The 51,435-nt window shown below is 70.6% G+C and carries 47 protein-coding genes, 1 tRNA gene and 3 pseudogenes (1 of these 51 running past the window's edge); 29 read left to right on the forward strand and 22 right to left on the reverse strand.

From position 1 onward, the window contains the following. Positions 1-893: the 5' portion of a low temperature requirement protein A gene (locus tag QMK24_RS12610; RefSeq protein WP_283465714.1), read on the reverse strand. The gene continues 283 nt to the left of window position 1, outside the view; only the first 893 of its 1,176 coding nucleotides appear in the window; its start codon is at positions 891-893; its stop codon lies off the left edge, out of view. A 109-nt stretch (positions 894-1,002) separates the two neighbouring features. Between QMK24_RS12610 and QMK24_RS12615 the strand changes: the two genes are divergently transcribed. Next, on the forward strand, positions 1,003-1,467 hold the full coding sequence (locus tag QMK24_RS12615; protein ID WP_283465715.1) for a group III truncated hemoglobin: 465 nt from the start codon (positions 1,003-1,005) through the stop codon (positions 1,465-1,467). Positions 1,468-1,574: 107 nt separating this feature from the next. Here the strand turns inward: QMK24_RS12615 and QMK24_RS12620 are convergent, their stop codons facing one another. Next, positions 1,575-2,729 (reverse strand): PLP-dependent cysteine synthase family protein, encoded by a 1,155-nt coding sequence (locus tag QMK24_RS12620; RefSeq protein ID WP_283465716.1) that lies wholly within the window; start codon positions 2,727-2,729, stop codon positions 1,575-1,577. Between QMK24_RS12620 and QMK24_RS12625 the strand changes: the two genes are divergently transcribed. The 6 genes and pseudogenes from QMK24_RS12625 (at position 2,728) to QMK24_RS12650 (ending at position 6,718) form a co-directional block, all read left to right on the forward strand. Beyond that, the gene (locus QMK24_RS12625) at positions 2,728-3,648 is read left to right on the forward strand and encodes an MFS transporter (RefSeq protein WP_502962575.1); all 921 of its coding nucleotides are present in this window, start codon (positions 2,728-2,730) and stop codon (positions 3,646-3,648) included. The two genes, QMK24_RS12620 and QMK24_RS12625, sit on opposite strands and share 2 nt — an antisense overlap. Further along, a pseudogene (locus tag QMK24_RS12630) lies at positions 3,645-4,763 on the forward strand (molybdopterin oxidoreductase family protein); the annotation flags it as partial. The gene QMK24_RS12625 and the pseudogene QMK24_RS12630, both read left to right, overlap by 4 nt. Before the next feature lie 13 nt (positions 4,764-4,776). After that, the gene (locus QMK24_RS12635) at positions 4,777-5,337 is read left to right on the forward strand and encodes a 4Fe-4S dicluster domain-containing protein (RefSeq protein WP_283465764.1); all 561 of its coding nucleotides are present in this window, start codon (positions 4,777-4,779) and stop codon (positions 5,335-5,337) included. Beyond that, positions 5,334-5,978, forward strand: coding sequence for a Rieske (2Fe-2S) protein (locus QMK24_RS12640; protein ID WP_283465718.1), 645 nt, complete (start codon positions 5,334-5,336; stop codon positions 5,976-5,978). The genes QMK24_RS12635 and QMK24_RS12640 overlap by 4 nt, the downstream gene beginning before the upstream one ends. Continuing rightward, a complete protein-coding gene (locus QMK24_RS12645) occupies positions 5,975-6,331 on the forward strand; it encodes a hypothetical protein (protein ID WP_283465719.1) in 357 nt (118 codons plus the stop codon). The genes QMK24_RS12640 and QMK24_RS12645 overlap by 4 nt, the downstream gene beginning before the upstream one ends. Positions 6,332-6,481: 150 nt before the next feature. Then, a complete protein-coding gene (locus QMK24_RS12650) occupies positions 6,482-6,718 on the forward strand; it encodes a hypothetical protein (RefSeq protein WP_283465720.1) in 237 nt (78 codons plus the stop codon). A gap of 10 nt (positions 6,719-6,728) precedes the next feature. Here QMK24_RS12650 and mscL read toward each other — a convergent pair whose 3' ends face one another. The 6 genes from mscL to QMK24_RS12680 form a co-directional block, all read right to left on the reverse strand. Continuing rightward, entirely contained in the window at positions 6,729-7,187 is a 459-nt protein-coding gene (gene mscL, locus QMK24_RS12655) for a large conductance mechanosensitive channel protein MscL (RefSeq protein WP_283465721.1), read from the reverse strand. A 102-nt stretch (positions 7,188-7,289) separates the two neighbouring features. Next, positions 7,290-7,763, reverse strand: a complete 474-nt coding sequence (locus QMK24_RS12660) for a hypothetical protein (protein ID WP_283465722.1) — start codon at positions 7,761-7,763, stop codon at positions 7,290-7,292. Between the two features lie 285 nt (positions 7,764-8,048). Continuing rightward, entirely contained in the window at positions 8,049-8,897 is an 849-nt protein-coding gene (locus tag QMK24_RS12665) for an S-methyl-5'-thioadenosine phosphorylase (protein WP_283465724.1), read from the reverse strand. A 147-nt stretch (positions 8,898-9,044) separates the two neighbouring features. Continuing rightward, positions 9,045-9,374 (reverse strand): FmdB family zinc ribbon protein, encoded by a 330-nt coding sequence (locus QMK24_RS12670; RefSeq protein ID WP_283465725.1) that lies wholly within the window; start codon positions 9,372-9,374, stop codon positions 9,045-9,047. Positions 9,375-9,440: 66 nt separating this feature from the next. Next, the gene (locus QMK24_RS12675) at positions 9,441-10,736 is read right to left on the reverse strand and encodes an MFS transporter (RefSeq protein WP_283465726.1); all 1,296 of its coding nucleotides are present in this window, start codon (positions 10,734-10,736) and stop codon (positions 9,441-9,443) included. Between the two features lie 263 nt (positions 10,737-10,999). Continuing rightward, on the reverse strand, positions 11,000-12,487 hold the full coding sequence (locus tag QMK24_RS12680; RefSeq protein WP_283465765.1) for a potassium/proton antiporter: 1,488 nt from the start codon (positions 12,485-12,487) through the stop codon (positions 11,000-11,002). 174 nt (positions 12,488-12,661) lie between these two features. Here QMK24_RS12680 and QMK24_RS12685 point away from each other — a divergent pair, with 174 nt between their 5' ends. Beyond that, positions 12,662-15,364, forward strand: a complete 2,703-nt coding sequence (locus QMK24_RS12685) for a penicillin acylase family protein (RefSeq protein ID WP_283465727.1) — start codon at positions 12,662-12,664, stop codon at positions 15,362-15,364. Positions 15,365-15,403: 39 nt separating this feature from the next. Here the strand turns inward: QMK24_RS12685 and QMK24_RS12690 are convergent, their stop codons facing one another. After that, the gene (locus QMK24_RS12690; protein ID WP_283465728.1) at positions 15,404-15,997 is read right to left on the reverse strand and encodes a 5-formyltetrahydrofolate cyclo-ligase; all 594 of its coding nucleotides are present in this window, start codon (positions 15,995-15,997) and stop codon (positions 15,404-15,406) included. A gap of 81 nt (positions 15,998-16,078) precedes the next feature. On the opposite strand from QMK24_RS12690, the gene galU reads away from it, so the two are divergent. The 7 genes from galU to QMK24_RS12725 all read left to right on the forward strand — a co-directional run bounded on the left by galU (position 16,079) and on the right by QMK24_RS12725 (position 21,296). Then, the gene (galU, locus tag QMK24_RS12695; protein WP_283465730.1) at positions 16,079-16,987 is read left to right on the forward strand and encodes a UTP--glucose-1-phosphate uridylyltransferase GalU; all 909 of its coding nucleotides are present in this window, start codon (positions 16,079-16,081) and stop codon (positions 16,985-16,987) included. After that, a complete protein-coding gene (gene glp / locus QMK24_RS12700) occupies positions 16,984-18,276 on the forward strand; it encodes a molybdotransferase-like divisome protein Glp (RefSeq protein ID WP_502962576.1) in 1,293 nt (430 codons plus the stop codon). Before galU ends, glp begins: the two co-directional genes overlap by 4 nt. 162 nt (positions 18,277-18,438) lie before the next feature. Further along, positions 18,439-18,921 carry a cyclic pyranopterin monophosphate synthase MoaC gene (gene moaC, locus QMK24_RS12705; RefSeq protein WP_283465733.1) on the forward strand — a complete coding sequence of 161 codons (483 nt, stop codon included), beginning with the start codon at positions 18,439-18,441 and terminating at the stop codon, positions 18,919-18,921. Continuing rightward, the gene (locus tag QMK24_RS12710) at positions 18,918-19,424 is read left to right on the forward strand and encodes a MogA/MoaB family molybdenum cofactor biosynthesis protein (RefSeq protein ID WP_283465734.1); all 507 of its coding nucleotides are present in this window, start codon (positions 18,918-18,920) and stop codon (positions 19,422-19,424) included. Before moaC ends, QMK24_RS12710 begins: the two co-directional genes overlap by 4 nt. Continuing rightward, on the forward strand, positions 19,421-20,038 hold the full coding sequence (locus tag QMK24_RS12715; RefSeq protein WP_283465766.1) for a GNAT family N-acetyltransferase: 618 nt from the start codon (positions 19,421-19,423) through the stop codon (positions 20,036-20,038). The genes QMK24_RS12710 and QMK24_RS12715 overlap by 4 nt, the downstream gene beginning before the upstream one ends. Positions 20,039-20,155: 117 nt before the next feature. Further along, positions 20,156-21,151 (forward strand): divisome protein SepX/GlpR, encoded by a 996-nt coding sequence (sepX, locus tag QMK24_RS12720; RefSeq protein WP_283465735.1) that lies wholly within the window; start codon positions 20,156-20,158, stop codon positions 21,149-21,151. A 71-nt stretch (positions 21,152-21,222) separates the two neighbouring features. Continuing rightward, a tRNA-Ala gene (locus tag QMK24_RS12725) sits at positions 21,223-21,296 on the forward strand. Between the two features lie 234 nt (positions 21,297-21,530). Here QMK24_RS12725 and QMK24_RS12730 read toward each other — a convergent pair. Further along, a complete protein-coding gene (locus QMK24_RS12730) occupies positions 21,531-22,010 on the reverse strand; it encodes a hypothetical protein (protein WP_283465737.1) in 480 nt (159 codons plus the stop codon). 115 nt (positions 22,011-22,125) lie between these two features. Continuing rightward, positions 22,126-23,160 carry a LacI family DNA-binding transcriptional regulator gene (locus tag QMK24_RS12735; RefSeq protein ID WP_283465739.1) on the reverse strand — a complete coding sequence of 345 codons (1,035 nt, stop codon included), beginning with the start codon at positions 23,158-23,160 and terminating at the stop codon, positions 22,126-22,128. Positions 23,161-23,320: 160 nt separating this feature from the next. Between QMK24_RS12735 and QMK24_RS12740 the strand changes: the two genes are divergently transcribed. The 3 genes from QMK24_RS12740 (at position 23,321) to QMK24_RS12750 (ending at position 27,213) form a co-directional block, all read left to right on the forward strand. Beyond that, entirely contained in the window at positions 23,321-24,016 is a 696-nt protein-coding gene (locus tag QMK24_RS12740) for an alpha/beta fold hydrolase (protein WP_283465740.1), read from the forward strand. 188 nt (positions 24,017-24,204) lie between these two features. Continuing rightward, a complete protein-coding gene (locus tag QMK24_RS12745; protein ID WP_283465741.1) occupies positions 24,205-24,801 on the forward strand; it encodes a TetR/AcrR family transcriptional regulator in 597 nt (198 codons plus the stop codon). A gap of 147 nt (positions 24,802-24,948) precedes the next feature. Next, positions 24,949-27,213, forward strand: a complete 2,265-nt coding sequence (locus tag QMK24_RS12750) for an MMPL family transporter (protein ID WP_283465742.1) — start codon at positions 24,949-24,951, stop codon at positions 27,211-27,213. A gap of 185 nt (positions 27,214-27,398) precedes the next feature. Here the strand turns inward: QMK24_RS12750 and QMK24_RS12755 are convergent, their stop codons facing one another. The 3 genes from QMK24_RS12755 to QMK24_RS12765 form a co-directional block, all read right to left on the reverse strand. Beyond that, positions 27,399-27,899, reverse strand: coding sequence for a methylated-DNA--[protein]-cysteine S-methyltransferase (locus QMK24_RS12755; RefSeq protein WP_283465743.1), 501 nt, complete (start codon positions 27,897-27,899; stop codon positions 27,399-27,401). Continuing rightward, on the reverse strand, positions 27,899-29,380 hold the full coding sequence (locus QMK24_RS12760) for a DNA-3-methyladenine glycosylase 2 family protein (protein ID WP_283465744.1): 1,482 nt from the start codon (positions 29,378-29,380) through the stop codon (positions 27,899-27,901). The genes QMK24_RS12755 and QMK24_RS12760 overlap by 1 nt, the downstream gene beginning before the upstream one ends. A gap of 259 nt (positions 29,381-29,639) precedes the next feature. After that, entirely contained in the window at positions 29,640-29,834 is a 195-nt protein-coding gene (locus QMK24_RS12765; RefSeq protein WP_283465745.1) for a hypothetical protein, read from the reverse strand. A gap of 315 nt (positions 29,835-30,149) precedes the next feature. On the opposite strand from QMK24_RS12765, the gene QMK24_RS12770 reads away from it, so the two are divergent. Further along, positions 30,150-30,989 (forward strand): isocitrate lyase/PEP mutase family protein, encoded by an 840-nt coding sequence (locus tag QMK24_RS12770; RefSeq protein WP_502962577.1) that lies wholly within the window; start codon positions 30,150-30,152, stop codon positions 30,987-30,989. Between the two features lie 61 nt (positions 30,990-31,050). Here QMK24_RS12770 and QMK24_RS12775 read toward each other — a convergent pair whose 3' ends face one another. From QMK24_RS12775 to QMK24_RS12790, 5 genes and pseudogenes are all read right to left on the reverse strand, one after another. Further along, positions 31,051-31,545, reverse strand: coding sequence for a (4Fe-4S)-binding protein (locus tag QMK24_RS12775; protein ID WP_283465746.1), 495 nt, complete (start codon positions 31,543-31,545; stop codon positions 31,051-31,053). A gap of 37 nt (positions 31,546-31,582) precedes the next feature. Next, a complete protein-coding gene (locus QMK24_RS12780; protein ID WP_283465747.1) occupies positions 31,583-31,849 on the reverse strand; it encodes a DUF2630 family protein in 267 nt (88 codons plus the stop codon). A 97-nt stretch (positions 31,850-31,946) separates the two neighbouring features. Beyond that, on the reverse strand, positions 31,947-32,558 hold the full coding sequence (locus tag QMK24_RS41800; protein WP_502962578.1) for a hypothetical protein: 612 nt from the start codon (positions 32,556-32,558) through the stop codon (positions 31,947-31,949). Between the two features lie 27 nt (positions 32,559-32,585). Beyond that, positions 32,586-33,119, reverse strand: a pseudogene (locus QMK24_RS41805) (MFS transporter); the annotation flags it as partial. Between the two features lie 248 nt (positions 33,120-33,367). Continuing rightward, positions 33,368-34,162 carry a MerR family transcriptional regulator gene (locus tag QMK24_RS12790; RefSeq protein WP_283465768.1) on the reverse strand — a complete coding sequence of 265 codons (795 nt, stop codon included), beginning with the start codon at positions 34,160-34,162 and terminating at the stop codon, positions 33,368-33,370. Between the two features lie 228 nt (positions 34,163-34,390). Between QMK24_RS12790 and QMK24_RS12795 the strand changes: the two genes are divergently transcribed. The 4 genes from QMK24_RS12795 (at position 34,391) to QMK24_RS12810 (ending at position 38,097) form a co-directional block, all read left to right on the forward strand. After that, the gene (locus tag QMK24_RS12795) at positions 34,391-35,890 is read left to right on the forward strand and encodes a flavin-containing monooxygenase (protein ID WP_283465748.1); all 1,500 of its coding nucleotides are present in this window, start codon (positions 34,391-34,393) and stop codon (positions 35,888-35,890) included. Then, on the forward strand, positions 35,887-36,909 hold the full coding sequence (locus QMK24_RS12800; protein WP_283465749.1) for an alpha/beta fold hydrolase: 1,023 nt from the start codon (positions 35,887-35,889) through the stop codon (positions 36,907-36,909). Before QMK24_RS12795 ends, QMK24_RS12800 begins: the two co-directional genes overlap by 4 nt. Then, positions 36,906-37,802, forward strand: coding sequence for an SDR family oxidoreductase (locus tag QMK24_RS12805; protein ID WP_283465750.1), 897 nt, complete (start codon positions 36,906-36,908; stop codon positions 37,800-37,802). Before QMK24_RS12800 ends, QMK24_RS12805 begins: the two co-directional genes overlap by 4 nt. Before the next feature lie 103 nt (positions 37,803-37,905). Further along, the gene (locus tag QMK24_RS12810; RefSeq protein ID WP_283465751.1) at positions 37,906-38,097 is read left to right on the forward strand and encodes a hypothetical protein; all 192 of its coding nucleotides are present in this window, start codon (positions 37,906-37,908) and stop codon (positions 38,095-38,097) included. Between the two features lie 129 nt (positions 38,098-38,226). Here the strand turns inward: QMK24_RS12810 and QMK24_RS12815 are convergent, their stop codons facing one another. After that, the gene (locus QMK24_RS12815) at positions 38,227-41,799 is read right to left on the reverse strand and encodes a S41 family peptidase (RefSeq protein ID WP_283465752.1); all 3,573 of its coding nucleotides are present in this window, start codon (positions 41,797-41,799) and stop codon (positions 38,227-38,229) included. A gap of 127 nt (positions 41,800-41,926) precedes the next feature. Between QMK24_RS12815 and QMK24_RS12820 the strand changes: the two genes are divergently transcribed. The 6 genes from QMK24_RS12820 to QMK24_RS12845 all read left to right on the forward strand — a co-directional run bounded on the left by QMK24_RS12820 (position 41,927) and on the right by QMK24_RS12845 (position 50,302). Beyond that, positions 41,927-43,021, forward strand: a complete 1,095-nt coding sequence (locus QMK24_RS12820) for an energy-coupling factor ABC transporter permease (protein ID WP_283465753.1) — start codon at positions 41,927-41,929, stop codon at positions 43,019-43,021. Between the two features lie 2 nt (positions 43,022-43,023). Then, complete coding sequence (gene cbiQ, locus QMK24_RS12825) at positions 43,024-43,788, forward strand: cobalt ECF transporter T component CbiQ (RefSeq protein ID WP_283465754.1); 765 nt, start codon at positions 43,024-43,026, stop codon at positions 43,786-43,788. Continuing rightward, the gene (locus QMK24_RS12830; protein WP_283465755.1) at positions 43,785-44,564 is read left to right on the forward strand and encodes an energy-coupling factor ABC transporter ATP-binding protein; all 780 of its coding nucleotides are present in this window, start codon (positions 43,785-43,787) and stop codon (positions 44,562-44,564) included. The genes cbiQ and QMK24_RS12830 overlap by 4 nt, the downstream gene beginning before the upstream one ends. Positions 44,565-45,265: 701 nt before the next feature. Further along, complete coding sequence (locus tag QMK24_RS12835; RefSeq protein WP_283465756.1) at positions 45,266-46,921, forward strand: FAD-binding dehydrogenase; 1,656 nt, start codon at positions 45,266-45,268, stop codon at positions 46,919-46,921. Positions 46,922-47,134: 213 nt separating this feature from the next. Then, positions 47,135-48,931: a glycoside hydrolase family 6 protein gene (locus QMK24_RS12840; protein ID WP_283465757.1), complete on the forward strand. Its 1,797-nt coding sequence runs from the start codon at positions 47,135-47,137 to the stop codon at positions 48,929-48,931. 168 nt (positions 48,932-49,099) lie between these two features. After that, positions 49,100-50,302: a serine hydrolase domain-containing protein gene (locus tag QMK24_RS12845; RefSeq protein WP_283465758.1), complete on the forward strand. Its 1,203-nt coding sequence runs from the start codon at positions 49,100-49,102 to the stop codon at positions 50,300-50,302. A gap of 38 nt (positions 50,303-50,340) precedes the next feature. On the opposite strand, the pseudogene QMK24_RS12850 reads toward QMK24_RS12845, so the two are convergent. Next, a pseudogene (locus tag QMK24_RS12850) lies at positions 50,341-50,463 on the reverse strand (EamA family transporter); the annotation flags it as partial. A gap of 79 nt (positions 50,464-50,542) precedes the next feature. Beyond that, complete coding sequence (locus tag QMK24_RS41810; protein WP_502962579.1) at positions 50,543-51,277, reverse strand: hypothetical protein; 735 nt, start codon at positions 51,275-51,277, stop codon at positions 50,543-50,545. Between the last annotated feature and the right edge of the window lie 158 nt (positions 51,278-51,435).

A 51,435-nucleotide genomic window follows, 5' to 3' on the forward strand; every position in this document is an offset into this window, starting at 1 on the left:
ACTTCGAGGCCGGCGCCGATCGCGGCGGCGGAGAGGAAGACGACGTAGTGCCCGTAACCCCAGGGAATCGCCTCGCGATTGGAGGCCAGATGCTCCTGGATGGGTACGGCGAAGTAGATCCACCAGGCCGCGAAGACGATCAGCAGCCCGCCGCCCGCGATGGGCAGCAGGGCGGCGACCGCCTTGTGCTCGTCGAGCGCGGACTGCACAGCGACGGTCGCCGCCGCGATCGACTCGCCCAGCACGATGATGGTGAACAGGCCGTAGCGCTCGGCGATGTGATGCGGATGCCAGGCCGTCTGGTGCCGGCGCTCGGCGAGCACCGGCACGGACATCTCGAGGACGATCATGCAGAGAAAGAACCACACCTTCGCCCCATCGGGGAGGAAGAGCAGCCCGATCCAGCCGACCTGGCACACCGAGACGCCCAGCGCGTAGCCGAGCGCGGTGCCGCGCGCGTCGCCGGTCTCGCCCTGTGCGGCACGCAGCCACTGCGTGGCCAGGGCCAGCCGCATCACCGAATAGCCGACGACCGAGATCGTCCAGTCGTGGGTGTCGAAGGCGCGCGGCACGCCGGCGGCGAAGATCAGGACGCCGGTGATCTGCACCAGCGTGGTCACCCGGTACAGCACATCGTCCGTGTCGTACGCGGAGGCGAACCAGGAGAAGTTCATCCAGGCCCACCAGATGCCGAAGAACACCAGCAGATAGCCGACGATCCCCGAGCCGGGGTGTCCCGAGGCCAGCGCGTGCACCAGCCGGGCGCCCGCCTGGGCGACCGCGACCACGAAGCACAGGTCGAAGAAGAGCTCGAGCGGTGTCGAGGCGCGGTGCACCTCGTCGCGGCCGCGGGCGGTCATACGGCGGAACACCGCGCCGGAGGGGTTGCTCATGGAGGCCACCTTGCGTCAGAACCCCGGCGGGGAACACCATGGCACGCTGCCGCTTCCGGGTCTTTCGGCCCTGGCGGCCGGTCCGCCCCACACGGACCCTGGAAGGATCATGATCAACGCCAACCGCGACATCCCCGATATCACCGACCGGGCCGACCTCGCGACGCTGCTGCGCCGCTTCTACGGCGCCGCGCTCAGCGACCGGCTGATCGGCCCGTACTTCACCGAGATCGCGGCCCTCGATCTTGAGGCTCATCTGCCCCGGATCACCGATTTCTGGGAACGCGCCCTGCTCCGTACGGCTGAGTACGGCGGCGACGCCTTCGCGCCGCACGCCGCGCTGCACGTCACCCAGCCGATGACCGCCGAGCACTTCGGCCGCTGGGTCCAGCTGTGGCGCGCCTCCGTCGACGGCCTGTATCTGGGCCCCAACGCGGATCGCGCCAAAGCCCAGGGCGAACGCATAGCGCTGTCGATGCTGCACCGGCTCTCGGGGCCCGACGCCTCCACCGGCGGATCCTCAGGGCTCGGCTTCGTACCGCTCGCCGCCGTGGAACTCCGCGCGGCGGTCTGACGGCCGGGCGGCCAGCCGGTCAGCCGACCGGGCGGTCAGGCGGTCTACCGGTCTGACGGTCGAGCGCTGAGGCGGTCTGACGGTCGGGCGCTCAGGTGCTCAGGTGCTCAGGCGGGTTGCGGTGCCGGCTCATGGGCGCCGGGGCCGGGCTCGGGGGAGACCCGTGGCACGGTGGTCAGGACGCCGGTGGCCAGGAAGTGCTCGAGGCGTTCGGTGTACGGGGTGATGTCGATGCCCTGTGCGGCCAGCCAGTCGTCGGAGTAGTACTTCTCCAGGTAGCGCTCGCCCGGATCGCACAACAGGCCCACCACGCTGCCCTGTTCACCGGCCGCCCGCATGTCGGAGATGATCCGGAAGGCGGCCCACAGTCCGGTGCCGGTGGAGGCACCGGCCTTGCGGCCGAGCAGCCGTTCCAGGACCCGTACGCAGGCGACGGAAGCCGCGTCCGGCACCCGCATCATGCGGTCGATCGCGCCGGGGACGAAGCTCGGCTCGACGCGCTGCCGGCCGATGCCCTCGATACGCGAGCCGCGGTCGGTGACGGCGTGCGGGTCGCCGGACTGCCAGCTGACGAAGAAGGCGGAGTTCTCGGGGTCGGCGACGCAGACCCCGGTGTCCCGCTGGGTGTAGTGGACGTAGCGGGCGATGGTGGCCGAGGTGCCGCCGGTGCCGGCGGTGGCGACGATCCAGGACGGGACGGGGTGCCGCTCCGCCTCCATCTGCCGGAACATCGACTCGGCGATGTTGTTGTTGCCACGCCAGTCGGTGGCGCGCTCGGCGTAGGTGAACTGGTCCATGTAGTGCCCGCCGGACTCCGCCGCGAGCCGGGCCGCGACCTCGTAGACCTCACAGGGGTCGTCGACGAGATGACATCGGCCGCCGTGGAACTCGATCAGGTCGATCTTGGAGCGGACGGTGCTCTTCGCCATGACGGCGATGAACGGCACCCCGATCAGCTTCGCGAAGTAGGCCTCGGAGACCGCCGTCGAGCCGCTGGACGCCTCGATCACCGGCTTTCCCGGCCGGATCCAGCCGTTGCACAGGCCGTACAGGAACAGCGACCGGGCCAGGCGGTGCTTGAGCGAGCCCGTCGGGTGCGTCGACTCGTCCTTCAGATACAGGTCGATGCCCCACTCGGCGGGCAGCGGCACCGACAGCAGGTGGGTGTCGGCGGACCGGTTGGCGTCGGCCTGCACCTTGCCGACGGCGTCCTTGAGCCAGTTCCGGTACGCCGGGTCATGCCGGTCGATGTCGAGTTCCATGGCCCCAGGTATAGCGGCAGGGGTATCTCAAACCGGTACTTGGGGTTTCTCCCCGCGGGCGCTTGGGAGCCCGTTGCCGGCCTCCCGGCGGCTGTTCAGGCAGGGCTGGCGCAGCTTCTTCTCCGTCGCGAACTTCCGCAAGGCGCCGACCGCGCTGCCGAAGATGATCGTGATCTACCTCGGCTTCCAGAAGTTCCTGGGCGCCCGCTCGCACGGCCGCTGGCTCGCTCACCAGCTGATGTTCTGGGGCTGCATCTTCGCCGCCATGATCACCTTCCCGCTCACCTGGGGCTGGTTCACCTTCACCTCGGGCAGCGGTTCAGGACCCGGCTACGAGATGCGGATCTGGGGCATCAAGGTCCTCGGCTACGACTCCTCGTCGTTCTTCGGCTGGGCGATGTTCCACGGCCTCGACCTCGCCGCGGTCCTGGTCATCCCGGGCGCCGGCTACTTCCTGTGGCGCCGGATGAAGGACCGGGGCGCGATCACCGGGCAGCGCTTCGCGTACGACTTCATCCCGCTCATCGCGCTCATGACGATCTCCGTCACCGGACTGCTGCTGACCTTCTCGAGCGTGCTGCTGCACGGCGGCGGCTACGAGTTCCTGGCCCTGCTGCACATGGTGTCGGTGGTCTTCACCCTCATCTACATCCCGTTCGGGAAGTTCTTCCACATCGTGCAGCGCCCCGCCGCGGTCGGTATGCAGCTGTTCAAGTACACCGCCCGGCAGGACGAGAAGATCTTCCACTGCCGCCGCTGCCAGGAGCCGATCGACACCGCGCCGTACGTGGAGAACCTGCGCGGCACGATGCGCGATCTCAACCTCGGCGTCGACGAGTGGGCCGAGTACTGCCCGCGCTGCAAACGGGCGCTGCGGGGCAGCGCCTATCTCTCCCAGGTGAAGCGGGGCTTCAAGTGACGGACAAGCAGGCCCTGTCGATCGACCCGGCCATCGCGCCGCCCGGCACGCGCAATTTCCGGGACGCGGGCGGCATCCCGGCCGACAAGTGGCGCGCCGACCAGAACGGCGAGACCCTCGTGCCCACCCACTGCTGCTTCTGCGGAGTGCAGTGCGGGATGTATCTGCGGGTGGACAAGCACGGCAAGGTCTTCGGCGTCGAGCCGCGCAACCACGACATCAACCGGATGCGGCTGTGCCCCAAGGGCATCGACGCCTACCAGCAGGTCAACCACCCGGACCGGCTCACGGCGCCGCTGATGCGGCGCTCACGCGACGAGCCGTTCCGGGAGGCGAGCTGGCAGGAGGCGCTGGACTTCACCGTCTCCGAGATCCGCCGGATCCAGCAGGCGACCGGCAACGACTCGTTCGGGATGCTCGGCGGCGCGAGCCTGTTCTCCGAGAAGACGTACCTGGTCGGCAAGTTCGCCCGGGTCGCGCTGAAGACCAAGCACGTCGACTACAACGGCCGGCTCTGCATGGTGAGCGCCGCCGGAGCCAACAAGCTGGCTTTCGGCATCGACCGGGTAGGGAACCCGTTCTCCGACATCCTGCTGAGCGACTGCCTGCTCATTGCCGGCTCGAATGTCGGCGAGTGCTTCCCCGTCCACACCCAGTACATCTGGGGCGCGCGGGACCGGGGCGCCGACGAGCTGCGGGTGGCTTCGGCCGGCACGGTCATCGACTACTCCGGCATCACCTACGAGCGGCTGGAGGAGACCGGCGGAATCGCCTGGCCGTGTCCCTCCACCGACCACCCGGGCACGCCGCGGCTGTTCGAAGACGGACAGACCTACCACCCGGACGGCAGGATCCATCTGCAGACGGTGGAGTGGCACCCGCCGATGGACCCCTACAGCGACGAGTTCCCGCTGTCGCTCACCACCGGCCGCACCGTGGCGCACTTCCTGTCCGGCAACCAGACCCGGCGACTGGGCGCGCTCGTTGAGCAGACCCCGCGCCCCTGGGTCGAGGTGCACCCCTCGCACGGCTTCCGCAACGGCGACCCGGTACGGGTGGTCACCCGGCGCGGCAGCACCGTGTACCCGGCCCTGGTCGTCGCGTCGATCCGCCCCCCCGGGCCGCTGCATCGGCTGCCAGGCCTGCGTCTCCGCCTGCCGCGAATGCGATTCGCACCGCGGCAAGTCGATGATCCATCTCGACTACCACGACGAGGGCAGTAGCGTCGCCTCGCTGCCGAGCGTGTGCATGCACTGCGAGGACCCGGTCGCGCCCTGCGCCGAGGTCTGCCCGGCCGACGCGATCCTCATCACCCCGGACGGCGTGGTGCAGGAAGCGGACATGACCCGCTGCATCGGCTGCGCCAACTGCGTCAACGCCTGCCCCTTCGGCATCCCGAAGACCGACCTGCAGGCGAAGCTCCAGATGAAGTGCAACCTCTGCTATGACCGCAGCGCGTACGGCCTCGCCCCCATGTGCGCCACCGTCTGCCCGACCGGCGCCCTGTTCTACGGAACGCTCGAGGAACTGCAGGCCGAGCGGCCCGGTGTCGAGGTCGCCGACTCCTTCGTGTTCGGCGACGTGATGGTCAAGACCGGAGTGGCGATGGTCGTCCCGGCCGACAAGGTCCAGTGGCCGGTGCCCGGCGGGCTGCCGGTCATCGAGGTGAACGGGGTCGATGTCCGATGACAACCACCACCGGGCAGCCGGACACGCATCCCGATCCGGACCAGGAGGCCCTGCACGATCGGATCAGCGCCGACTCACTCACCACCCGCCGCGACTATCTGCGGATTGTGGCCACCGTCTCCGGCGGCCTAGCAGTCGGCGGTGCGGCCGTCGCCGGGGGAGTGCTGCACCGGCACGGTGACGGCACGGCCGAGCCGAAGAAGATCGCCGACCGCATCGGGCGCGGCCAGTCCCTTTCCTTCCGCTACCCCGGCGAGGACGACCGGGCGGTCGCGGTGCGGACGACCGACGGCACCCTCGTCGGCTACTCCGCGATCTGCACCCATCTGGCCTGCGCGGTGCTGTGGCGGGCGGAGCGGGGCAGCGAGGGCGAGTTGTACTGCCCGTGCCACGAGGGAGTCTTCGACGCCCGCACCGGCGACGTCTCCGCCGGCCCGCCGCCGCGCGGACTGCCCAAGGTGGTGCTCGTCGAGCGGACGGACGGCAGCGTATGGGCGGTCGGCACCGCGCGCTCCGGGGAGAGCGCGGAGGAAGGGCTGTGCCGTCAGCTCCTCGACTCCCGTCCCGAGGTGGCCGGTCAGCTCGGCTGCCCCGGAGCCAAGGCCCAGGGCAGCACCACCGAGGGAGGCCAACGCACATGACGGACAACCCGCTGTCCTACCACCCGGGCAGCGACGAGCCCAGGCTCAACCGCCCGGTGCGCGAGCGCTACCCGCAGATCCGCCCGACCAGCGGTTACGGCGACCCCCGGGTGCGCCACACCGGCCCCGGCCCCGGTGCCGGCAGCGAGCAGGAACCCGAACGCTCCGCCAAACTCTCCGCCCGGCTGGCTTTGGCGATCACTGTCGTCATCGGCCAGCTGTGGGCCCTGTCCATCGCCGTCAACGAATGGATGCAGGGCAGCACGGGCACCGCCTGGTGGTGCGCGGGATTCCTCGGCGCGTCCTTCCTGGTGGTACTCGGTCTCTGGGCACTCGACCCGAAGGACCGATGACGACGGCCACCGAGGAATGGACGACCACCGCGGAGCGGACGATCACCGCGGGGTGAACGATGACCGCGGGATGGGCGACCACCGCGGGGTGAGGCCGGGCCCGCGAGGGCGCGGAACCGCCCCGCTGATCTCCGGCCGTACCCTGGAGGCATGAGCACCGCTCCCGAGCACCAGCCCGACCCCCGGACCGACGCCCAGCCCGACGCCCAGTCCGGACCACGGTCAGGAAAGCCCCGGCGTGACCCTGCCGCCGCGCTGGTCTTCGACGACCCGCTCGCCCAGCAGTCGTCCGACGATACGGACCGGGGCTGGGGAGAGCGGCCGTCCGGTGGCGGGAGCGACGACCTCGCCCGATTCCTCGACGAGAAGCCCCCGCACCACATCTGAGGCGGCCGGCTCAGCGGCGCTGAGACACCATCACGTCGCGGATCTCGCGCAGCAGCGCGACCTCTGCGGCCTCCGCCTCCGCGTGCTCCACGGCCTCCCTCTGCTCCTTCGCCGCCCTCTTCGCCAGGTAGCGGGTCATGGGCAGCACCATCAGGAAATAGACCACCGCGGCGGTGATCACGAACGTGAGGACCGCGCTGAGCACCGAGCCCCACATGAACGGGATGCCGCTCACCGCCTCGCCCGCGGCATTCACCGAGCAGGGGCCTTTGAGGCACGACCGGTAGTGATCCAGATCCTTGGTGCCGAACGCGCCGACCAGGGGATTGATGACGCCCTTGACCACGGAGCTCACCACGTTGGTGAACGCGGCACCGATGACGACGGCGACGGCGAGGTCGATCACATTCCCGCGCATCAGGAATTGCTTGAAGCCGTGCAGGACTCCGGCCTGCTTCACGTCGCTCACAGAAATCTCTCTTTCCCCGCGCACAGTTGAGGGCACAGCAGGGCCCGCAATTTACGGCATTCCGGGAGTGGGATGTCCAATTCGTACCCACGAAAGAGTGAGTCAGCACAGCGTCACCGCCAGGGGAGTCGACGCCGCGGCCCCGGTGATCTCGGCCGCCGTCCTGCGCGGCACCGCCAGCACGATCAGCGCGCCCTCGCGCTCGCCAGGACCTCCGCCGGCCGATGGCACGGACACCACCGGCGCCGCCATGGCCACCACGCGGGCGGCGGCCAGCACATCCACCCGGTCGCCGGGCCGCAGCAGCCGCACCGCCGCCGCGTCCGCGATCCGCACCGGCGCCCGCACCACGTCCCGGGCATCGCGGGCGGTCCGGGCGCCCCGAACATCCTGTGCGGCCGCCGCGGGTGCCCGCGGTTCGCCGTGCGCCGGCCCGGTGTCCGCGCGCGGTGCGGACGCCGCCAGCGCCGCGGCGGCCATCGCCAGCCCCGCGGCCACGGTCCGCCGCCTGCGCCGCACCGCCGTACGCAGCCGATGCCGCCCGCCTCCGGCGCGGATCGCCGGGAACGACGGCACCGCGCAGCGCGGGAGCGTATAGGACTGAGGGGACTCGGGAGCAGGAGGGGAAGAGGGAGAAACTGATGAAGAAGAGGGATAGGGAGAAACGGGCACGGCGACCACCGCCTCGGGAAGCTCTGCGGGGATCCGAGTGGATCTCCGCGACTGAGATCTCTACGATCCCGCATCCCGCCGACGGCCCTCGCGGCCCTGTGGATAACTCGCCAGTTGTGGAAAATCTCCCCACCCGCGAAGGTGACAGAACCACTACCCACGCGCATCGCCGGCCTACTCGGGCCACACCTACGGCAGCGTGATCCCCGGGTCCTGGCCGCCCCACGGGTCCACGCACAGGCAGGAGCGGTCCGCCCCCGACGGCAGGCCGCCGACCACGTCGAACAGCACCGTCCGCATGCGGTCGACGTTCGCGGCGAAGACTTCGAGCACCTCCTCGTGGGAGACGCCCTCGCCCGTCTCGGCGCCCGCGTCCAGGTCCGTCACCAGCGTCAATGACGTGTAGCAGAGCCCCAGTTCACGCGCGAGAATCGCCTCCGGGTGCCCGGTCATACCGACCACTGCCCAGCCCTGCGCCGCATGCCACCGGGACTCGGCCCGGGTGGAGAACCGGGGTCCCTCGACGACGACGAGCGTCCCGCCGTCGACCGCCTCCCAGCCGCCCGCCCGCGCGGTGTCCACCGCGACCCGCCGTCCCACCGGGCAGTACGGGTCGGCCAGCGACACATGCACGACGTTCGGCTGCTGGCCGTCCGCCCGCGCCTCACCGTCGAAGTAGGTCTGCGTCCGCGACTTCGTGCGGTCCACGAGCTGGTCGGGCACCAGCAGGGTGCCAGGACCGAACTCGGTGCGCAGGCCGCCCACCGCGCACGGACCGAGCACCTGGCGCGCGCCCACCGAGCGCAGCGCCCACAGGTTCGCCCGGTAGTTGATCCGGTGCGGCGGCAAGTGGTGCTTACGTCCGTGCCGCGGCAGGAACGCCACCCGCCGCCCGGCCACCTCGCCGAGGAAGAGCGAGTCGCTCGGCGGGCCGTAGGGAGTTTCGACCGTGATTTCGGTCACGTCCTCCAGGAACGAGTAGAAACCGGACCCGCCAATGACGCCGATATCGGCCCGCGCACCGCTGCTCTCCACCATGCGGATCACCCTAACCGCGCCCGGAAACGACGAGGACCCCGCCGGGTGGATCGGCGGGGTCCGTCATCAACGCGTAAGCCTCACTCGCCCAGGGGCGGTGAGGCTCAAGCGCGAAAAGCATGTAACGCGTGCGCCGCGTGTAGGGCGTCAGGCTGCGGAAGACCCGCTGGAGGAGCTGCTCGAACCGGATGAGGAGCTGCTCGAACCGGATGAGGAACTGCCGGACGAGGACGACGCGGACGTCGTCGCAGGCTTGGCGTCCGTGCCGCTCTTGGCCGCGGGCGTGGTGGCCGAGGACGAGCCGCGGCTGTCCGTCCGGTAGAAGCCGGAGCCCTTGAACACGACCCCGACCGCCGAGAAGATCTTGCGCAGGCGTCCGCTGCAGCTCGGGCAAACGGTCAGAGCGTCATCGCTGAACTTCTGCACCGCCTCGAGGCTCTCGCCGCACTCGGTGCACTGATATTGGTACGTCGGCACTTGATCCTCCTGGCACTCTCACTCGATGAGTGCTAACGACGTTCAATAGTGACGTATTCCGCCGCGTCAGTCCACCGTGACCGGCACGCGGTGACTCATCCCACGTGCCGACCCCTGGACGATCCGTCGCTCGGAGCGCGGTTTGAGCCGCTTGCGCAGCGCCACGAGGGTGGCGAGCGCCAGTCCCGTGCCGGCCAGCGGCACCACGAAGGCGGCGCTCGCGTTGACCTGGTCCGCCAGCTGTCCGGCCGCCGTCACCGCGATGGCCTGCCCCAGCGCGACCGAACCGGTCAGCCAGGTGAAGGCCTCGGTGCGGGCGGTGGCGGGCACCAGGGATTCGACGAGGGTGTAGCCGGTGATCAGCGCGGGGGCGATGCACAGCCCGATGAGCAGGCCGAGCGCGCCGAGCAGCGGCACAGAGTGCACCGCCCACAGCGCCGAGCAGGCCAGTGCCAGCGCCGTGTAGGAGATCAGCAGCCGGCGCTGCGGGCTGCGGCGCCAGGCAATGGCACCGCAGACCACACCGGCCAGCATGTTGCCGGCCGCGAAGGTCCCGTAGAGCAGCCCGGCGATGCCCTGCTGCCCGATCTCCTGGGTGAAGGACGTCAGCCCGACCTGCATGCCGCCGAACACCGCGCCGATGCCGAGGAACGCCACGGCCAGCGCCCGTACGCCCGGAATGGACAGTGCCGAGGTGTGCTTCTCGCGGACGCCGTCGACGGTCGGGTTGGGCGCCGGGGCCGTGCTCCGCTGGGCGGCGAAGAACAGGCCGCCGACCAGGGTGAGGGCAGCCTCGGCGATGAGGCCCGCCGCCGGGTGCACGCCGGTGCACAGCGCGGTGGCCAGCACCGGGCCGATGACGAAGGTGAACTCGTCCGTCACGGACTCGAAGGCCGCCGCGGTGGGCATCAGCGGCGAGCCGTCCAGCTTGGCCGCCCAGCGGGCCCGCACCATCGGCCCGATCTGCGGCACCGAGGCGCCGGCCGGCACGGCCGCCGCGAAGAGCGCCCACAGCGGGGCGTGCGACAGCGCCAGCATGGTCAGCAGGATGACGGAGGCCGTGTGCACGAGGACACCCGGCAGCAGGACGGCGCTCTGCCCGAAACGATCGGCGAGCTTGCCGTTCTGCGGCGCGAACACCGCCATGGAGACGCCGGTCCCCGCGGCCACGGCGCCGGCCGTGCCGTACGAGCCGGTGGTGTTCTCGACGAGCAGCACGATGCCGATGGTGAGCATCGCGAAGGGCTGCCGGGCCGCGAACCCGGGCAGCAGGAACGTCCATGCGCGGGGTGTGCGCAGAAGTTGTCCGTAGCCGGGCCGCTTGGTGGCGGGACTGCCCGGCTGGTTCACCGTGGATGCCACGGCTTGGTCCTTTGTGCTGTCTGGTAGCGGCATCCGTCACGGATGGCGCCGAGAGCTGTCCGCTCGCGCAAGACACGGGACGACTGTGGTCTGCCCGTCGCGCCAGCTCTGCATCAGACAGAGATCCATGTACAGAGGTCTCTGTAGTCTCTGTACTCAACACGTACCGACTCATGATAGCGGCACTCAGTGCCACTCGTCCCTGAGACATCCGCCTCAGTACCGCCTCGGGTCAGTGCGGCCCCGCGCAGCACGGCCCCGCCTCAGTTGTGCCCCAGCCAGTTCGCGAGCTTGCCGCCCTTGCCGACCGCGCGCAGCCGCCGCTCCGCGGCGTCCCGTACCGGGTCGGTGGCGACGACCAGCAGCTCGTCGCCGCGCCGCAGCACCGTGTTCGGCAGCGGTACGAAGCTGGCCCCGTCGCGTACGACGAGGGTGACGGCCGCCCCGGCCGGCAGCCGCAGCTCGTTGACCTCCACGCCGTGCATACGGGACTCCGCCGGGATGGACACCGAGAGCAGATGGCCGCGCAGCCGTTCCAGCGGCGCCGACTCGATGCCCAGGTCGGCCGCCCCCTGCTGGTCGCCGAGCCGCAGCCGCCGGGCGAGCCACGGCAGGGTCGGTCCCTGCACCAGGGTGTAGACGATCACCAGGACGAAGACGATGTTGAAAATCCGGCGGCTGTCCGGCACGCCCGCGACCATCGGGATCGTGGCCAGCACGATGGGCACGGCGCCGCGCAGTCCGGCCCAGGACATGAGCGCCTGCTCACGCCAGGGGATATGGAACGGCGCCAGGCTGGCGGTGACCGACAGCGGCCGGGCCACCGCGGTCAGGATCAGGCCGATGATCAGCGCGGGCACGATGTCGCCGCCGAGATCGTGCGGGGTGACGAGCAGGCCGAGCAGGACGAACAGGCCGATCTGCGCGATCCAGCCGAGCCCTTCGGCGAAGCCCCTGGTGGCCGGCCGGTGCGGCAGTTTCGCGTTCCCCAGTATCAGGGAGGCGATGTAGACGGCGAGGAAGCCGGAGCCGTGGGCCGTCGCGCCGGCGGCGTAGGCGAAGACCGCGATGGCCATCACCGCGATCGGGTAGAGGCCGGACGCGGGCAGGGCGATGTGCCGCAGCGCGTAGGCGCCGAGCCAGCCGACCGCCAGGCCGATCGCAGCGCCGATCGCCAGCTCCATGACGATCTTCGCGACGAGCAGGTACCAGTGCTCGACGGGTCCCGCCGTGGAGAAGGCGACGACGAGGATGACGACCGGTGCGTCGTTGAAGCCGGATTCGGCTTCGAGCACTCCGGAGATTCGTTTCGGCAGTGGAACGTTCCGCAGCACCGAGAAGACCGCCGCCGCGTCCGTGGACGACACCACCGCCCCGATGATCAGCGCCTGCCGCCAGTCCAGGCCCACCAGGTAGTGGGCCGCACCCGCCGTGATGACGACGCTCAGCATGAGGCCGATCGTCGAGAGCACTGCGGCGGCGGGCACCACCGGTTTGATCTCCCGCCACTTCGTGCCGAGTCCGCCCTCGGCAAGGATCACCACAAGCGCGGCATATCCCAACACCTGGGTCAGCTGGACGTCGTCGAAGGTGAAGCCGAACGGGCCGTCCTGGCCGATCGCGACACCGATGCCCAGATAGATGAGCAGCGTCGGCAGCCCGCTGCGCGACGCGAGTCGCACCGCGACCACCGCGATGAGGAGTACGAGGGCGCCGATCAACAGGAGTTCATTGAGACGGTGGACAGTCAGGGCGCGGTCCTTCCTCGAGGGCCTGGGAGAAGTTCATTGCCTTGCCTAACATTTTACCGGTACTTGAACTTCCGCGGTCAACGATGACTCCGCGTAGGGGTGCCCCGAGCGCTGCGCCTATGGTTGCTCCAGCACCAAGAGCACCCGGTCCACCCTGCCCCTCGAAGGACAGAGATGCCCGCCAAGAAGAAATCCCGCCGCCTTCGCCTCTTTGTGATCGCGTTCGTGGTCCTGCTGGTGGGGGGCATCGGATACGGGTCGTACTGGAGCGTCAGCACCGTGCGCGCCTCGTTCCCCGAGACCACCGGTTCACTGAAACTCAAGGGGCTGGCCGCACCGGTCGATGTCGAGCGCGATGGCAAGGGCATCCCGCAGATCTACGCGAGCACTTCCGAGGACCTCTTCCGGGCCCAGGGCTTCGTCCAGGCGCAGGATCGGTTCTACGAGATGGACGTACGCCGTCATCTCACCGCCGGCCGGCTCTCGGAGATGTTCGGCTCCGGCCAGGTCGAGACCGACGCCTTCCTGCGCACCCTCGGCTGGCGCGATGTCGCGCAGCAGGAGTACGACACCAAGCTCGACCCGGCCACCAAGTCGTATCTGCAGGCGTACTCCGACGGTGTGAACGCGTACCTGAAGGACCACAGCGGCGCGGGTTTGTCCGTCGAGTACGCGGCCCTGTCGTTCTCCAACGACTACACGCCCGAGAAGTGGACCCCGGTCGATTCCGTCGCCTGGCTCAAGGCCATGGCCTGGGACCTGCGCGGCAACATGAAGGACGAGATCGACCGCGCTCTGATGACCAGCCGCCTCAACAGTGCCCAGATCGAGCAGCTCTACCCGGGCTATCCGTACCAGCGGCACCAGCCGATCGTCGACGGCGGCAAGGTCAACAGCGTCACCAAGCAGTTCGAGCCGGCCGACGCGGGCAACGCGCCCGTCGGCGCCAGTGCCCTGAACAGCCAGCTCTCCGGGCTCTCCAAAATCATCGACAAGATGCCCAACCTGCTCGGCCCTTCGGGCAACGGCATCGGCTCCAACTCCTGGGTCGTTTCCGGCACGTACACGACCACCGGCAAACCGATGCTGGCCAACGACCCGCACCTGGCCCCGCAAATGCCGTCCCTCTGGTACCAGATGGGCCTGCACTGCCGCACCGTCAGCGCGGCCTGCCCGTTCGACGTGGCCGGCTACACGTTCTCCGGGATGCCCGGTGTCGTCATCGGCCACAACCAGAACATCGCCTGGGGCATGACCAACCTGGGCGCCGATGTGACCGACCTCTATCTGGAGAAGGTCACCGCGGGCAGCTATCTGTACGACGGCAAGCAGGTGGCGTTCACCACGCGCAAGGAGACCATCAAGGTCGCCGGCGGTGACGACCGCGAGATCGTCGTCCGCACCACCAACAACGGCCCGGTGATCTCCGACCGCAGTGACGAGCTGCTCCGGGTCGGCGAGCACGCACCCGTCCAGGACGCCGCCCCCGACCGCAGCGGCGGCTACGCGGTCGCGCTGAAGTGGACCGCGCTCAGGCCCGGCAAGAGCATGGACGCGGTCTTCGAGATCAACAGGGCCCAGGACTTCAAGCAGTTCCAGGCCGCGGCCTCCGACTTCGCGGTCCCCTCGCAGAACCTGATCTACGCCGACAAGCAGGGCAACATCGGCTACCAGGCCCCCGGCGAGGTCCCCATCCGCGGCAAGGGCGACGGCCGCTACCCGGCCCCCGGCTGGGACTCCCGCTACCAGTGGACCGGCTCCATCCCGTTCAAGTCCATGCCCTGGGAGTACAACCCCAAGCGCGGCTACATCGTCACCGCCAACCAGGCCGTGATCGACGAGAGCAAGTACGGCCCGATGCTGACCAAGGACTGGGGCTACGGCGCCCGCAGCCAGCGCATCAACGACCTCATCGCGTCCAAGATCAAGGACGGCGGCAAGGTCTCCATGGACGATATGCAGACCATGCAGTCCGACAGCAGCAGCGAGATGGCCAAGCTGCTGGTGCCCTACCTGCTCAAGGTCGACGTCAAGGACCCCTACGTCCGCAACGCCCAGCAGCTGCTGGAGGGCTGGGACTTCAACCAGGACGCCGATTCCGCCGCCGCCGCCTATTTCAACGCCGTCTGGCGCAACACCCTCAAGCTCGCCTTCGGCAACAAGCTGCCCAAGGAACTGCGACCCGAGGACCAGTGCCTGCTCGTCCCGGCCGCCGACCAGTCGGGCCCGGTCGACAATCTCAACGGCAAGAGCGCGACGGTCCGCGAATGCGGCGAGCGCACCGCCGACCAGGCGCAGCCCGACGGCGGCGACCGCTGGTTCGAGGTGGTGCGCAAGATCCTTCCGGACGAGACCAACGCCTGGTGGACGACGTCGCCGACCGCGTTCTTCGACAACACCTCGCCCCAGGCGGCGCACACCACCCGCGACCAGCTTCTCAAGCAGGCTATGCAGGACGCGCGGTACGAGCTGACCGCCAAGCTCGGCAAGGACATCGACACCTGGAGCTGGGGCCGGCTGCACAAGCTGGAACTCCGGAACCAGACGCTGGGTACCGCCGGTCCCGGCGTGGTGAAGTGGCTGCTCAACCGGGGGCCGTGGCGGCTCGGCGGCGGCGAGGCGGCGGTCAACGCGACGGGCTGGAACGCGGCCGGCGGCTACGACGTCGTCTGGGTGCCGTCGATGCGCATGATCGTCAACCTCGACGACTTCGACAAGTCCCGCTGGATCAACCTCACGGGCGCGTCGGGGCACGCGTACAACGCGCACTACTCGGACCAGACCGCACTGTGGGCCAAGGGCGATCTGCTGCCCTGGGTCTTCTCCAGGTCCAAGGTGGACGAGGCAACGGACGACAAGATGGCGCTGACGCCGTAGCGCCGGCTACGTCGTAGCCGCCTGTAGCGCCGGTGCGGCTCACGTGGTGAAGCGGTGGATCCCCTCGGGGGTCACCGCGAGGTGCACGGGGTGGTCGTGCGGCTCCTTCGGGACCCGCGCGACCACCTCGTTCGCGTACAGCAGCACCATGAGCGACGGATCGCCGCCCGCCCGCTGGAGGCGCGCCAGCACCCGGTCGTACGAGCCTCCGCCGCGTCCCAGCCGCAGCCCGCGCGCGTCGACCGCCAGCCCGGGCAGCAGCACCACCCGCGCCTGGACCACCGCGTCGGCCCCCAGCCGCGCACCGGTCGGCTCGAACAGCCTCCGGTCCGTGCGCTCCAGCGCCTCCGGGCCCTCGTACTCCGCCCAGTCGAGGTCGTTATCAGCCATCAGTACGGGCAGCAGCACACGGGTTCCCGCCGTCCGCAGCGCCTCGATCAGCTCGCGGGTACCGGGCTCGCCGCCCATCGACACATAGGCCGCGACCGTGCCCGCCGCCCGGACCTCCGGCAGGTCAGCGACCTGGCGGGCCAGTGCGCGGGCCGCCGCCTCGCGGTCCTGCGCGGTCCGTCCGCGCCTGGTCCGCAACAACTCGGCGCGCAGCTCGGCCTTGGTACCCTGGTCGTCGCTCATTCCACGCACTACCGCCGCCTATCAGTCGTTATCAACCGGAACTTCATCTTCACCTCATGCGTAGCGGTTATGGTGCGGGGCATGACTGAAGCACGCACTCGGATCACGAAGGCTGTCATTCCGGCGGCGGGTCTCGGCACCCGTTTTCTGCCGGCGACGAAGGCCACTCCCAAGGAGATGCTGCCAGTCGTCGACAAGCCGGCGATCCAGTACGTGGTCGAGGAGGCGCGGGCGGCGAACCTCTCCGACGTCCTGATGATCACCGGCCGGAACAAGCGTGCCCTCGAAGACCACTTCGACCGCAACTACGAGCTCGAAGAGGCCCTCACCCGCAAGGGCGACGAATCACGGCTGGCCCGCGTCCGGGAGTCCAGCGACCTGGCCACCATGCACTACGTACGCCAGGGCGACCCCAAGGGACTCGGCCACGCGGTGCTGTGCGCCGAACCCCATGTGGGCGACCAGTCCTTCGCCGTCCTGCTGGGCGACGACCTCATCGACCCGCGTGACCCGCTGCTCTCCCGCATGATCGACATCCAGGAGCAGTTCGGCGGCAGCGTCATCGCCCTCATGGAGGTCGACCCCGCCCAGATCCACCTCTACGGCTGTGCGGCGATCGTGCCGACCGCCGAGGCGGATGTCGTGCGCGTCACCGATCTGGTGGAGAAGCCCGCCGCCGGCGAGGCCCCGTCCTCGTACGCGATCATCGGCCGGTACGTCCTGGACCCGGCGGTCTTCGACGCCATCAAGAAGACCCCGCCCGGCCGCGGCGGGGAGATCCAGCTCACCGATGCCCTGCGGGAGATGTCCCACCGCGACGACGACGGCGGCCCGGTCCACGGCGTCGTCTTCACCGGTCGCCGCTACGACACCGGCGACCGAGGCGACTATCTGCGTGCCATTGTCAGACTCGCGTGCGAACGTGAAGACCTGGGCCCGGACTTCCGGACCTGGCTGCGTTCGTACGTCACCGAGGAGATGCAAGATTGAGCACCGTGGCTGACCGTGTCTGGTCCGTCTCCGAGCACCTCGACAACATCCTGGGGCAGCTGTCCCCGCTGGAGTCGATCGAGCTGCAACTCCTCGATGCCCAGGGTTGCGTCCTCGTCGAGGACGTCACCGTACCCGTGGCGCTCCCGCCCTTCGACAACAGCTCGATGGACGGGTACGCGGTGCGCACCGCGGACACGGACGGCGCCACCGACGCCCACCCGGCCGTCCTCACGGTGATCGGTGATGTCGCGGCGGGCAGCGACAATCTGCCCACCGTCGGACCGGGCCAGGCTGCCCGCATCATGACTGGCGCCCCGCTGCCGCCCGGCGCGGAGGCCGTCGTCCCCGTCGAGTGGACCGACGCGGGCACCGGCGGCGGACCGGCCACCACCATGCGGTCGCACAGCTCCGACCCGGCCGGCGCGAGCGGCGAGGTCCGCATCCACCGTCCCGTCGAGCCGCGCCAGTACGTACGTGCCCGCGGCAGCGATGTCGCCGCGGGGGAGCTGGCGCTCGCCGCCGGCACCATCCTCGGCCCGCCGCAGATCGGGCTGCTCGCCGCCATCGGCCGCGGGAGCGTCCGGGTCCGGCCGCGTCCCCGCGTCGTGGTGATGTCGACCGGCAGCGAACTCGTCCAGCCCGGCGAGGAGCTCAGCCCCGGCCGGATCCATGACTCCAACAGCTTCGCGCTGACCGCCGCCGCCCGCGCCGCGGGGGCCATCGCGTACCGGGTGGGGGCCGTCGCCGACGATGTCGAGACACTGCGTGCCACCATCGAGGACCAGCTGATCCGGGCCGACATCATCGTCACCAGCGGCGGAGTCAGCGTCGGCGCGTACGACGTCGTCAAGGAAGCCCTCGCCTTGATCGAGGACGACGAGAGCCGCGTCGACTTCCGCAAGCTCGCCATGCAGCCCGGCAAGCCCCAGGGCTTCGGCCGCATCGGTCCCGACCGCATCCCGCTGCTGGCCCTGCCGGGCAACCCGGTCAGCGCGTATGTCTCCTTCGAGCTGTTCGTACGCCCGGCGATCCGCACCCTCATGGGCGCGGGCGCCGTCCACCGCGAGATCGTCCGCGCGGTGTGCGACACGGCGATCGAGTCGTCCCCCGAGGGCAAGCGCCAGTTCCTCCGCGGCAAGTACGCGAACGGCACGGTGACGCCCGTCGGCGGTTCCGGATCGCACCTGGTCAAGGCCCTCGCCCACGCAAACGCGCTGATCGTGGTCCCGGAAGAGACCACCTCGGTGGACAAGGGTGCGGAGGTCGACGTGGTCCTCCTCGACTAGGGCCTGCGCCGGATCCCCGTCCGGATCCCACCCGCCGCTCACCCGGTCGCCCACCGGTCGCCCACCGAGCACCCACCGGCGCCTGTCCGGGAAGGCCCTGAGAGCCCCTTTCCGTCTCCCTCCCGGTACGGTGGCTGCCCAGAGGACCGGACCGGGAGAACGATGAGCAGCGCGCAAGAGCACCTGACCCACATCGACGAGGCCGGTGCGGCCCGGATGGTCGACGTCTCCGGCAAGGACGTCACCGCCCGCACCGCCCGGGCCACCGGCCGGGTGCTCGTCGCCCCGCGCGTCATCGAGCTGCTGCGGGGCGAGGGCGTTCCCAAGGGGGACGCCCTCGCCACTGCGCGCATCGCGGGCATCATGGGCGCCAAGCGGACCCCCGACCTGATTCCGCTCTGCCACCCGCTCGCGCTGTCCGGGGTGACGCTCGACCTCGCCGTCACCGATGAGGCCGTCGAGATCTCCGCGACCGTGCGGACCACCGACCGCACCGGGGTCGAGATGGAGGCGCTGACCGCCGTCACCGTCGCGGCCCTCACCGTCATCGACATGGTCAAGGCCGTCGACAAGGCCGCCGTCATCACCGACGTCCGGGTCGAGACGAAGACCGGCGGCAAGTCCGGCGACTGGCAGCGGCCGTGAGAGCGCTGGCGGTCACCGCCTCGAACCGCGCCGCCGCGGGCGTCTACGAGGACCGGGGCGGGCCCCTGATCGTGGCGGCGCTGCGGGCGCTCGGCTTCGAGACCGACGGGCCGCGGGTCGTGCCCGACGGGGAACCCGTCCGGCAGGCCCTGCGCGAGGCCGTGGCGGCCTCCTACGACGTCGTCGTGACCACCGGCGGCACCGGCATCTCGCCCACCGACCGCACCCCGGAGGTCACCCGCGAGGTGCTGGACTACGAGATCCCCGGCATCGCTGAGGCGATCCGTGCCGCCGGGCGCGAGAAGGTCCCCACCGCGGTGCTCTCGCGTGGCATCGCGGGCGTGGCGGGTACCACTCTGGTGGTGAACCTTCCGGGCTCGACCGGTGGCGTCAAGGACGGCCTGGAGGTGCTCGCCCCGCTCCTCGTTCACGCCGTCGACCAGATCCGCGGCGGCGACCACCCGCAATCCGCACCCCCCAGCCAGAAAAGAGGGGCGAGCTGAACGCGTCCTGGCCGGCCGAGCTGGTGGACGGTGACATCACCCTCCGCCCGATCAGAATGCGCGACCAGCGCGCCTGGCGTGAGGTCAACCGCCGCAACCGCGACTGGCTGCGCCCGTGGGAGGCCACCGTGCCGCCCGCCCCGCCCGGCCATTTCGCCCAGCGCCCCACGTACCGTCAGATGGTGCGCCACCTGCGCTCGGAGGCGAACGCGGGCCGCATGCTGCCCTTCGTCATCGACTACCGGGGGAGCCTGGTCGGGCAGCTCACCGTCGCCGGCATCACCTGGGGATCGATGTGCTCCGCACATGTCGGCTACTGGGTCGACGAATCGGTCGCCGGGCGCGGTGTCATGCCAACCTCCGTCGCGCTCGCCGTCGACCACTGCTTCCGTCATGTCGGGCTGCACCGTGTCGAGGTGTGCATCCGGCCGGAGAACATCCCCAGTCGGCGCGTCGTGGAGAAACTCGGATTTCGCGAGGAGGGTCTGCGCCCGCGCTATCTCCACATCGACGGTGCGTGGCGTGACCACTTGGTGTTCGCGTTGACCGCGGAGGAAGTGCCGGAGGGGCTGCTCAACCGGTGGCAGGCCAGGCCGGGAACACCACAGAAATAAAATATACGTTCGAAAATGAACCCAATCACAAAAAAATCTCGGCATATCAGCCAGATCGTGCGACACACCGTGCCGAATTGCGTATGGCGTGTCTCTGTGGCGCCTACCGTGTAATCCGTGAGCAGTAGCGGCCTCATCTACGCAGTCATCGTCGGGGCCTGGGCTGCCTACTTGGTGCCGATGTGGCTCCGTAGGCAGGATGAGCTCAACGAAGCGCGTCCGACGGAACGCTTCAGCACCGCCATCCGGCTCCTGTCCGGACGGGCGGGGATGGAGCGCCGCGTCGCGAAAGCGCGCGATGAGACCGATCAGCCCGCCGACGCACCGGAATCCGCCGTCGACCTGGTGGACGTCCGGGGCCTCGCCGTGCCCGCGACCGAGATCAAGCCCGCGCCGCCGGCCGTTCCGCCGCAGCCGAAGGCGCACCGGTCCGCCCCGGTGCCCAACCCCCGGGCCAAGGTCCTCGCGCGCCGCCGCCGTACCACCACGCTCCTCTTCCTTGCCTTCACCGTCGGCGCGATCGTCGCCGCCGTGGGCGGCCTCGCCTTCCTGTGGGCGCCGGCCGCACCCGCCGCGCTGCTGACCCTCTACATCGGCCATCTGCGCGGCCAGGAGCGCCGCCGCTTCGAGGTCAAGATCGACCAGCGCCGGGCCGCCGACGCCGCCGTACGGCTGCGCGACCGGCCGCGCCCCCAGGCGGCCGACGAGCCGGCCCTCGCCGATGGGCCCGGGCCCGCCACCTCGCCGCGCACCGCCGACCGGCGGGCCCTCGTCGAGCAGACCGACCACGCGGAGTGGGTCGACCAGCAGCAGCGCGAACAGCACGCCGCGCCCGATGACGGCTGGGACCCCGTCCCCATGCCGCTTCCCACCTATGTCACCGCGCCCGTCGCGCCCCGCACCCCAGGCGGCATCGACTTCACCGCCCCCGGCACCTGGAGCTCCGCCCGCTCGGGCACCACCCCCGGCGCGACGCCCGCAGCGGCCCCCGAGCCCGAGCCCCAGCGCGAGCTCCCCCGCCCGACCTCCACCCGCCGCTCCCGCGATCGCTCCCGCACCCCCCTGTTCGACCAGTACGCGGACCCGGACCGCCCCCGCGCCGCCAACGAGTGACCACTGGGTGACCAGCGAGAATCTCGTTAACGAGCACCCCCGAGAGGGTGCTATCGTTTTCCTCGTTGCAAGGGCCTGTGGCGCAGTCTGGTAGCGCACCTCGTTCGCATCGAGGGGGTCTGGGGTTCAAATCCCCACAGGTCCACCGCAGCGCCGCTCTTGAGCGGTTGACGAAGTCCCGTCCGATCTTTTGATCGGGCGGGACTTCGTCGTTTCGGGGGTGTCGGGCATCAGATACTCGGCGGGCTCGTCAGCGGTCGGTGGTGCTCGGATGTCCTGTGCCCGCGTAGGTGGCCCTTGGCCGAGGCCGCGTCGGCGAATCGGATTTCCCACTGGCCCTCCGGCGCCGGAGGTGCGGCCCGGTCGCCGCGACCCGCGATCATGCGACGCCCCTCGGATCTGGTGCCGGACCGTAGTCCGCGTCATGGTCCCTGCTGAGTGCGGCGAGCAGTTCCGGGTCGGAGTAGACCTCGGCGGTGTGCTCCCACGCGACGAGCATCTGGGCGACTGACGCGGTGTTGGCGATGGAGTCGGCGGCGCGCATGGTGTCGACCAGCTCCACGGCGAACGCATGCACATCCGGCTCGGGCAGGAATCGGACCCATGGAAACGCGTCCGGCAGTATGTCGAGGAGCAACTCCATGTTGCCGGGTTCGCGCTGTGCGAGCGCAGTGAGCATGCGCGTTGCGGCCGACACCACGGTCTGATCCTGCTCGGCCCGTGCCGCGGTGGTGAGGACGAGGTCCTCGCCGTCTCTGCGGTGCAGGAGCAATCGCGGCGACTTCTTGAGCCGGGCGAGCGTCTGCTTGTTCTTGTTCACCAGCTCGGAGAAGTTCACGGCGGCGTTCTCGGTGCTCATGACTTTGAAAGTACTTCGAAAGTTATGGGGCTGCCATCCCCCCGACGAGGGACTGCCTGCGCGTGGGACCTCACCGGCGCGCTGTGATGGACAGGGCGGCCTTGCGGCGGTCGCGTCAGCCGGAGTCGCGGGCGGCGACCATGACGCGGGTCAACTGGTGGGTCGCGGGGGCGGTTTCCGGCTCGCGGATGGCCCGGTCGACCAGGCCGACGATGCGGGCGACGGGGATGATGTCGAAGTGGACGCTGGTGAGGCGGGGACGCAGCAGCCGGGCCAGGAGGAGGTTGTCGGCGCCCACGACGGCGAGATCGCCGGGGATGGCGAGGCCGGCGTCCTGGAAGGCGCGCATCACGAGCATCGCGTACTCGTCGTTGTAGGCGAAGAGGGCGTCGAGGCCGAGCCGGGGCCAGCGGGCGGCGAGTTCGGCGGCGGATTCCTCGGTGCAGTCGAGGGGGAGGGGCTCGACGTGGGTGCCGGTCCCGGTGGCGGCGGCCTCGCGGATACCGGCGAGGCGGGGAACGCTGAAGAGATCGAGTCCTGATTCGGTCGGCATGATGACGCCGATCCGGCGGCGGCCGCGCTCCAGCAGGTGGGTGCCGGCGCGGGCGCCGATCATCCGCTGGTCCAGGAGGAGGGCGTGGGCGCCGGCGACCGGCTCCATGCCGAGGGTGAGGACGGCGCGGGTGCCGGAGCGCTTGAGCAGCTCGACGGCGGTCGGGGTGAGGCCGGTGCCGGGCAGGGCGAGGACGGCGGCCGGGCGCAGTTCCGCCCAGGCGCGGGCGGCCTGCTCCCCGGCGCCCGCGACGGGACCGTGCCAGACGCTGGTGTAGCCGAGGTGGTGCAGGGCGCCCTGCAGCTCCATCAGGAAGTCGGCGAAGAGCGGGCCGATGCGGGGGATGGGGCCGGTCGGGGTGGTGAGCAGTACGAGGCCGGAGTGCCCGGCCCGCAGGGTGCGGGCGGCGGCGTGCGGGACGTAGCCGAGCTGTTCGGCGGCGGCGCGCACCCGGTCCTGGGTCCGCGTGCTGACGCGGCCGGCGGCCTGGGCGTTCAGGACATACGAGACGGTGGCGCGGGACACACCGGCGAGGCGCGCGACATCGGTGCTGGTCGGCTGCGCCGGGGGGCTCGTGGGCTCGGTTGGCTGTGTCATTCCGATCGGCATCTTTTCAGAGATCGGGTCTGGCCGAGAGGGCGGGGTGGATGCTAAGGATGTGATTACACGTGTCAACTGACAGGTGTAACGATATCCCCCAGGGGCTCGCCCAGAAGAAACCAGAAGAAACCAGAAGAAACCAGGAAGGCATCACCACATGCAGCTCAACACCCGCGAGTGGGGCACCGGCGACCGGACCGCGCTCCTGGTCCACGGCATCATGTCCGACCACCGCACCTGGCGCCGGGTCGGTCCCGCGCTCGCGGACAAGGGCTACCGGGTCATCGCCGTCGACCTGCGCGGTCACGGGGAGAGCCCCCGTGGCGAGTACAGCCCGGAGCTCTTCGCCGAGGACCTCGTCGATACGCTGCCGGACGGTGCGGAGCTGGCCATCGGGCATTCGCTGGGCGGGCTGGCCCTGTCGCTCGCCGTCGAGCGCCTCGCTCCCGGGCGGGCCGTCTACTCCGACCCGGCCTGGGCCTCGGCGGACCCGTCGCAGCGGGTCGACCCGGCGCTCTTCGTCCAGTTCGCGCAGGCCACGCGGGAGCAGATAACGGCCATGAATCCGCGCTGGGAAGCGGCGGACGTGGAGGTGGAGCTCGCCACGCTGGCGCTGTGGGACACCGGCACGGCCGCGTTCCTGGGCGGCGGTCCGCTGACCGGCTACCTGCCGGAGAAGCCCGCGGTTCCGTCGCTCGTGCAGCTCGCGGAGAACAGCTTCCTGATCGGCCCGGCCGACGCGGGCCTGCTCAGCGAGCGCGGCTTCGGCATCCGGACGGTGATGGGCGCGAGCCACACCATCCACCGCGACGACTTCGACGGATTCCTCCGTTCGCTGGACGGCTGGATCTGAGCGGCGGCCCGAGCAGCGGCCCGAGCAGCAATCCGGGCAGCGCGATCCGGGCAGGATCCTGCCGGCGCGGCAGCGTGACGCCCACGTGACGCACACCACCTATCGAAACGGGTACGTTTCGATAGGTGGTGTTCTACTCTCTAGGTGTCAGCTGTACGAAACCGTTTCGTTTGGATGGGAGGCCGAGGATGTCGACCGATGCCCCGGCACGCCGCACACGGCTCACCCCCGAACGCGAGCAGGAGCTCTACGCCGCCGTGGTCGAGCTGCTGCGGGAGGTGGGATACGAGGCGCTCACCATGGACGCGATCGCCCAGCGCACCCGCTCCAGCAAGGCGACGCTCTACCGGCAGTGGAAGGGCAAGCCCGAACTGGTGGCCACAGCGTTGCGGCACACCAAGCCGGTGCGGATCGAGGACATCGACACCGGATCGGTCCGGGGTGATCTGCGCGAACTGGTGCGGTGCCACGACGAAGCCGGCGACGCGAAACGGGACAACGAACTGATGCGGGCGCTCGGGCTGGCCGCGCACCAGAATCCGGACCTGTTCCAGGCGCTGCGGCAACTGCTCATCGAACCGGAAATGGCCGCCTTCGACGGCATGTTGCAACGTGCCGTGGAACGCGGTGAGTTGGCGGCTGACATCCCCGCGAGGGAATTCGTCCCGCACATGCTGATCGGCGCCGCGATGGGGCGGCCGCTGATCGAGGGAGCCGAACCGGATCCCGAATTCGTCCTCCGTTATATCGACGCGGTGGTACTCCCCGCCCTGCGTCTGACCTGATCCGCCCGCCCTCCTGACCACACACGTGAACTAGGTCCCACTTCACCAAAACCCACCCGAACAAGGCCCCACCTGACACGCCGCTCTCGTCGTCGGGCCGGCACCGTACGCCCTCTTTCCCTCGACCTGACGGGAGCGCCGCGACTCGTGGCTACTTTCCTGTACAAACTCGGCCGGTTCGCCTTCAGGCGACGCCGGTATGTCGCCCTCGTATGGGTGGCACTTCTCGCACTCGCCGGAGTCGGCGCCGCCTCCGCGTCCACCTCAACCTCGAGCAGCTTCTCGATACCGGGCACGGAGGCGCAGAAGGCCTTCGACCTGATGGAGCAGCGCTTCCCGGACGCCAACGCCAACGGTGCCTCCGCGCGGGTGGTGTTCACGGCTCCCGGCGGGGCGAAGGTGGACGTCGGCGCGCAGAAAGCCGCCGCGCAGAAGGTCGTCGCCGAGCTGAAGACCGGCGCGCAGGTGAGTTCCGTCGCCGATCCGTTCGAGGCCAAGGCCGTCAGCAAGGACGGCAGCACCGCCTACGCGTCCGTGAAGTACAAGGTCACCTCCATGGAGTTGACCGACCCGGACCGTGCGGCACTCAAGGACGCCGCGCAGCACGGCCGTGACGCCGGGCTCACCGTCGAGATCGGTGGTGACGCGCTGCAGGCCATGCCCACGACCGGGGCCACCGAGGTCATCGGTATCGGCATCTCCGCGGTCGTGCTGCTCGTCACCTTCGGGTCGCTGGTCGCGGCCGGGCTGCCGCTGCTGACCGCCCTCATCGGTGTGGGCATCGGCGTCTCGTCGATCACCGCGCTCGCGAACGTACTGGACCTGGGCAGCTCCACGTCCACCCTCGCGATGATGATCGGTCTCGCGGTCGGCATCGACTACGCGCTCTTCATCGTCTCGCGCTTCCGGCATGAACTGACCGAGGGCCGAGAACCGGAGGACGCGGCCGGACGGGCGGTGGGAACCGCCGGATCCGCGGTGGTCTTCGCGGGACTGACGGTGCTGATCGCGCTCGCCGGACTCGCCGTCGTCAACATCCCGATGCTCACCAAGATGGGCCTCGCGGCGGCCGGTACGGTCGCCATCGCCGTCCTCATCGCGCTCACCCTGATCCCGGCGATGCTCGGCTTCGCCAAGTACCGGGCCTTCGGCCGCAAGACGCGCGGGGGTCTCAAGGGGGACGGGAGTGACGCGTCCGCCTCCTCCTCCTCCTCCACCTCCGCTGCCGCTGCCGCTGCCGCGAAGAAGCCCAACATGGGCACCCGCTGGGCCCGGTTCGTTCTGCGCCGCCCGATCTGGGTGCTCGTGGTGGGCGTGCTCGGCCTGGGCGCGATCGCCATTCCGGCGGCCAGCCTGCAACTCGGCCTGCCCGACGACGGCTCGCAGCCGGTCAGCACCACCCAGCGCAAGGCGTACGACCTGCTGTCCAACGGCTTCGGCCCCGGCTTCAACGGCCCGCTGATGATCGCCGTGGACGCGGCGCACAGCGACGACCCGAAGGCGGCCCTCGACAAGATCTCCAAGACCATCACCGGTCTGGACGATGTCGAGAAGGTCACCGCGCCCGCGTTCAACAAGGCCGGCAACACCGCGATGCTGACGGTCGTCCCGAAGTCCAAGCCCAGCGGTATCGAGACCGAGAACCTCGTCCACTCGATCCGCGACAAGGCGGCCGGTCTGAAGTCCGACACGGGCGCCGTGACGCTGGTGACCGGCACGACGGCCATGAACATCGACGTGTCGCAGAAGCTGAACGACGCGCTGCTGCCGTATCTGGCGCTTGTCGTCGGCCTGGCGTTCCTGCTGCTGATGGTGGTCTTCCGCTCGGTGCTGGTACCGCTCAAGGCGGCTCTCGGCTTCCTGCTGTCGGTCGTCGCGGCACTCGGCGCGGTCGTCGCGGTCTTCCAGTGGGGCTGGTTCGCGAGCCTGATCGGTGTCGAACAGACCGGGCCGATCATGAGCATGATGCCGATCTTCATGATCGGTGTGGTGTTCGGTCTCGCGATGGACTACGAGGTCTTCCTCGTCACGCGGATGCGTGAGGCGTATGTGCACGGCGAGCGGCCCGGCCAAGCGATCGTCACCGGCTTCACCCACGGAGCCCGGGTGGTCGCGGCCGCCGCCGTCATCATGATCAGCGTCTTCGCCGGCTTCATCGGCTCGTCGGAGTCAATGATCAAGATGATGGGCTTCGGCCTAGCGATCGCTGTCGCCTTCGACGCGTTCGTGGTGCGCATGGCCGTCGTCCCGGCGGTCCTCGCGCTGCTCGGCAAGGCCGCCTGGTGGCTGCCGCGCTGGCTCGACAGGGCGCTGCCGAATGTCGACGTCGAAGGCGAACAGCTCCAGAAGAACCTGGCCGCGCAGGCCACGGATGCCGTGCCCGACCGGGCGCAGGAGCCGAGCCGCGTCTGACGCGGCACACCAGCTGGGGCCGCCGGTCGGCGGATTGACGACGGCCCCATGACGCGCCCTCCCCGTGGGGACGGGGGGACGGCGCGAAGGACAGGGCCCGGCGAACCATTCGCCGGGCCCTGTCCCATGGGTGCTCAGCGCCTGTCGCCAACGCGCTTCGCGCCTGTCCGCTGGGCGCGTTCCGTTCAGAACAGCGCGGCGGGCTCGGCCGATCCCTGCTCGAAGGCGAGGAGGTAGCGCTTCCGGTCGAGGCCGCCGCCATAGCCGGTGAGCGAGCCGGTGGAGCCGACGACGCGGTGGCACGGGACGATGACGCCGATGGGGTTCTTGCCGTTGGCGAGGCCGACGGCGCGGGAGGCACCCGGGTTGCCGAGCAGGTCGGCGAGCCGGCCGTAGGAGCGGGTCTCGCCGTACGGGATGTCGCGCAGAGCGGACCAGACGCGCTGCTGGAACGGGGTGCCCAGCAGCGTCATCGGGAGCTCGAAATCGGTCAGTTCCCCGGCGAAATAGGCGGCGAGCTGTTCCTCGACGGCGCCGAAGGCGGAGTCGTCGCGGTCGCCGAACGTCTCCTCGGCGGGGCGGTGCCGCTGCTGCGTCATGTACAGGCCGCAGAGGGTCCCGTCGAGGGCGACGAGGGTCAGCGGGCCGCAGGGGGAATCGGTCACGGTGTGGGTACGGGTGGACATCACGCGGCTCCGGTGGCGGGGAGGAAGTTGACGGCGTGGTCGCCGGTCGCCCACAGGTACTGGACGGCGTAGGCGCGCCATGGCGCCCAGGCGGCGGAGTGGCGGGTGAGAGCGGCGGGAGTGGTGGGCAGCCCCAACTCCTTCGCGGCGAAGCGGATTCCGAGATCGCCCGGCAAGAACGCGTCCGGGTCGCCGAGCGCGCGCATCGCGATCGACTCGACGGTCCATGGGCCGAACCCCGGCAGCGCGGACAGCTGTGCGCGGGCGCGCTGCCAGTCGCTGCCGACATCGAGGTCGAGTTCGCCACTCGCCAGGGCGGAGTTCAGCGTGGTGAGAGTGGTGCGGCGGGTCTGCGGCATGGCGAGCGCCGCCGGGTCCAGGCCGGCGAGCGCGGCCGGATCCGGGAACAGGTGCGTCAGGCCGCCGTCCGGGTCCTCGACGGGCTCGCCGTAGGCCGTCACCAGCCGGCCCGCGTGGGTGCGGGCGGCCGCCGTCGAGATCTGCTGCCCGAGTACGGCGCGTACGGCGAACTCGGGGCCGTCGGCCACGCGCGGCACCCGCCGTCCCGGTGCCTTGGCGACGAGCGGCGCCAGCAGCGGGTCCGCGCTCAGCAGCGCGTCGACCGCGACCGGGTCCGCGTCGAGGTCCAGCATCCACCGGCAGCGGCTGATCGCGTGCGCCAGGTCGCGGAGGTCCGTGAGCCGCAGCCGGCACTCGATGTGGTCAGGACGCGGGCGCAGGCCGACGACGCCGGGGCCGTGCGGCAGCCGCAGCGTGCGGCGGTACGCGCCGTCCCGCCACTCCTCGACGCCCGGCACGGCCGTCGCCGCCAGATGCCCGAAGAGATTGTCCGGGCACAGCGGGGCCCGGAAGGGCAGCCGCAGCGAGAGCACACCGGGCGTGGCCGGCGGTCGGCCCTTGGCGACGCGGGCGCGCAACTCCGTGGGGGAGAGCGCGAACACCTCGCGGACGGTGTCGTTGAAGGTGCGGATACTGGAGAAGCCCGCCGCGAAGGCCGATTCCCCCATCGGCAGCGTCGTCGTCTCGATCAGCAGCCGGGCGGTCTGCGCGCGCTGCGCCCGCGCCAACGCCAGCGGCCCCGCCCCCAGTTCGGCGAGCAGCTGCCGCTCGACCTGCCGGGTGCTGTACCCCAGCCGGGCCGCCAGTCCCGGGACACCGTCCCGGTCCACCACCCCGTCCGCGATCAGCCGCATCGCCCGTGCGACGAGGTCCGCCCGCTCGTTCCACTGCGGCGACCCCGGGCTCGCGTCCGGGCGGCACCGCTTGCAGGCCCGGAATCCGGCTTGTTGCGCCGCCGCTGCGCTCGGGTAGAAGCTCATGTTCTCGACCTTGGGCGGCACCACGGGGCAGCTGGGCCGGCAGTAGATCCTGGTCGTCAGCACCGCGGTGAAGAACCACCCGTCGAACCGGGCGTCCTTCGACTGCACGGCACGCACGCAACGCTCGAAGTCTGTGTGCATGACTTCAGCATCGCCCGTGGTCACGCGCCCGGTCTAGCGGAAATCCGACATGTACTTCGCCGGGCGGCGCTCAGGGCGCGATGGCGGCCGGGCGGTGGCGGGCCCCCATCCCGATCGGATCGGTGGGGGCGCCGCTGGTTCCGGGACCGGCGCTCGGCGCGGCCGTCCGGTTACTCCCCGGGCGTCCAGTTGTGCACCTCGGAGATCTTCGGCGGCTCGCCCGACTGGGGGAAGCCCGCCTTCTGGGCGTGGGGCATCATCAGCTCGGTGAACTTGTCCATCGCCCCTGGGACTCCCAGACGTCGAAGATCTGCAGGCCCGTGGGCGTGCCGACGGCGACGTGGGACAGACATCCTTCGAACGTGTTGCCGGGAAGCGCTTGCAATGCGGCGTTCAGGGTGTCGTACTGCGCAGTGGTGACGCCCGGCAGCTCGGCGTGCATGAAAATCGCCATGAAGGTCCTCCTTGAGGGATCGGACGGCCGGAATCCGGCCCCTGTTCAATTTGCGCCCATGCGGTGACCGCCGCAACACATCGCGTGGCGGGCGGCTCGTCCGGGTGGACCGGCCGAACGTGACCGAGCAGCCGCCCGGCAGCGGCTTCGCCGACGGTCTGGTCCGCCCTCGGCGGTGAGTCCTGACATGGCGTCGGAGACGAACTCCAGCTCGTAGCCCCTGGCGGCGTCCGACGGCTTCCAGTTGCGTCCGGCCCGGACGCCCATGTCGGAGAATCGCCGGACGGAGCCGCGCCCAGCTGATGGACTGTGTGCATGACGCGTATGCCGAACCTCCGTGACAAGGCCCTCCTCCTCCACTCCCTGCACACCGCCGACCGGCCGCTCGCGCTCGCCAACGCGTGGGACGTGGCCAGCGCGCGGATCATCGAGGAGGCGGGGGCGGCGGCCGTCGCCACGACCAGCTGCGGTGTCGCCTGGAGCCTCGGATACGCCGACGGCGACCGGCTGCCCCGCGAGCTCGCGCTCGCCCTCATCGGCCGGGTCGCGGCAGCGGTCGGCGTACCGGTGTCCGCCGATATCGAGAGCGGATTCGCCGACGACGCGGACGGCGTCGCCGAGACCGTGCGCGGTGTCCTCGCCGCCGGAGCCGTCGGCATCAACATCGAGGACGCCCTCGCCAACGGGCCCACCCAGCTGCGCGCGGTCGATGAGCAGGCGGAACGGATCGCCGCCGCGCGAAAGGCCGCCGACGCGGCGGACGTTCCGCTCTTCATCAATGCCCGCACCGACGTCTATCTGAGCGCCGTCGGCGAGCCCGGGACGCGGCTCGACGCCACGCTCGAACGTGCCGCCGCCTACCTCGCCGCGGGCGCCAGCGGAATCTTCGTCCCCGGCGTGACGGATCTCGCGCTGATCGCCGACCTCGCCAAGCGGATCGATGCACCGCTGAACGTCCTCACCGGACCGGGGGCGCCGTCCGTAGCCGAACTCGCGGGAGCCGGGGCGGCACGCGTCAGCATCGGCGGACGCGTGGCCGAGTCCGCGTACGGCCTGGTGCGGCGCGCGGCCCGCGAATTCCTGGACGCCGGCACCTGTACCTCGGTCGAGGACGGGCTCGGATACGGCGACCTGCAGGCCCTGTTCACGGCCTGATGTTCACAGCCTGACGTTTCGCGGTCCGATGTTCATGGCCTGACGTTCACGACCTGACGTTTCACGGTCTGACCTTCATGGTCTGATGTTCGTGGCCTGACGACGATTCCGACCGGCCGTCGGGGCCGCGCTCAGCGGTCCCGCACAGTCCGGTGCGGTCGCAGTACGGGGCGCGGCCCGTGGCGCCGCAGCCGCAGAGGACGGCGCGGGTCTCGATGCGGGCCGCACCGCCGGTGTGGATCACCAGGTCGCCGCGGACGGTGATGCCCCCGGAAGAGGAGCGGCTGATCTCCGTCGGGTGGGTGGGTTCCTCGGGGCGGCCGCCGTCGATGCGGTACTGGAGGGCGCCGGAGGGGCAGCGGCGGATGATCTGCGTGACGAGGTCGGCGGGGGCGGCGTCGGGCCGGATCCAGGGCCGCGCGGCGCTGTCGAAGACCTGGGGGAGGCCGCGTACGCATTCGCCGGAGTGCAGGCAGCGGGCCGTTTCGAAGGTGACCGTGATGACAGCCCCCGGGTAGGGCCTGGCGTCCTCGGGGATCGGTACCTCGGCGCTCATCGGACTCATCGCGGGCTGCCTCCGGTCGCCGCAGTGATCATGAGATATAGCCCTCCACGGTGAATTCGGACCGGACGCGGGCTCCGCTCGGGTCCTCACCGGCCTCGGCCCTGGCGCGGCGCTGGCGCAGCAGGTCCCAGCACTGGTCCAGTTCGCGTTCCAGACCGGCCAGCCGGATGTGTTCGGTGGCCACGTCGATCCGTCCTTCGGTGAGCTGCTCGCGCAGCTCCTTCTCGTCGGCGACCATGGCCTTGATCCGGGAGAGGATCGCCTGTTCGGCCTTGGTGTCGTCGGACTGGTCCATGAGGTGCCTCCTCGAATCGGCGTTGCGGCCTTTCGGCGTCGTGGCGTGCGCCTCCACCACGTCCTCCGTCTCACCACCCACCTTCCAGCTTTGCAGTTCAGAGCGCCGTGCGCTCGTGGTGTGCCTCCTCCTCGTCCAGGAGGCGGCTCGCGATGCCGTCGATGGCGCGGTCGAGGCGGGCGCGGTCGTCGGGGTCGGTGACGTCCCAGTCGTCGAGGTGCTCGTCGAGCCAGCGGCGCCACGCGCCGGCGAGGAGGTCGATCTCCGCGCGGCCGGAGCCGGTGATGGCGAGCTCTTCGCCGTCGAAATCGGCGTATCCGGCGTGGGAGATCTTGGAGAAGACGGGTTCGAGGATCTCCCCGGGCATCCGGTGGGCCTTGGCGACGGCGCTGAGCCGGGCGCCTCCCTGGAGCCGGCCGCGCCAGTGGATCTGCCCGAGGGCCCAGGCCTGGCCGGGCGTGAGACGGCTGCCGGAGTCGGCGAGGATCCGTAGCGAGACCGGTTCCTCGGCCTTGGCCCGGCGCATGACGTGGGCGATGGAGCGTTCCAACTGCCGGTCGGCGTCGGCGGAATTGGGAGCGGCGAAGGCGTCGCCCATGTCGGAGGCGCCGGCCCGGGCGCTGTCGCGCAGAGGCACTTCCTTGAGGAACCAGGCGACGACGAAGCCGACGAGGGCGACCGGTGCGACCCACTGGAAGACGTAGTTCACGGTGTCGGCGTAGGCGTCGATGATTCACCAGCGCCAGGACGCGTGGTCGGTGAAGAGGCCGCCGAGCGTCGGGCCGACCACGGTGGTGACACCGAAGACCGCGCCCAGCGCGCCCTGGTACTTGCCGCGTTCGCGCAGCGGGATGACGTCCGCGATCAGGGCCATCGCGGTGACCATCAGCCCACCGCCGCCGATGCCCTGGATCGCACGGGCGATGACCAGCATGCCCATGCCGTTGGCGACACCCGCGAAGACGGATCCGGCGACGAAGACGACCGCGCTGATCTGGAAGACGATCTTTCGGCCGAACAGGTCACCGAACTTGCCGACCAGGACCATGGAGACGGTCTCGGCGAGGAGGTAGGCGGTCACCACCCAGGCCATGTGCCCGGCGCCGCCGAGGTCGGCGACGATCGTCGGGAGGGCGGTCGAGACGATGGTCTGGTCGAGCGCGGCCGGCAGCATGCCGAGGACGATCGTCACGAAGATGACGTTGGTCTGGCGGCGGGTGAGGACAGTCGGCCCAAGGGGCGGTCCCGTGGCGGGTCCGGCCTCGGCTGAGCGTGGTCATCGGGCCGGTACCTCCTGCGACGGGGGCGGGTCCCCCTCAGGGTTGGACGGGGTGCCGCGTCCCGCCACCGCTGGGCGGCACGGCGAACGCGCCGGAGTCGCCCAGATGATCGGGATCGCGACCCGGTCGCGATCCGGATGGCGATCCGGATGGCGATCCCGATGGCGATCCGGATGGCGGGGGACCGCGCACGGCAGCACGGCCTCTTCGGCCAGAGGGGGGTGCCCGAAAGTGCGACTTATGGGCTGGGGTCGCCCGGCGGTTCGTCGGCCGCCGGGGACCCGGGCGCTGCCCCTGACTCCGGCTCCACGGGCGCGGACGCCGCGTGCTCCTGCAGCCAGTTCTCCAGCTCGGCGCGGACGCGGCGGTCCATGGCCAGCGACAGTTCGGCGTCGACCACGTTCTTGGCCAGCGGATGCAGCCGCTCCAGGGCCTCGACGAGCCGGGTCGCCTCGCCCGGCGGCAGGGACTCGACGGCGGCGTCCACCACGTGCTTGCGGATGAGCACCGTGAAGAGGTCCGCGAGTGCGTCCACATGGACACGTACGGCGCGGCCCGTCTCCAGTACGGCGGCGAGCGGGACGCCCTCGCGGACGAGGGCGGCGGAGGCGTCGAGCAGCCGGCGGCTGGTGTGGACGACGTTCTCGCCGTCGACCGCGATGTAGCCGATGTCGAGGGCGGTGGTCAGGTTCTCCGGGGTGACGTCCCCGCCGAAGTAGTCGGCGAGGGCCTCAGGGGTGAGCCTGACAGGCGTCTCCTCGGACCACGGCGTGATCAACGCACCTTCCAGGCCGAGGAGTTCGGCGACTCCGTCGAGGGTGCGGCCGTTCTCCCAGGCGGCGATCAGTTCGGCGATGCCGCCGAGCGTGTGGCCGCGCTCGAGGAGGGCGGCGATCGTGTGGAGGCGGGCGAGGTGGGTCTCGCCGTACCAGGCGATCCGGCCTTCGCGGCGCGGGGGCGGGATGAGCTTGCGCTCGCGGTAGAAGCGGACGGTTCGCACCGGGAGGCCGGCCGCCTTGGCCAGCGCCTCCATGCGGTATTCCTGCCCTGCGGGCTGCTCCTTGGTTCCCTGCGAGTCCTCGGCCACGTCGTCAGCCTATGCCGTCCCGGGAGCGCGCCGGGGTCCGTGCGGATCATGTGCCCCGGTGCGGAGCGGCCGCTTCTTGGGTGGCTCCGACCCCTACCGCCGGTAACCGGATTGGTCTACCGTACGGATCGTGCCAGTGATTGCTGGCGTGATTGAGGGCAGGGAGGCGGCGCCATGGCTGAGCATGTGCGGGTGGCGGTTATCGGATCGGGGTTCGGCGGGCTCGGCGCGGCCGTCCGGTTGCGGCGCGAGGGCATCACGGACTTCGTGGTCCTCGAGCGCGCCGACTCGGTCGGCGGGACCTGGCGGGACAACAGCTACCCGGGATGCGCCTGCGACGTCCCCTCCCATCTGTACTCGTTCTCCTTCGCGCCGAACGCGGACTGGCCCCGTACGTTCTCCGGGCAGCCGCACATCCGCGCCTACCTGGAGCGCGTCACCGACACCTTCGGACTGCGGCCGCACCTGCGGTTCAACTCCGAGGTGCTGAAGGCGGGCTGGGACGACGAGGCGAAGCACTGGAACATCGAGACCACGCAGGGTGAGCTGACGGCGGACGTGGTGGTCTCCGCCACCGGCCCGCTCTCCGACCCCAAGCTGCCGGACATCCCGGGGCTCGACACCTTCCCCGGCGCCGTCTTCCACTCCTCGCGCTGGGACCACGACTTCGACATCAAGGACAAGCGCGTCGCCATGGTCGGCACGGGCGCCTCCGCGATCCAGATCGTGCCGTCGATACAGCCGCAGGTGAAGTCGCTGACCGTGCTGCAGCGCACCCCGCCGTGGGTGATGCCGCGGATGGACCGCGGCATCAACAAGGCGGAACGGTGGCTGCACGGCAAGGTGCCCGGCACCGCCAAGGCGCGGCGCGGGCTGCTGTGGCTGATCCGGGAGTTCCAGGTCGGCGCGTTCGTGAAGCGGCCGCAGCTGATGAAGGCGACCGAGCAGATCGCCAGGAACCATATGCGCCGCGCGATCAAGGACCCGGTGATGCGGGCGCAGCTGACGCCCGACTACACCATCGGCTGCAAGCGGATCCTGCTGTCCAACGACTACTATCCGGCGCTCGCCCAGCCCAACACCGAAGTGGTCACCTCCGCGCTCAAGGAGGTGCGCGGCTCGACGATCGTCACCGCGGACGGCACCGAGCGGGAGGTCGACGCGATCGTCTTCGGCACCGGCTTCCATGTGACGGACATGCCGATCGGCGACCGCATCACCGGCGTGGGTGGCCGTTCGCTGGCCGAGCACTGGAAGGACGGGATGGCCGCGCTGCGCGGCACCACGATCGACGGCTTCCCGAACCTGCTGCTGATCATCGGCCCCAACACCGGCCTCGGGAACAGCTCAATGATCCTGATGATCGAGTCGTCGATCAACTACGTGGCCGACTATCTGCGCACGCTGGAGCAGACGGGTGCCGCCGCCCTCGACGCCAAGCCGGAGGCCGTCAAGGCGTGGAACACCGAGATGCAGCGGCGGACCGCCCGCACCGTGTGGAACACCGGTGGCTGCAAGAGCTGGTACCTGGACTCGGAGGGCCGCAACACCACGGCCTGGCCCGGTACGACGGCCGAATTCCGGCGGGCCACCCGTGAGTTGAAGCTGGCAGAGTACGACCTGATGCCGGCGCCGCTGCGCACGGCGGAACCGGCGAAGGCGGTCGCGTCATGAGCAGGATCACCGCAAGGGACAGGACCGCCGCAGCGAGCGGGACCGCGGCGGGAAGTGACGGGAGCCCGTACACCCTGCCCGCGCCCCGCCGGGAGCTGGCGGTGAACTCGGCGGACGGCACCCGGATCCATGTCGAGGAGCACGGCCGGGCCGACGGCCCCACCGTCGTCCTGATCCACGGCTGGACCTGCTCGACGATCTTCTGGGCGCCGCTGATCCGCGAACTGCCCGCCGACTTCCGGGTGGTCGCCTACGACCAGCGCGGGCACGGCCGCAGCGCCACACCGGACCGCGCCGGATACAGCACGGAGGCGCTGGCCGACGACCTGGCGGCGGTGCTGGAAGCCGTGGTGGAGGAGGGCGAGCGGGCCGTACTGGTCGGTCACTCGATGGGCGGCATGACGCTGATGGCCGCCTCCCAGCGCCCCGGTGTGCGGTCGCGTACGGCCGCCGCGGTGCTGGCCAGCACCGGCAGCGGGCGGCTGCTCGCCGAGACCCAGGTGCTGCCGCCGCGGATCCGCTCGAAGAAGGTCCGCGACGGGTTCCACCGGCTGCTGCTCGGCTCGCGCGCCCCGCTCGGACCGGTCACCCCGGTGACGCGCGCCGCGCTCAAGTACGGCGTGATGGCGTCGGGTTCGACCCCGGAGCAGGTCGCCGCGACCGCCCGTATCGTGCACGCCTGCGGGACCCGGCAGCGCTCCGCGTGGGGACGGGTGCTGGCGGGGCTCGACCTGGACGCGGGGCTCGCGGCACTCACCGCGCCCACCTTCGTACTGGTCGGTACGGCGGACAAACTGACGCCGCCGGTGCACGCGCGAGGCATGGCCGCCGCGCTGCCGGACTGCGTGGGCCTGACCGAGCTCGAAGGGCTCGGCCACATGACACCCATCGAAGGCACCGGCGCGGTCGCGGACGTCGTCCGCGGTCTCGTCAGGGATCACCTGCCGGCGAAGGACCTGCCGGTGAAGGATCACCCGCCGGTCGAGGAACACCTGCCGGTCAAGGAGGAGACGGTATGAGTCAGTCGTTGAACGGACAGGTCGTGGTGGTCACCGGTGCCGCCAGGGGAGTCGGCGAGATGCTCGCGCGCAAGCTCGCGCAGCGCGGCGCCAAGCTGGCGCTGGTCGGCCTTGAGCCGGACCAGCTGAAGCTGGTGGCGGAGGGGCTGGGCGGCGGCGCGGCCCACTGGGTGGCCGATGTCACCGATCTCGAGGCGATGAAGCGGGCCGCGGCCGAGATCCTCGCGCACTTCGGCCGGATCGATGTCGTCGTCGCCAACGCGGGTGTGGCGACCGGCGGTCCGTTCCTGGACTCCGACCCCGTCGCGTTCGAGCGGGTCGTGAACGTCAATCTGCTGGGCAGTGTCACCACTGCCCGCGCCTTCCTGCCCGCGCTGCTCAGCTCGCACGGCTATCTGCTGCAGATCGCCTCGCTGGCGGCGATCACCCCAGCCCCGATGATGACCGCGTACTGCGCGAGCAAGGCGGGCGTCGAGGCGTTCGCCCACAGCCTGCGTGCCGAGGTCGGCCACAAGGGCGTCAAGGTCGGTGTCGGCTATCTGAGCTGGACCGACACCGATATGGTGCGGGGCGCGGACGAGGACGACCTCATGCGCCATATGCGGTCCAAGCTGCCCTGGCCGGCGAACCGCACCTATCCGCTGGAGCCGGCCGTCGAGCGGATCGCCGCCGGCATCGAGCGCCGCTCGCCGCACGTGTACGCGCAGTGGTGGCTGCGCGGCATGCAGTCCGTACGCGGCTATCTGCCGTCGGTCATCGGCGGTGTGCTGGGCCAGCGCGAGATGCGACGGGCCGAGCCGCAGTTCGCCGCCACGGCGGGCGCTCGCCGGGGGCTCGTCGGACGCGGCGGAGAAGCGGACGAGGCGGCGCAATCGTCACGCTCCGTAGGGTGAAACAGGGCCATTGAGCTGGGGTTTATGCCCCAACGTGCGAGCTATGTTCGGTCGTGTCAGTCTGGTCGAGGCCCCATCCCGACAAACTCCAGGAGGAGTGATCATGGGCGCTTTCGACAAGTTCCAGGACAAGGCCGGCGACCTCGGCAAGAAGGCCAAGGAGGCCATGGGCGAGTCCAAGGACAAGGCCGCGGACGCCGCGGACCCGACCATGGACAAGGCCGCCGACATGCGTGACCAGGGCCGGAACAAGGCCCAGGACACGTTCGAGGACGCCCAGGACGACTGGAGCTAGTCAGCCGGCACGTCGCGAACGCTGAAGGGGCGCACCCGAAAGGGCGCGCCCCTTCTCGCGGCGCGGCGCGGTGCGGCGCGACCGACGGCGGTGCCGACGCGGTGGCACCGCCGTCGGCCGGCCGTTCCGTCAGCGTTGAGGCAGCGGCGGGCGGCGGCGGTCCGGGCGCTGGGAGAGGTCGGGCGGTGTGGCGGCGGGGTGTTCGGCCAGCAGACCGAGCGCCGTCCTGACGGCCACGTCGAGTTGGCCGTGCCGGCCCTCGGCCCAGTCCAGCGGCGTGCGGAGGGACTCGATATCGGGGTCGACGCCGTAGTTCTCAACGCCCCACCCGTACGCGTTGAACCAGCCCGCGTTCATCGGGACGGTGATCACCGTGCCGTCCCCCAGCTTGTGCCTGCCGGTCATGCCGACCACCCCGCCCCAGGTACGCAGCCCCACCACCGGGCCGAGGCCCAGCAGTTTGAACACGGCGGTGATCATGTCGCCGTCCGAGGAGGTCGCCTCGTCGGCCAGCGCGACGACCGGACCGCGCGGCGCGTTGCCCGCGTACGAGACCGGCTGGGCGTTGCGGGTGAGGTCCCAGCCGAGGATGGTGCGGGTGAGTTTCTCCACGACGAGTTCGCTGATGTGCCCGCCCGCGTTGCCGCGCACATCCACGATCAGCGCCTCATAGGCGACCTCCATCCGCAGATCGCGGTTGAACTGCGCCCAGCCGGAGCCGCCCATGTCCGGGATGTGCAGATAGCCGCACCGGCCGCCGCTCAGATGACGTACGACGGAGCGCCGTTTGGCGACCCAGTCCTGGTAGCGCAGCGGCCGTTCGTCGATCAGCGGGACGACGGCGACCCGGCGCGGATGCCCCTCGCCGGGCGGGGTGAACGTCAGCTCCACGGTGGTGCCGCCCGCGCCCGCGAGCAGCGGATACGGTCCCGCGCAAGGGTCGACGGGCCGCCCGTCGATATGGGTGAGCACCGCACCCTCGCGGATTCCGGTGCCGGCGAGCGGGGAGCGGGCCTTGGAGTCCGAGGACTCACCGGGCAGGATCCGCACCACCGTCCACGTACCGTCCTTGTTGTGCTGGAAGTTGGCGCCGAGCAGCCCGATCGGCCGCTGATAGTGCGCAGGGCCCTCGTTGCGGCGGGCCGGGCTGACATAGGCGTGCGAGGTGCCCAGCTCGCCGAGGACCTCCCGCAGCAGATCGGCGAACTCGTCCGGGGTGGCGACTCGTTCGACCAGCGGCCGGTACTGGTCGAGGATCGCGGGCCAGTCGATGCCGCACATGTCGGGGGCCCAGAAGTAGTCGCGGATGAGCCGGCCGGCCTCGGCGTAGGACTGCTGCCATTCGGAGGGCGGGTCGACCTCGTGCAGGATCCGCCGCATGTCGACGTAGACCGTGGAATCGTCGTCGCCGCGCTCGGTGGCCGGGACGACGGCCAGATCGCCCTCGTCGAAGACCGCGAGCCGCTTGCCGTCGCCGCTGACCGCGTACCAGTCCATGTGGTGGACGAGTTCGGTCCGTTTGGACTTGCCCAGGTTGAAGTACTCCAGGGTCGGGCGCGCGGACGGGTCCGTCGGGTTGGTGAACGTCTCGCCCAGCGCCCCGGAGATCGGCCAGCGCAGCCACACCAGGCCGTCGTGCACCGGCTCCAGCGCCGAGTACTTGGAGGCGGGGACGGGGAACGGCGTGACGCGGCTCGCCAGCCCCTCCGTCTCGACCACCACCGGACCGCCGTCCCCGCCGCTCTCGGCCGGGTCCAGGCCGCCGCCGATCGGGCGGCCTTCCACGGGCAGCGCGAAGGGTGACGGCGTCGCGGAGTTCAGCGGTACGAGATAGGGGCGGCAGCCGAGCGGGAACGACAGGTCGCCGGTGTGCACGTCGTAGACCGGGTCGAAGCCGCGCCAGGACAGGAACGCCAGATAGCGGCCGTCGAGGGTGAAGACCGGCTGCTCGTCCTCGAAGCGGCCGTTCGTCACGTCGATGATCGTGCGGTCCGCGAGCTTCGCGATCTTCACCGAGCGCAGGGACCGGCCGATCCCGGGGTGGGACCACGTGAGCCAGGCCGAATCGGGAGAGAACGCGAGGTCACGGACGGGGCCGTTCGTCGACCAGATCAGCTCGGACACCGTGCCGGTGCCGATGCCGGCGGCGTCGGTGCCGGTGGTGGTGCGGGACGGGTCGTCGTCGCGGGCGTCGTCGTCCTCGTCGTAGCCGCCGTCGGCGGCGGCTACGCCGGTGCTGACGAGCAGCAGCCGCCCGTCGTTCGCGGCGACGGCAAGCGTGCCGCCGTCCGGCGAGGAGACCAGCTCCAGCACGCGCCCCAACTCGCCCACGCCGAGCCTGCGCCCGGTGCCGGTGACGGCGGTGCGGCCGACGGTGCCGGTGTTGCCGGTGGCGCCGGCAGTGCCAGTGGTGCCGGCGCCGATCGTGCCTGTCGGGCCGGCGGGCCTGGCGGCCGAGGCGTTGCCAGCGGTTCCGTCCGGGCCGTCCGGAACGTCCAGGCCATCCAGGATGTCCGATCCGCCCGGATCATCCAGGGGTTCCAGGTCAGCCAGGTCCGCCAGGTCCGCCCGTGCTGCGCGGGCCGCAGGACGGCTGGCGCGGCCTGGGAGGTGGGCGAGTTCGATGCCGTCCTCGCCCTCCGCGTCCGTGATGAAGGCGATCCGGCCGGTGTCACCGAGCATCTCGGGCAGCCGGACGCGGGCACCCGGTTCGTCGGCGATGGTGCGGGCGGGGCCGTCGCGGTGGGTCAGCCAGTACAGGCTGCCGCGTACGCAGACCGCGCTCGCGCGGCCGGTGCGGTCGCAGGCCAGGCCGTCCAGGTTCGAGGCGGCGGGTACTTGGTAGGCCCGCCGTCCGGCACGGGGGCCGCCGAGGCGTACATCCAGCTTGCTGGGGCGGGCACCGGGGGAGAGGTCGTCGGCCATCCACAGCTCGCCCGCGCACTGGTAGGCGACACGGACGCCGTCGGTCGCCGCGCTGCGGGCGTAGAAGTCCGCGTGGTCGGTATGGCGGCGCAGGTCCGTACCGTCCGGTCGGCATGAATACAGATTGCCGACGCCCTCGTGGTCGGACAGGAACGCGATCCTGTCGCCCACGAACATCGGGGAGTTCAGATGCCCGTCGATGTCCGGCACCAGCCGCTCGCCGTGCAGCCACAGCCGGCCCGTCGCGCCGCCCCGGTACCGCTTCCAGGCGTGCGGCTCGTGCGGCGGGGTGCCGGTCAGCAGCAGCGTATGGCGCTCACCGGCGACGTCACTGACGGCGATGTCCGAGACCGGCCCCCACGGCAGCCGCCCGCCGGGACCGCCATCGGTGGGCACGCTGTGGGCCCAGGAGAAGTACGAGAACGGCTGGCCGTGCGAGGAGACCGCGAGCACCTGCCCGTCGGGCGTCCAGGAGCACACCCGGGTGTCGAAGCTGCCCCAGTACGTCAGACGGCGGGCCGGGCCGCCGTCCACCGGCGCGAGATGGATCTCCGGATCCAGGCTGCGCCACGTGGTGAACGCGATGGCCGAGCCGTCCGGCGAGAAGCGCGGCGATCCGACCCGGGTGCGGTCGGCCGTGACCCGCCAGGCCCGGCCGGGAGCGGCGCCCGGCGGCCCCAGCGGCGCGACCCAGACATCGTCCTCGGCGACGAAGGACAGCAGTTCGCCATGAATGTGCGGAAACCGGAGATACGCGCCATCGCTCACCTCACCCATGGTTCGGGGCGGGGGGAGTGAGGGCAACTTTTACGCGCTCCCTGTGCATCCAAACCGCTCTTGCGAATGAGTTGCAGGAAGCCACTATCATCAAACAGTTGACCAGGCAGGACTTGAGGGGACCCCCATGCACGTACCCGACGGATTCATCGACACTCCGGTGTCGGCGGCGACCGGTGTCGTGGCCGTCGCCGCTGTGGCCCTCAGCCTGCGCGGCGCCCGCCGCGAACTGGACGAGCGCACCGCGCCGCTCGCCGGCCTGGTGGCCGCCTTCATCTTCGCCGTGCAGATGCTGAACTTCCCGGTCGCCGCCGGCACCAGCGGCCACCTGCTGGGAGGCGCGCTCGCCGCGATCCTCGTCGGCCCCTTTACCGGAGTGCTGTGCGTGTCCGTCGTCCTGCTCATGCAGGGCGTCCTCTTCGCGGACGGCGGGCTCACCGCGCTCGGCACCAACATCACCGACATGGCCATCGTGACGACCGTCGTCGCCTACGCGATCTTCCGCGGCCTGGTGAAGGTGCTGCCGCGCAGCCGCGCCTCCATCACCGTCGCGTCGTTCGCCGCCGCCGTCGTCTCGGTGCCGGCCGCCGCCATCGCGTTCACCACCATCTACTGGCTCGGCGGCACCACCGACGTCCCGATCGGCAAGGTCGCCACCGCGATGGTCGGCGTCCATGTGCTGATCGGCATCGGCGAGGCCGCGATCACCGCCGCCACCGTCGGCGCGGTCGTCGCCGTACGCCCGGACCTGGTCTACGGGGCCCGTGGCCTCAGCAAGCCGCTGGAACTGCGCACCACGCCGACCGGCGTTCCGCTCGTACCGGGGGAGGCCCGTCCCACGACCGTCGCCGTGGCCACTCCGGCGCCCGCCGCCGTCGTGACCGCACCGGTGCCCGCCGCGCGTTCCAACCGGCCGGTCTGGATCGCCGGCCTCATCGCGGCGCTCGCCCTCGCGGGCGGCGTCAGCTACTACGCCTCCGCCAGCCCCGACGGACTGGAGAAGGTCGCCCACGACAAGGGCATCGACCAGAACGCCAAGAACCACGCGGCCGAGGGCTCCCCCCTCGCCGGCTACAGCGTCAAGGACATCGGCGACGCCCGGCTGTCCGGTGGTCTCGCCGGCGTCATCGGAGTCGGCGCGACCCTCACCGTGGGCTCCGGCGTCTTCGTCGTCGTGCGGCGGCGCAGGTCGCATACCGTCCAGTCGGTCCAGGGCGCCTGAGCATGGGCGCGGGACACGCACACCGGCTCTACCGGCACGGGCACTCGCCCGTGCACGGGCTGCCGCCGCACTGCAAGATCGCGGCCGTCTTCGGCTTCGTGCTCGTCGTGGTCTCCACCCCCCGCGAGGCGATGTGGGCCTTCGGCCTGTACGCGGTCCTGCTGGTCGCCGTCGCGTTCCGCGCCCGCGTCCCGATCTCGTTCCTGCTCCGCAGGCTCCTGATCGAGGTGCCCTTCGTCGCCTTCGCGGTCCTGCTCCCTTTCGTCGCGACCGGCCCGCACATCGAATTCCTCGGCCTCTCGCTGAGCGAGAACGGCCTGTGGGGAGCCTGGAACGTCCTCGTCAAGGGCACCCTCGGCGTTGCCGCGTCCGTCCTGCTCGCGGCCACCACCGAGCTGCGCGAGCTGCTGCTCGGCCTCCAGCGACTGCGTATGCCGCCGCTCCTCGTCCAGATCGCATCCTTCATGATCCGCTACGGCGATGTCATCACCGATGAGATGCGGCGGATGCGGATCGCCCGCGAGTCCCGCGGTTTCCAGGCACGCGGCGTCAGACACTGGGGTGTCCTCGCGAAGTCCGCGGGCGCGCTGTTCATCCGCTCCTACGAGCGCGGCGAACGTGTCCACCTGGCGATGGTCAGCCGCGGCTACACCGGCACGATGCCCGTGATCGACGACGTCACCGCCACCCGCGCCCAGTGGTCCCAAGCCGCCGTGCTCCCCGCACTGGCCCTCGCCGTCTGCCTGACAGGATGGACGCTGACATGACCCCCGACCCGACCTCCCCCTCGCTCGACGTACGCGGCCTCGCCTACGCCTACCCCGACGGCCACCAGGCCCTCTTCGGCGTCGACCTCACCGTCGCCCGCGGCGAGCGGGTGGCCCTTCTCGGACCGAACGGCGCGGGCAAGACCACCCTCGTCCTGCACCTCAACGGGATCCTCACCGGCGGCGCCGGCACGGTCACCGTCGGCGGCCTGCCCGTCGGCAAGCAGCACCTCGCCGAGATCCGCCGCCGCGTCGGCATCGTCTTCCAGGACCCCGACGACCAGCTCTTCATGCCGACCGTCCGTGAGGACGTCGCCTTCGGCCCCGCGGCCGGTGGCCTGCGCGGCCCCGAACTCGAGGCGCGCGTGATGACGGCGCTCGACCAGGTGGGCATGGCCGACTTCGCCCCCCGCCCCCCGCACCACTTGTCCTTCGGACAGAGGCGGCGGGTCGCGGTGGCGACCGTGCTCGCCATGCGGCCGGAGATCCTGGTCCTGGACGAGCCGTCGTCCAACCTCGACCCCGCGTCGCGTCGCGAGCTGGCGGACATCCTGCGCTCGCTGGACGTCACGGTTCTCATGGTCACCCATGACCTTCCGTACGCCCTGGAACTCTGCCCCCGGGCGGTCGTCCTCAGCGAGGGCGTCATCACCGCCGACGGCCTCACCCAGGACCTCCTCTGCGACGAGGCCCTCATGCGAGCTCATCGCCTGGAACTCCCCTTCGGCTTCAACCCTCGCTCAGTAACGGCCCCGACGGCCGTTGCGAAGGTCTGACGTGTTCGTCTTGGCTGCACGGGGAGGGGCCCGGCGCCGGGCCCTGCGGCGCCGGGTTGCACGGGGTGCGCGGGGTGTTCGTCGGGGGTCGGTGCCGCGCCGGGGTATCTCCTCGGGCGGCTACGGGCCGCAACGCCCAAGTCTTCCACTATGGCTCACCGCACTTTAAACGTCGCGGCCCGCTCAACGCCGCCCTGCGGGGACACCCCGCCCCGTCCCCTCCCAGGCCGAATCGCGCCCAACGGGCCGGGTGGGGCTGGGGGACGGGGTCCGGGCCGGGGTGTGGTTACCGTCCCGCAGGCGCCGGGCCGGTCGGGAGGGTTGTGGGTGGTGCTGTCCCGCAACTCGGGCCGGTCGGTGTCGTTGTGGAAAGGGGCATGGGCGCCGTGCTGCGGGCGCTGAACCGGCCGGAGGGGACGGGGCGGGGTGTCCCCGCAGGGCGGCGAACGAACTCATCCCGCGCTGTCCCGCTGACACGAGCGTTCGCCGCCCGAGGAGATACCCCGGCGCGGCACCGACCCCCGCAACGCACCGTGCGCGCCCACCGGCACAGGCGCACGGCCGGCACCGAACCCGGAGCGCACCCAGCGGCGACACCGCGCGTACCCACGGGCGCCGCGCGCAGCGGCCGGCACCCAACCCCGCCGGAGGCGAGTGGTGGCGTAGCGTGCCCTCAACCGTTGAAGCTGGAGGGCACCGCCATGGCACTGGACGCGGACGTCATCGTCGTAGGAGCCGGGCTGTCCGGGCTCGTGGCGACAGCCGAACTGACCGAGGCCGGCCGCAAGGTCATCCTCGTGGATCAGGAGCCAGAGGCCTCGTTCGGCGGGCAGGCGTTCTGGTCGTTCGGCGGGCTGTTCCTGGTCGATTCGCCGGAGCAGCGGCGGATGCGGATCAGGGACAGCCGGGAGCTGGCGCTCCAGGACTGGATGGGCACGGCGGGCTTCGACCGGCCGGAGGACCACTGGCCGCGCAAGTGGGCCGAGACGTACGTGGACTTCGCGGCAGGCGAGAAGCGCGCCTGGCTGCACCAGCGCGGCGTGCGGTTCTTCCCGGTGGTCGGCTGGGCCGAACGCGGCGGGTTTCTGGCGACGGGCCCCGGCAACTCGGTGCCCCGCTTCCACATCACGTGGGGCACCGGCCCCGGCATCATCGCGCCGTTCATCCGCCAGGTGCGCGAAGCCGTCGCGCAAGGCAGGGTCGAGCTGAGGTTCCGGCACCGGGTGACGGGGCTGAGCGCGACGGACGGAACGGTGGACGGCGTGACCGGTGAGGTCCTGGTCGCCGACGGCGCGAAGCGCGGCGAGGCCAGCTCGCGCGAGGTGCGCGAGGAGTTCGCGCTGACGGCGCAGGCCGTGATCGTCACCTCCGGAGGAATCGGCGGGAACCACGACCTCGTACGCAAGAGCTGGCCGGCCCGGCTCGGCACGCCGCCGAAGCGACTGCTGTCCGGGGTCCCGGCGCATGTGGACGGTCTGATGCTGGGCACGGCGGAGGCCGCCGGCGCGAACCTGATCAACGGCGACCGCATGTGGCACTACACCGAGGGCATCGAGAACTGGGACCCGATCTGGACCCGGCACGGCATCCGGATCCTGCCGGGCCCGTCGTCGCTGTGGCTGAACGCGCGCGGGGAGCGGCTGCCGGTCCCGCTGTTCCCGGGGTTCGACACGCTGGGGACGCTGGAACACATCATGACGACGGGCTACGACTACACGTGGTTCGTCCTCACCCAGAAGATCATCGAGAAGGAGTTCGCGCTGTCGGGCTCCGAGCAGAACCCGGACCTGACGGGCAAGAGCGTGCGCGAGGTCCTGAAGCGCGCGCTGCCGGGCGCGACCGGGCCCGTCGAGGCATTCAAGAAGCACGGCCCGGACTTCGTGGTGGAGAAGGATCTGCCGGCGCTCGTCCGTGGGATGAACGCGATCACCAAGGACGCGCTGATCGACGAGACCGCGCTGCGCCGCGAAATCGAGGCGCGGGACCGGGAGATCGCGAACACGTTCACCAAGGACCTCCAGGTCATGGCGATCCGCGGAGCGCGCAACTACCTCGGCGACAAGCTGATCCGTACGGCGTCGCCGCACCGGATCCTGGACCCGAAGGCGGGCCCGCTGATCGCAGTCCGGCTGAACATCCTGACGCGCAAGTCGCTCGGCGGGCTGGAGACGGACCTCGACGGTCGGGTGCTGCGGGCGGGCGGCGAGCCGCTCGGCGGGCTGTACGCGGCGGGCGAGGCGGCTGGGTTCGGCGGCGGGGGCATGCACGGCTACCGCTCGCTGGAGGGGACGTTCCTCGGCGGCTGCATCTTCTCGGGGCGCACGGCGGGCCGGGCGGCGGCAGCGGCGACGGCGTGACGACGGCAGCGGCGACCGCGTGAGAGCGGCGACCGCGTGACCGCGCCCGCCGCGTAGCCGTTCCGGCGGTTCTGTTTGAAGCGTTGACAGGACTTGGTCAACGCTTAACTATGGGAGCGCTCCCACGTTAAGGGCATGTAACCGAATCGGGCATCAACGCACCACCTCCCTCGACCACTTGAAGGTCAACCCCCCTCCGGAGGTAGTCCGCACATGAGAGCTCCCACACGACAACGCCGTACGGCCTTACTTGCCGCAGGCGCCCTCATCGCCGCCGCGGGCGGCACCGCAGCCGCGTTCACCGCCGCCAACGCCTCGGCTGCCTCGGCCGTGACTGCCGGATGCACGGTCGCGTATACGGTTCAGAACCAGTGGAACACCGGCTTCACCACTCAGGTCACCCTCACCAACACCGGTCCTGCGATCACTTCTTGGACGCTGGGCTGGTCCTTCGCCGGCAACCAGCAGGTGACCCAGGGCTGGAACGCGGACATCGCGCAGAAAGCCGCCGCCGTCACCGCCAAGAACCTGTCGTACAACGGGACGCTGGCCACCGCCGGTTCCACGAACTTCGGTTTCAACGGCTCCTACAGCGGTACGAACACCAGCCCCACCGCCTTCACCCTGAATGGCGTCGCCTGCAACGCCGGCACGCCGACCACGCCCCCCACCACCCCGCCGACCACCCCGCCGACCACTCCTCCGACGACTCCTCCGACGACTCCTCCGACGACTCCGCCGACCAGTCCCCCGGCCGGCAGCCGCGTCGACAACCCCTTCGCGGGTGCCAAGGGCTATGTGAACCCCGAGTGGTCGGCGAAGGCCGCCGCCGAGGCCGGCGGCAGCCGCATCGCCAACCAGCCCACCGCCGTCTGGCTCGACCGGATCGCCGCGATCAACGGCGTGAGCGGGAGCATGGGACTCCGCGCCCACCTCGACAAGGCCGTGCAGCAGGCCGCCGGCCAGCCCCTGACCATCGAGGTGGTCGTCTACGACCTGCCGGGCCGCGACTGCGCCGCCCTCGCCTCCAACGGTGAGCTGGGACCGAACGACATCGGCCGGTACGAGACCGAGTTCATCGACCCGATCGCCGCGATCCTCGCCGACCAGGCGTACAAGAACCTGCGCATCGTGCCGATCATCGAGATCGACTCGCTGCCCAACCTGGTCACCAACACCAGCGGCCGGCCGACCGCCACCGCCGCCTGCGACACGATGAAGGCGAACGGCAACTACGTCACCGGCGTCAGCTACGCGCTCAGGAAGCTCGGCGCGATCGCCAACGTCTACAACTACATCGACGCCGGACACCACGGCTGGCTCGGTTGGGACGACAACTTCGGCGCCTCCGCCGACCTCTTCGCCCAGGTCGCCAAGGCCAACGGCGGCTCGGTCAACAATGTCACCGGTTTCATCGGCAACACGGCCAACTACGGCATCCTGCACGAGCCGTACTACACGATCGGCGACTCGGTGAACGGCACCTCGGTCCGCCAGTCCAAGTGGGTCGACTGGAACCGTTACGTCGACGAGCTGTCGTACGCGCAGGGCTTCCGCAACCGGCTGATCCAGTCCGGCTTCAACGCCAATATCGGCATGCTGATCGACACCTCCCGCAACGGCTGGGGCGGCGCAGGCCGGCCCACCGGCGCCGGGCCGACGACCAGCGTGGACACCTACGTCGATGGTGGCCGGCTCGACCGCCGGATCCACCTCGGCAACTGGTGCAACCAGTCGGGCGCCGGTCTCGGCGAACGGCCCACCGCGGCCCCGGCCGCCGGTATCGACGCGTACGTCTGGGTCAAGCCCCCGGGAGAGTCGGACGGCTCCAGCACGCAGATCGCGAACGACGAGGGCAAGGGCTTCGACCGTATGTGCGACCCGACCTACGGCGGCAACGCCCGCAACGGGAACAACCTGTCCGGGGCGCTGCCGAACGCGCCGCTCTCCGGTCACTGGTTCTCCGCCCAGTTCCAGGAGCTCATGAAGAACGCCTACCCGGCGCTGTAGTCGGCCCTACCCCTGCAGAACCACCCGCGCCCCGCTCGAGGAACACGAGCGGGGCGCGGGTGGTTCCCGTACGGGGGCGGGCCCGGGAAGGGCGGGGTTGGGAAGTGGGGGTGCGCCGTGCACCATGGGGGTGCGGATTCATTTCGGCGCGGAGCGGGAGCGACAACGGTGGTGGACGTCCACGGGACGGTGACGGACGGCTTCGAGCCGGTCCGCGAGGCGTTCGCACGCAACTTCGAGCTGCGCGGGGACCGGGGCGCGGCGTTCGCGCTGTACCGCGACGGCCGCAAGGTCGCCGACCTGTGGGCCGGGACGGCCGACCCCGAGGGGGACGAACCCTGGCGCGAGGACACCGCCCAGGTCGTCCGTTCCGCCACCAAGGGCCCCGCGGCGGCCTGCCTGCTGCTGCTCCACCAGCGCGGCCAGCTCGATCTGGACGCGCCGGTCGGCACGTACTGGCCCGCCTTCAAGGCGGCGGGCAAGGACCGCGTCACCGTACGGGACGTCCTCGCGCACCGGGCCGGGGTCCCCGCGCTCGATGTGCCCCTCACCCCGGAACAGGCCCTCGACGGAGTCTCCGGCCCCCGCGCCGTCGCCGCGCAGGCCCCGCTCTTCCCGCCGGGCAGCACTCACGGCTACCACGCCCAGACCTACAGCTGGCTGCTCGGCGAACTCGTCCTGCGGGCTTCGGGCCGCAGCCTCGGCCGGTACATCGCCGAGGAGATCACCCGGCCGCTCGGCCTCGACCTGTGGGTGGGGCTGCCGCCCGGCCAGGCCCACCGCGTCGGGCGGATCGCCGAGGTGACGCCGCCGGCCGCCGCCGTCGCCGCGAACGGCCTGCGCGCCCGCCCCAAGCAGTCCGTCCACGACGCCTACGCGAACCCGGACTCCCTCACCCGCCGCGCCTTCGCCGCGATCACCCCGGGCTACGACGAGAACGATCCCGCCTTCCGGGCCGGCGAACTGGCGGCTTCCAACGGGATCGCCACCGCCCGCTCACTGGCCCGCTTCTACGCGGCCCTCATAGGCGATGTGGACGGCTACCGGAAGAGCGACGCCGACGGCCGCATGCTCTTCGCCCCCGCCACCGTCACCGGCGCCCGCACGGTCGAATCCGACGGTCCCGACCAGGTCCTCGTCGTCAACACGCGGTTCGGCCTCGGCTACATGCTGCACGGCCCCGCCTCCCCCTTCCTCGGCCCCGCCTCCTTCGGGCACCCCGGCCGCGGCGGCCCACTCGCTTTCGCCGACCCGGACGCCGGCATCGGCTTCGGCTACATCACCAACGGCATGCAGAAGAACGTCACCTCGGACCCCCGCGCCCAGGCCTTGGTCCGGGCCGTACGGGAGTGCCTCACCGCAACGCGATAGGAGGTTGGTCGTTCCGGCGGGGGAGCGGGCCGGCGGGCTCAACCGGCGTGCAGCATCAGCCCGATGCCCGCCACCACCAGCGCGGCGGCCACGATCCGGGGCCGCCCGAAGCGCTCCTTGAAGAACACCGCGCTGATCACCGCTCCGACGATGATGGACGTCAACCCTTGCTCAGGCCGTAATTGGATCCCTGGTCAGAGCTGTGATCGACGACGTGGGCCGGTCAGCGCCGGAACCGGGTTATGGACTTCCGTCGCGTGCTGCATTGGCTGACGCCGCAGCAGGGTGCGGACCGTTGGTCACTTGGGATACCTGGTCGTGAAATTCCCGAGAGAGAGCTTCGCGCGGATACCGCGCCTCTAGCTCATGGGTGAGTTCTCGCGCCACCGTCAACAGGGACGGCAGGGACTTGCGCGAGGTCTCCAGGGCGCGCGTTCCGACGGCTACGGCTTCTTCCAGCTCTCCGGATCGGGCAGCGGCAACGCCCAGCGTGAGCCGGGCCTCTGCGACCCGCATAGGGGATGTCTCGGTTCCATCTGGGGCTGTGCCGTGGCGGACGACTTCCTGTGCGTGGACGGCGGCCCGCTCGTCGTCGCCGAGCATCCGGTATGCGTCCATCTCGTAGAAGTCCCACTTGTCGGGGTCGATCACGAAGTGGTGATCGGGGTGCTCCGGACGTGGCAGCCGTTCCAGTCGGGCGCGGCCAGCGTCAAGGGTGGCCCGGACCTGGCGAGCATCGCCCATACGGGCGTACGCCTTGGCCTGCTGGGCGTAGAGCTGCACACCAATGCCATGGGTTGAGTCGGCCTGGTGCCCTGCGTCTACGTATTCGAGAACCTCCGAATATCGGCCTTGAGTCACTGCGAACCATGCGCCGAGTTCCCACGACCATGCCGCGATTTCCCCATGCCCGGACTCCTGACCGATGCGTAGGGCAGTGGTGCGGCTTAAATTCGCTGCTTGGCGCTGTCCCATGTCGTATTCGAGGCAGCCACCGAGCAAGAATCACGGCCGTTTCAAGATCGACGGTGGGTGGGTGACGCGCGGCGTGTCGGCGCGCTGAGCAGGACAGAGCTCCGGTAGGACGAGGGTTCTCACACCAACTCATGTCTACCGGAGCTCCGTTGCTGGTC

This window comes from Streptomyces sp. PH10-H1 (assembly GCF_030063355.1).
Taxonomy (GTDB): Bacteria; Actinomycetota; Actinomycetes; order Streptomycetales; family Streptomycetaceae; genus Actinacidiphila.

What these genes read in the sequence shown, in the direction of transcription:
- QMK24_RS12755 (WP_283465743.1), bottom strand. Translation starts at nt 27,899, where the DNA reads ATGTCCACCCGTACCCACACCGTGACCGATTCCCCCTGCGGCCCGCTG.
- QMK24_RS12650 (WP_283465720.1), top strand. Translation starts at nt 6,482, where the DNA reads ATGAGCACCGCTCCCGAGCACCAGCCCGACCCCCGGACCGACGCCCAG.
- QMK24_RS12775 (WP_283465746.1), bottom strand. Translation starts at nt 31,545, where the DNA reads ATGAGCGCCGAGGTACCGATCCCCGAGGACGCCAGGCCCTACCCGGGG.
- QMK24_RS12685 (WP_283465727.1), top strand. Translation starts at nt 12,662, where the DNA reads ATGCCCGCCAAGAAGAAATCCCGCCGCCTTCGCCTCTTTGTGATCGCG.
- QMK24_RS12820 (WP_283465753.1), top strand. Translation starts at nt 41,927, where the DNA reads ATGCACGTACCCGACGGATTCATCGACACTCCGGTGTCGGCGGCGACC.
- galU (WP_283465730.1), top strand. Translation starts at nt 16,079, where the DNA reads ATGACTGAAGCACGCACTCGGATCACGAAGGCTGTCATTCCGGCGGCG.
- QMK24_RS12745 (WP_283465741.1), top strand. Translation starts at nt 24,205, where the DNA reads ATGTCGACCGATGCCCCGGCACGCCGCACACGGCTCACCCCCGAACGC.
- QMK24_RS12615 (WP_283465715.1), top strand. Translation starts at nt 1,003, where the DNA reads ATGATCAACGCCAACCGCGACATCCCCGATATCACCGACCGGGCCGAC.
- QMK24_RS12840 (WP_283465757.1), top strand. Translation starts at nt 47,135, where the DNA reads ATGAGAGCTCCCACACGACAACGCCGTACGGCCTTACTTGCCGCAGGC.
- QMK24_RS12780 (WP_283465747.1), bottom strand. Translation starts at nt 31,849, where the DNA reads ATGGACCAGTCCGACGACACCAAGGCCGAACAGGCGATCCTCTCCCGG.
- QMK24_RS12810 (WP_283465751.1), top strand. Translation starts at nt 37,906, where the DNA reads ATGGGCGCTTTCGACAAGTTCCAGGACAAGGCCGGCGACCTCGGCAAG.
- QMK24_RS12765 (WP_283465745.1), bottom strand. Translation starts at nt 29,834, where the DNA reads ATGGCGATTTTCATGCACGCCGAGCTGCCGGGCGTCACCACTGCGCAG.
- QMK24_RS12815 (WP_283465752.1), bottom strand. Translation starts at nt 41,799, where the DNA reads ATGGGTGAGGTGAGCGATGGCGCGTATCTCCGGTTTCCGCACATTCAT.
- QMK24_RS12645 (WP_283465719.1), top strand. Translation starts at nt 5,975, where the DNA reads ATGACGGACAACCCGCTGTCCTACCACCCGGGCAGCGACGAGCCCAGG.
- QMK24_RS12760 (WP_283465744.1), bottom strand. Translation starts at nt 29,380, where the DNA reads ATGCACACAGACTTCGAGCGTTGCGTGCGTGCCGTGCAGTCGAAGGAC.
- QMK24_RS12805 (WP_283465750.1), top strand. Translation starts at nt 36,906, where the DNA reads ATGAGTCAGTCGTTGAACGGACAGGTCGTGGTGGTCACCGGTGCCGCC.
- QMK24_RS12665 (WP_283465724.1), bottom strand. Translation starts at nt 8,897, where the DNA reads ATGGTGGAGAGCAGCGGTGCGCGGGCCGATATCGGCGTCATTGGCGGG.
- QMK24_RS12735 (WP_283465739.1), bottom strand. Translation starts at nt 23,160, where the DNA reads ATGACACAGCCAACCGAGCCCACGAGCCCCCCGGCGCAGCCGACCAGC.
- QMK24_RS41810 (WP_502962579.1), bottom strand. Translation starts at nt 51,277, where the DNA reads ATGGGACAGCGCCAAGCAGCGAATTTAAGCCGCACCACTGCCCTACGC.
- QMK24_RS12690 (WP_283465728.1), bottom strand. Translation starts at nt 15,997, where the DNA reads ATGAGCGACGACCAGGGTACCAAGGCCGAGCTGCGCGCCGAGTTGTTG.
- moaC (WP_283465733.1), top strand. Translation starts at nt 18,439, where the DNA reads ATGAGCAGCGCGCAAGAGCACCTGACCCACATCGACGAGGCCGGTGCG.
- QMK24_RS12620 (WP_283465716.1), bottom strand. Translation starts at nt 2,729, where the DNA reads ATGGAACTCGACATCGACCGGCATGACCCGGCGTACCGGAACTGGCTC.
- QMK24_RS12730 (WP_283465737.1), bottom strand. Translation starts at nt 22,010, where the DNA reads ATGAGCACCGAGAACGCCGCCGTGAACTTCTCCGAGCTGGTGAACAAG.
- cbiQ (WP_283465754.1), top strand. Translation starts at nt 43,024, where the DNA reads ATGGGCGCGGGACACGCACACCGGCTCTACCGGCACGGGCACTCGCCC.
- QMK24_RS12740 (WP_283465740.1), top strand. Translation starts at nt 23,321, where the DNA reads ATGCAGCTCAACACCCGCGAGTGGGGCACCGGCGACCGGACCGCGCTC.
- QMK24_RS12770 (WP_502962577.1), top strand. Translation starts at nt 30,150, where the DNA reads ATGACGCGTATGCCGAACCTCCGTGACAAGGCCCTCCTCCTCCACTCC.
- QMK24_RS12795 (WP_283465748.1), top strand. Translation starts at nt 34,391, where the DNA reads ATGGCTGAGCATGTGCGGGTGGCGGTTATCGGATCGGGGTTCGGCGGG.
- QMK24_RS12625 (WP_502962575.1), top strand. Translation starts at nt 2,728, where the DNA reads ATGGCCCCAGGTATAGCGGCAGGGGTATCTCAAACCGGTACTTGGGGT.
- QMK24_RS12790 (WP_283465768.1), bottom strand. Translation starts at nt 34,162, where the DNA reads ATGGAGGCGCTGGCCAAGGCGGCCGGCCTCCCGGTGCGAACCGTCCGC.
- QMK24_RS12830 (WP_283465755.1), top strand. Translation starts at nt 43,785, where the DNA reads ATGACCCCCGACCCGACCTCCCCCTCGCTCGACGTACGCGGCCTCGCC.
- QMK24_RS12800 (WP_283465749.1), top strand. Translation starts at nt 35,887, where the DNA reads ATGAGCAGGATCACCGCAAGGGACAGGACCGCCGCAGCGAGCGGGACC.
- QMK24_RS12835 (WP_283465756.1), top strand. Translation starts at nt 45,266, where the DNA reads ATGGCACTGGACGCGGACGTCATCGTCGTAGGAGCCGGGCTGTCCGGG.
- QMK24_RS12640 (WP_283465718.1), top strand. Translation starts at nt 5,334, where the DNA reads ATGACAACCACCACCGGGCAGCCGGACACGCATCCCGATCCGGACCAG.